Annotated in this window: 50 protein-coding genes and 1 tRNA gene (1 of these 51 running past the window's edge); 25 read left to right on the top strand and 26 right to left on the bottom strand. The window is 39.6% G+C overall.

The genetic code is table 11. The features are described 5' to 3' along the window. The 5 genes from U0839_RS00255 to U0839_RS00235 all read left to right on the top strand — a co-directional run. A protein-coding gene (locus tag U0839_RS00255; RefSeq protein ID WP_155566057.1) for a gamma-glutamyl-gamma-aminobutyrate hydrolase family protein crosses the window boundary here: on the top strand, nucleotides 1–349 show its end. It extends 353 nt beyond the left edge of the window; only the last 349 of its 702 coding nucleotides appear in the window; the start codon falls outside the window, past its left edge; its stop codon occupies nucleotides 347–349. Beyond that, nucleotides 330–1106: a pseudouridine synthase gene (locus U0839_RS00250; RefSeq protein ID WP_110439127.1), complete on the top strand. Its 777-nt coding sequence runs from the start codon at nucleotides 330–332 to the stop codon at nucleotides 1104–1106. The genes U0839_RS00255 and U0839_RS00250 overlap by 20 nt, the downstream gene beginning before the upstream one ends. 4 nt (nucleotides 1107–1110) lie before the next feature. Then, on the top strand, nucleotides 1111–1668 hold the full coding sequence (rsmD, locus tag U0839_RS00245) for a 16S rRNA (guanine(966)-N(2))-methyltransferase RsmD (RefSeq protein WP_110439128.1): 558 nt from the start codon (nucleotides 1111–1113) through the stop codon (nucleotides 1666–1668). A 70-nt stretch (nucleotides 1669–1738) separates the two neighbouring features. Then, nucleotides 1739–4423: a DNA translocase FtsK gene (locus tag U0839_RS00240; RefSeq protein WP_413549842.1), complete on the top strand. Its 2685-nt coding sequence runs from the start codon at nucleotides 1739–1741 to the stop codon at nucleotides 4421–4423. Between the two features lie 17 nt (nucleotides 4424–4440). Next, on the top strand, nucleotides 4441–5106 hold the full coding sequence (locus U0839_RS00235; RefSeq protein WP_413549840.1) for an RluA family pseudouridine synthase: 666 nt from the start codon (nucleotides 4441–4443) through the stop codon (nucleotides 5104–5106). Between the two features lie 31 nt (nucleotides 5107–5137). Here the strand turns inward: U0839_RS00235 and rfbD are convergent, their stop codons facing one another. The 4 genes from rfbD to rfbB are packed head-to-tail and all read right to left on the bottom strand — an operon-like array spanning nucleotide 5138 to nucleotide 8576. Next, entirely contained in the window at nucleotides 5138–6016 is an 879-nt protein-coding gene (gene rfbD / locus U0839_RS00230; RefSeq protein WP_413549839.1) for a dTDP-4-dehydrorhamnose reductase, read from the bottom strand. A 12-nt stretch (nucleotides 6017–6028) separates the two neighbouring features. Next, on the bottom strand, nucleotides 6029–6589 hold the full coding sequence (rfbC, locus tag U0839_RS00225) for a dTDP-4-dehydrorhamnose 3,5-epimerase (RefSeq protein WP_155566059.1): 561 nt from the start codon (nucleotides 6587–6589) through the stop codon (nucleotides 6029–6031). Between the two features lie 29 nt (nucleotides 6590–6618). Then, nucleotides 6619–7524, bottom strand: a complete 906-nt coding sequence (gene rfbA / locus U0839_RS00220; RefSeq protein WP_413549838.1) for a glucose-1-phosphate thymidylyltransferase RfbA — start codon at nucleotides 7522–7524, stop codon at nucleotides 6619–6621. Continuing rightward, on the bottom strand, nucleotides 7521–8576 hold the full coding sequence (gene rfbB, locus U0839_RS00215) for a dTDP-glucose 4,6-dehydratase (protein WP_155568600.1): 1056 nt from the start codon (nucleotides 8574–8576) through the stop codon (nucleotides 7521–7523). Before rfbB ends, rfbA begins: the two co-directional genes overlap by 4 nt. Before the next feature lie 158 nt (nucleotides 8577–8734). Here rfbB and U0839_RS00210 point away from each other — a divergent pair, with 158 nt between their 5' ends. Both U0839_RS00210 and U0839_RS00205 read left to right on the top strand, forming a co-directional pair. Then, nucleotides 8735–9394, top strand: coding sequence for a histidine phosphatase family protein (locus U0839_RS00210; RefSeq protein ID WP_122124140.1), 660 nt, complete (start codon nucleotides 8735–8737; stop codon nucleotides 9392–9394). Between the two features lie 129 nt (nucleotides 9395–9523). Further along, a complete protein-coding gene (locus tag U0839_RS00205; protein ID WP_110439134.1) occupies nucleotides 9524–10852 on the top strand; it encodes a lipopolysaccharide biosynthesis protein in 1329 nt (442 codons plus the stop codon). A gap of 194 nt (nucleotides 10853–11046) precedes the next feature. Here the strand turns inward: U0839_RS00205 and U0839_RS00200 are convergent. Both U0839_RS00200 and moaC read right to left on the bottom strand, forming a co-directional pair. Next, nucleotides 11047–11122: transfer RNA gene (locus U0839_RS00200), tRNA-Lys, on the bottom strand. Between the two features lie 77 nt (nucleotides 11123–11199). Next, entirely contained in the window at nucleotides 11200–11673 is a 474-nt protein-coding gene (moaC, locus tag U0839_RS00195) for a cyclic pyranopterin monophosphate synthase MoaC (RefSeq protein ID WP_155566061.1), read from the bottom strand. Between the two features lie 56 nt (nucleotides 11674–11729). Between moaC and U0839_RS00190 the strand changes: the two genes are divergently transcribed. Genes U0839_RS00190 through mog form a run of 5 tightly spaced genes read left to right on the top strand, consistent with a single transcriptional unit; the run spans nucleotide 11730 to nucleotide 14828 of the window. After that, nucleotides 11730–11978 carry a MoaD/ThiS family protein gene (locus U0839_RS00190; RefSeq protein WP_155566062.1) on the top strand — a complete coding sequence of 83 codons (249 nt, stop codon included), beginning with the start codon at nucleotides 11730–11732 and terminating at the stop codon, nucleotides 11976–11978. A 1-nt stretch (nucleotide 11979) separates the two neighbouring features. Continuing rightward, a complete protein-coding gene (locus U0839_RS00185) occupies nucleotides 11980–12438 on the top strand; it encodes a molybdenum cofactor biosynthesis protein MoaE (protein ID WP_155566063.1) in 459 nt (152 codons plus the stop codon). Next, nucleotides 12431–13045 (top strand): molybdenum cofactor guanylyltransferase MobA, encoded by a 615-nt coding sequence (gene mobA, locus U0839_RS00180; RefSeq protein WP_155566064.1) that lies wholly within the window; start codon nucleotides 12431–12433, stop codon nucleotides 13043–13045. The genes U0839_RS00185 and mobA overlap by 8 nt, the downstream gene beginning before the upstream one ends. Next, on the top strand, nucleotides 13029–14237 hold the full coding sequence (gene glp, locus U0839_RS00175; RefSeq protein ID WP_413549836.1) for a gephyrin-like molybdotransferase Glp: 1209 nt from the start codon (nucleotides 13029–13031) through the stop codon (nucleotides 14235–14237). Before mobA ends, glp begins: the two co-directional genes overlap by 17 nt. A 24-nt stretch (nucleotides 14238–14261) precedes the next feature. Continuing rightward, entirely contained in the window at nucleotides 14262–14828 is a 567-nt protein-coding gene (mog, locus tag U0839_RS00170; protein ID WP_155566066.1) for a molybdopterin adenylyltransferase, read from the top strand. Nucleotides 14829–14838: 10 nt separating this feature from the next. Here mog and moaA read toward each other — a convergent pair whose 3' ends face one another. From moaA to U0839_RS00125, 9 genes are all read right to left on the bottom strand, one after another. Continuing rightward, nucleotides 14839–15828 (bottom strand): GTP 3',8-cyclase MoaA, encoded by a 990-nt coding sequence (moaA, locus tag U0839_RS00165; protein WP_413549834.1) that lies wholly within the window; start codon nucleotides 15826–15828, stop codon nucleotides 14839–14841. Nucleotides 15829–15958: 130 nt separating this feature from the next. Beyond that, complete coding sequence (locus tag U0839_RS00160; RefSeq protein WP_413549833.1) at nucleotides 15959–16573, bottom strand: ABC transporter ATP-binding protein; 615 nt, start codon at nucleotides 16571–16573, stop codon at nucleotides 15959–15961. 50 nt (nucleotides 16574–16623) lie between these two features. Further along, the gene (gene modB, locus U0839_RS00155; RefSeq protein ID WP_155566068.1) at nucleotides 16624–17301 is read right to left on the bottom strand and encodes a molybdate ABC transporter permease subunit; all 678 of its coding nucleotides are present in this window, start codon (nucleotides 17299–17301) and stop codon (nucleotides 16624–16626) included. Nucleotides 17302–17307: 6 nt separating this feature from the next. Further along, nucleotides 17308–18084: a molybdate ABC transporter substrate-binding protein gene (modA, locus tag U0839_RS00150; RefSeq protein ID WP_155566069.1), complete on the bottom strand. Its 777-nt coding sequence runs from the start codon at nucleotides 18082–18084 to the stop codon at nucleotides 17308–17310. An 18-nt stretch (nucleotides 18085–18102) separates the two neighbouring features. Next, nucleotides 18103–18789 carry a respiratory nitrate reductase subunit gamma gene (gene narI / locus U0839_RS00145; protein ID WP_155566070.1) on the bottom strand — a complete coding sequence of 229 codons (687 nt, stop codon included), beginning with the start codon at nucleotides 18787–18789 and terminating at the stop codon, nucleotides 18103–18105. Next, nucleotides 18773–19429: a nitrate reductase molybdenum cofactor assembly chaperone gene (gene narJ, locus U0839_RS00140; protein WP_155566071.1), complete on the bottom strand. Its 657-nt coding sequence runs from the start codon at nucleotides 19427–19429 to the stop codon at nucleotides 18773–18775. Before narJ ends, narI begins: the two co-directional genes overlap by 17 nt. Beyond that, complete coding sequence (gene narH, locus U0839_RS00135; protein WP_413549829.1) at nucleotides 19429–20985, bottom strand: nitrate reductase subunit beta; 1557 nt, start codon at nucleotides 20983–20985, stop codon at nucleotides 19429–19431. Before narH ends, narJ begins: the two co-directional genes overlap by 1 nt. 10 nt (nucleotides 20986–20995) lie before the next feature. After that, nucleotides 20996–24694, bottom strand: a complete 3699-nt coding sequence (locus U0839_RS00130) for a nitrate reductase subunit alpha (RefSeq protein WP_155566073.1) — start codon at nucleotides 24692–24694, stop codon at nucleotides 20996–20998. A gap of 32 nt (nucleotides 24695–24726) precedes the next feature. After that, the gene (locus U0839_RS00125) at nucleotides 24727–26109 is read right to left on the bottom strand and encodes a NarK family nitrate/nitrite MFS transporter (RefSeq protein ID WP_155566074.1); all 1383 of its coding nucleotides are present in this window, start codon (nucleotides 26107–26109) and stop codon (nucleotides 24727–24729) included. A gap of 276 nt (nucleotides 26110–26385) precedes the next feature. Between U0839_RS00125 and U0839_RS00120 the strand changes: the two genes are divergently transcribed. The 3 genes from U0839_RS00120 (at nucleotide 26386) to U0839_RS00110 (ending at nucleotide 31193) form a co-directional block, all read left to right on the top strand. Beyond that, nucleotides 26386–28566, top strand: a complete 2181-nt coding sequence (locus U0839_RS00120; RefSeq protein ID WP_413549826.1) for a TonB-dependent receptor — start codon at nucleotides 26386–26388, stop codon at nucleotides 28564–28566. A 62-nt stretch (nucleotides 28567–28628) separates the two neighbouring features. Beyond that, nucleotides 28629–30518, top strand: a complete 1890-nt coding sequence (locus tag U0839_RS00115) for a histidine kinase (protein WP_413549824.1) — start codon at nucleotides 28629–28631, stop codon at nucleotides 30516–30518. 18 nt (nucleotides 30519–30536) lie between these two features. Further along, complete coding sequence (locus U0839_RS00110; protein WP_155566077.1) at nucleotides 30537–31193, top strand: response regulator; 657 nt, start codon at nucleotides 30537–30539, stop codon at nucleotides 31191–31193. Here the strand turns inward: U0839_RS00110 and U0839_RS00105 are convergent. Continuing rightward, nucleotides 31190–31942 carry a HesA/MoeB/ThiF family protein gene (locus U0839_RS00105; RefSeq protein ID WP_155566078.1) on the bottom strand — a complete coding sequence of 251 codons (753 nt, stop codon included), beginning with the start codon at nucleotides 31940–31942 and terminating at the stop codon, nucleotides 31190–31192. The genes U0839_RS00110 and U0839_RS00105 overlap by 4 nt on opposite strands. A 206-nt stretch (nucleotides 31943–32148) precedes the next feature. Here U0839_RS00105 and U0839_RS00100 point away from each other — a divergent pair, with 206 nt between their 5' ends. Then, a complete protein-coding gene (locus U0839_RS00100) occupies nucleotides 32149–33849 on the top strand; it encodes an alginate export family protein (protein WP_155566079.1) in 1701 nt (566 codons plus the stop codon). A gap of 96 nt (nucleotides 33850–33945) precedes the next feature. Here U0839_RS00100 and U0839_RS00095 read toward each other — a convergent pair whose 3' ends face one another. From U0839_RS00095 to mnmE, 5 genes are read right to left on the bottom strand one after another with little or no spacing between them, the layout of a single operon-like run. After that, nucleotides 33946–34848: a ParB/RepB/Spo0J family partition protein gene (locus tag U0839_RS00095; protein ID WP_413549823.1), complete on the bottom strand. Its 903-nt coding sequence runs from the start codon at nucleotides 34846–34848 to the stop codon at nucleotides 33946–33948. A gap of 16 nt (nucleotides 34849–34864) precedes the next feature. Then, nucleotides 34865–35653 (bottom strand): ParA family protein, encoded by a 789-nt coding sequence (locus U0839_RS00090; protein ID WP_122124312.1) that lies wholly within the window; start codon nucleotides 35651–35653, stop codon nucleotides 34865–34867. A gap of 1 nt (nucleotide 35654) precedes the next feature. After that, entirely contained in the window at nucleotides 35655–36275 is a 621-nt protein-coding gene (gene rsmG / locus U0839_RS00085; protein ID WP_370533619.1) for a 16S rRNA (guanine(527)-N(7))-methyltransferase RsmG, read from the bottom strand. Beyond that, the gene (gene mnmG / locus U0839_RS00080) at nucleotides 36265–38160 is read right to left on the bottom strand and encodes a tRNA uridine-5-carboxymethylaminomethyl(34) synthesis enzyme MnmG (RefSeq protein WP_155566080.1); all 1896 of its coding nucleotides are present in this window, start codon (nucleotides 38158–38160) and stop codon (nucleotides 36265–36267) included. Before mnmG ends, rsmG begins: the two co-directional genes overlap by 11 nt. A gap of 21 nt (nucleotides 38161–38181) precedes the next feature. Continuing rightward, on the bottom strand, nucleotides 38182–39516 hold the full coding sequence (gene mnmE / locus U0839_RS00075; protein ID WP_155566081.1) for a tRNA uridine-5-carboxymethylaminomethyl(34) synthesis GTPase MnmE: 1335 nt from the start codon (nucleotides 39514–39516) through the stop codon (nucleotides 38182–38184). Nucleotides 39517–39715: 199 nt separating this feature from the next. Between mnmE and U0839_RS00070 the strand changes: the two genes are divergently transcribed. Together U0839_RS00070 and U0839_RS00065 are read left to right on the top strand one after the other, a co-directional pair. Next, nucleotides 39716–40033, top strand: coding sequence for a hypothetical protein (locus tag U0839_RS00070; RefSeq protein WP_122124160.1), 318 nt, complete (start codon nucleotides 39716–39718; stop codon nucleotides 40031–40033). A gap of 116 nt (nucleotides 40034–40149) precedes the next feature. Beyond that, complete coding sequence (locus tag U0839_RS00065; RefSeq protein WP_155566082.1) at nucleotides 40150–40602, top strand: methylated-DNA--[protein]-cysteine S-methyltransferase; 453 nt, start codon at nucleotides 40150–40152, stop codon at nucleotides 40600–40602. A 78-nt stretch (nucleotides 40603–40680) separates the two neighbouring features. Here the strand turns inward: U0839_RS00065 and rho are convergent, their stop codons facing one another. Beyond that, a complete protein-coding gene (gene rho, locus U0839_RS00060; RefSeq protein WP_413549822.1) occupies nucleotides 40681–41952 on the bottom strand; it encodes a transcription termination factor Rho in 1272 nt (423 codons plus the stop codon). A gap of 383 nt (nucleotides 41953–42335) precedes the next feature. On the opposite strand from rho, the gene trpB reads away from it, so the two are divergent. The 7 genes from trpB (at nucleotide 42336) to glpK (ending at nucleotide 50625) form a co-directional block, all read left to right on the top strand. Beyond that, the gene (gene trpB / locus U0839_RS00055; RefSeq protein ID WP_413549820.1) at nucleotides 42336–43562 is read left to right on the top strand and encodes a tryptophan synthase subunit beta; all 1227 of its coding nucleotides are present in this window, start codon (nucleotides 42336–42338) and stop codon (nucleotides 43560–43562) included. Beyond that, nucleotides 43559–44371 carry a tryptophan synthase subunit alpha gene (gene trpA, locus U0839_RS00050; protein WP_413549817.1) on the top strand — a complete coding sequence of 271 codons (813 nt, stop codon included), beginning with the start codon at nucleotides 43559–43561 and terminating at the stop codon, nucleotides 44369–44371. The genes trpB and trpA overlap by 4 nt, the downstream gene beginning before the upstream one ends. A gap of 41 nt (nucleotides 44372–44412) precedes the next feature. Then, nucleotides 44413–45273 carry an acetyl-CoA carboxylase, carboxyltransferase subunit beta gene (gene accD, locus U0839_RS00045; RefSeq protein ID WP_155566084.1) on the top strand — a complete coding sequence of 287 codons (861 nt, stop codon included), beginning with the start codon at nucleotides 44413–44415 and terminating at the stop codon, nucleotides 45271–45273. A 5-nt stretch (nucleotides 45274–45278) separates the two neighbouring features. Continuing rightward, nucleotides 45279–46583, top strand: coding sequence for a bifunctional folylpolyglutamate synthase/dihydrofolate synthase (locus tag U0839_RS00040; protein ID WP_155566085.1), 1305 nt, complete (start codon nucleotides 45279–45281; stop codon nucleotides 46581–46583). Nucleotides 46584–46775: 192 nt separating this feature from the next. Beyond that, nucleotides 46776–48284 (top strand): glycerol-3-phosphate dehydrogenase, encoded by a 1509-nt coding sequence (glpD, locus tag U0839_RS00035; protein ID WP_155566086.1) that lies wholly within the window; start codon nucleotides 46776–46778, stop codon nucleotides 48282–48284. 25 nt (nucleotides 48285–48309) lie between these two features. Continuing rightward, nucleotides 48310–49098, top strand: coding sequence for an MIP/aquaporin family protein (locus U0839_RS00030; RefSeq protein ID WP_155566087.1), 789 nt, complete (start codon nucleotides 48310–48312; stop codon nucleotides 49096–49098). 27 nt (nucleotides 49099–49125) lie between these two features. Beyond that, on the top strand, nucleotides 49126–50625 hold the full coding sequence (gene glpK, locus U0839_RS00025; RefSeq protein WP_155566088.1) for a glycerol kinase GlpK: 1500 nt from the start codon (nucleotides 49126–49128) through the stop codon (nucleotides 50623–50625). A gap of 35 nt (nucleotides 50626–50660) precedes the next feature. Here glpK and U0839_RS00020 read toward each other — a convergent pair whose 3' ends face one another. From U0839_RS00020 to U0839_RS00005, 4 genes are all read right to left on the bottom strand, one after another. After that, nucleotides 50661–51560 (bottom strand): DMT family transporter, encoded by a 900-nt coding sequence (locus tag U0839_RS00020; protein WP_155566089.1) that lies wholly within the window; start codon nucleotides 51558–51560, stop codon nucleotides 50661–50663. A 163-nt stretch (nucleotides 51561–51723) separates the two neighbouring features. Further along, nucleotides 51724–53253, bottom strand: a complete 1530-nt coding sequence (locus tag U0839_RS00015; protein WP_196424881.1) for an efflux transporter outer membrane subunit — start codon at nucleotides 53251–53253, stop codon at nucleotides 51724–51726. Nucleotides 53254–53257: 4 nt separating this feature from the next. After that, a complete protein-coding gene (locus U0839_RS00010) occupies nucleotides 53258–56419 on the bottom strand; it encodes an efflux RND transporter permease subunit (protein WP_110439170.1) in 3162 nt (1053 codons plus the stop codon). 23 nt (nucleotides 56420–56442) lie between these two features. Beyond that, a complete protein-coding gene (locus tag U0839_RS00005; RefSeq protein ID WP_110439171.1) occupies nucleotides 56443–57612 on the bottom strand; it encodes an efflux RND transporter periplasmic adaptor subunit in 1170 nt (389 codons plus the stop codon). Between the last annotated feature and the right edge of the window lie 59 nt (nucleotides 57613–57671).

Below are 57671 nucleotides of genomic sequence, written 5' to 3'. Positions count from 1 at the left end.
TAAAAATATTCAAACGGAATTGCCTGAAAGCCTTCCCCATATTCAAATAAATTCTCCCTATCAAGGAAGTCACTGCATTCAACTTCAGCCAAAAAGCTGTTTATATTCTTTAACCAAACGAACAAAATGGATGGTAAATTCTTTTCATCAATCTGGAATAAAATCTGCAGGAAAAGGGATCCCAAGTGCCCTTGCCGAAGATAACACTATCGAAGCAATTGAAGATCCTTCAAGGTTTTTTTTTGTTGGTGTACAATGGCATCCTGAATTTGCTGTTGATTATACTGATCGCAAATTATTTTCAGCACTAATTGCCAAGGCCAGAACCTATGCCCAAAACAGATCCTGATTCTCCCAATCTCTCATTTTCAAAAGGAGAACGCATTGCCAAATGGCTTGCACGTGCAGGTGTGGCATCCAGAAGAGATGCTGAGAAACTGGTTTCGGAAGGTAAAGTCTTTATTAACCAACAGCAAATCACCCAACCCGCCACCTTTGTCTCGAATAACGACAATGTCTATGTTAATGGAAAACTCATTGCTTATCCAGAACATTCTCGTTTGTGGCGGTATCACAAACCTGTTGGCCTGATAACCACCCACAAAGACCCAGAGGGACGACCCACTGTTTTCGATGCACTCCCGCCTAACATGCCACGTGTTATCAGTGTAGGTAGATTGGATTTAAATAGTGAAGGCCTTCTACTACTCACCAACGATGGCTCCCTGGCAAGGCAGCTGGAACTTCCCTCCAATCACTGGGTGCGTCGGTATCGGGTCCGGGTATTTGGTCATATCGTACAAGCAAAACTGGATCAGCTAAAAGATGGCATTACAGTTGAAGGAATACACTATTCCCCAATCATTGCCAAAATCGATTCACAAAAAGGAATGAATGCTTGGCTTACAGTTTCATTACAGGAAGGTCGTAACCGGGAAATCAGACGTGTTATGCAACATTTTGATTTACAAGTTAATCGTCTAATCCGAATTGCCTATGGACCTTTCCAGCTGGGTTCATTACCAAAAAATAGTCTTGATGAGGTTTCGGGAAAAGTCATTAGAGAGCAAACGGGTAAACACATACCTTTATCCAGAAATAAATAGATACATGCGAATTATTGCCGGTAAATATAAGGGTACACATTTGTACCCCCCTGCTGGTCTGGAAACCCGTCCAACGGCCGATCGTGTAAGACAAACATTATTTGACATGCTTATACATGCAGAATGGGGAGGACAATATTTTTTGCAGGACAGCCTTGTTCTCGATGCTTTTGCCGGAACGGGTGCCTTGGGTATTGAAGCTTTGTCCAGGGGGGCAAGAAAAGGTTTTTTTTGTGAAAAAAATAAATCAACTCGTCAGGTTTTAGAAAAAAACTTGACCCGTTGTCATTGCCATTTGAATAGTGTAATTTACAGTGATTATCAGGCCCTGCCAATAACTGAACACCCCTGCAACCTGGTTTTCTTGGATCCCCCATATCGAAAAAACCTTATACCTTATACACTCCAGACGCTAGAAAATAAAAATTGGCTTTCCACCCGATCCATTATCATTACAGAAATTGCACAAGATGAAAATCTTATGCTAAATGATAATTATCATATGTTAGCTGAACGAAATTTCAAAAATACATGCCTAAAATTTTGGGTAAAAAGAAAATAACCAAGGGTATATTTCAGTTTTATAACCCTATAAAAATAAATAAACCCCTGTAAGGATTTGGATAATTACTGTGCCTAACCAGAATAAAATTGGAAAAAACACGACTTCAAAATTTCAATCTTCATTCAGTAAAAGGCTGATACAGGCAAGCGGCTGGATTCTATGGATATTTGCCTTGTTACTTATGCTGGCATTGATCAGTTACAATCCTTATGACCCTTCATTCAATACCTCGTCAAACCAGCCTCCCAGCAACTTGCTCGGTTATATTGGATCCCATTTGTCAGATATTTTAATTCAATGGGTTGGAATAGCCAGTTTTTTCCCAGTGCTCGTTTTTATTGCATGGGGTTGGCGCATCATACGATTTCAATATTTAAAAGGAATAATTATCCGTTTTATAGCCATGATTATTGCCATACCAGTCATGGCTGCGCTAATTGTGGCTACCATCCTGCTATTTTCAGGCAACAAAGTTCCTACGCTTGTTATTCCACCTGGATTGGGGGGATCAATTGGTTACGTGATTGCGAGAACATCTTTGATAGCGGCTCAGGATACACTTGGCATTATGGGAAAAATCTTGATCTGGGTTTTAAGCGCCATATTTTGTTTGCTGTTAATCCCTCTAACAATGGGATTGTCAAAACAGGAATGGAAAAAAATCATAGGTTTTTTCAAAAAGATCTTTCAATTTTTCTATTATACTTTACTCAGGAAATCTAAACCTGCCGAACCAGAAACTGATCATTATATCAATAATTCTTATAATGTCCCTCCACGAACCTACAACCATTCGCCTTTTAAATCCAATCCAGATATCCTGAAGGAAGAACAAACCTATACCCCTCCCGCCTATCAGGATTCTGTCAGGGAAACAACCCATGCCATTCAGCCTTATGCAAAAAAACAGAAACCCTCTTCACTGGCACCAGACAACACACCTATTTTCAACCCGGAGGACGATCAGGAAGATGCCCAGAATAATTATCGGCCGGCATCGCAGTCCTTGATAACAAAGCAAGAAACAACAGTATCCACCACAGTTAATAAAAATGAGCAACCTCTGAGAGAATTAACAAAACCCACCGAATCAATAGAAAATGGAGATACCCGGCAACCTGACAAACCTTATGAAAAAAGGGAAACTACGCCCATAAAAAATAAAGGCATTTTTTCCCTGCTTCATAAACCTCTTAAGGAACACTTTGTATCTTCCAATAATGCATCTGAATCTCACCCTCCCTCATTTGAAGAACAATCAGGAAACAGTTGGTCCTTTCCTTCCCTTTCCCTGTTAAAACCCAATTTAAATCACGAAAGCAATAAACCTACACCTGAAATGCTTCATGCCAATGCTCGCATGCTGGAAACCATTTTGGATGATTACGGGGTAAAAGGCACTATAGGTAATATTCTACATGGCCCAGTAGTAACTTTATATGAATTGGAACCGGCTCCAGGTATCCGGTCTGCTCGTGTCATTGGCCTGTCCGATGATATCGCCCGCTCTCTTTCCGTTATATCAGTGCGCATTGCCACCGTTCCAGGCAGAAATATTATCGGAATTGAGGTTCCCAATAATATTCGTGAAATTGTATATTTTTCCGAACTACTTAATACAGAAAACTGGTACAGAAATTCTGCACGTTTATGTCTGGCTTTGGGGAAAAACATTTTTGGTGAGCCAATTTATGCAAATCTTGCAAAAATGCCACATCTATTAATTGCTGGAACCACCGGTTCAGGGAAATCAGTGGGCGTTAATGCCATGATTCTATCCTTATTATATCGCCTATCCCCTGATGAATGCCGTTTGATCCTAATTGATCCAAAAATGCTAGAGCTTTCTATATATGAAGGTATTCCCCATCTTTTGACCCCTGTTGTCACCGATCCGCACAAAGCCTTGTCTGCCTTGAAATGGGCGGTAAGGGAGATGGAAAGACGTTATCGTCTTATGTCCCAACTTGGAGTCAGGAATATTGATGGTTATAACCAGCGCATAACCAATGCAAAAAATCAAAGCAAGGTCATGACAAGACGCATACAAACAGGCTTTGATCCTGAAACTGGTAAACCAACATTTGAGGAACAGCAAATTCCTCTTGAACATTTTCCCTATATCGTTATCGTCATTGATGAAATGGCTGATCTCATGATGGTGGCCGGCAAAGATATCGAAGCTGCCGTTCAACGTCTTGCGCAAATGGCTCGAGCTGCCGGAATACATGTTATCATGGCAACACAGCGTCCTTCCGTTGATGTAATTACCGGGACCATTAAGGCCAATTTCCCCACTCGTATCTCTTTTCAGGTAATCAGCAAATTTGACAGCCGAACTATTCTTGGTGAACAAGGAGCCGAACAATTATTGGGACAGGGAGACATGTTATTCATGCAGGCGGGTGGACGTATTGAACGCATTCATGGTCCCTTTGTTTCTGATGAAGAAGTTGAACGGGTTGTTCAGCATTTACGCACACAGGGTGAGCCGATTTATGTTGAAGATGTTACCGTTGACCCTGTGGAAGATAATAATGGACGTTCAGGCGGTAATAATGATGAATTATATAACCAGGCAATCAATCTTGTTTTAAGGGAAGGAAAGGCTTCCACCTCATTTATTCAACGTCATTTATCCATCGGGTATAATCGAGCAGCCAAAATTATTGAACAAATGGAAAAAGAACGGATTGTCAGTCCTGCCAACCATGTTGGTAAACGTGAGATCCTTATTAAAAGATCAGAATAAAGGGAAGATTCTTTACCTTGCTTCCTTTTAGAATTCTTTATCAAGATAACTATTATATTATCATTGACAAACCTGCTGGAATGCCTGTGTATTCGAGCGATAAAAATGATTCCATTCCCTCTGTCGAAAATTTTTTTCCCCTGTTATCAAGACGAAAGGAAGGGCCATGGCTAGTGCACCGTTTAGACCAGGATACAGCTGGATGTTTATTAATAGCCCTACGCAAGCAAGCCCTAATCAAGGCCCAAGCCTGTTTTGCGCAACATAAAGTAAATAAAGTCTATTGGGCCATTGTTCAGGGTAGACCGAAAAAATATTCCGGTATCATTACATCACCCCTTTTAAAAATAACACAAAAGGGCCAATGGAAAATGATACAAGATAATAAAGGTCAGAATGCACTGACAAAATGGAAATTTTTGAAAGGCGATAATACTTGCAGTTTAATTGAACTTAATTTACAAACGGGTAGAACCCATCAGGCCAGAGCCCATTGTTCCATTATGGGACATCCAATTATCGGTGATACAATATATGGTGCCAAGAAATATTCATCCATTCCATTATCATTATTGAGTCGAACCCTAACGCTTCAATTGGAAACAGTCATTTCTGCTACGGCTCAGCCACCACAACATATGCTACATTACATAAATAAATTCAGCATATATAAAAAGTCTTAACCCTCAAGATCAAGACTTTTATATTTAAATTCTATGTCGAGAAAATTTTTTTAATGACATTATCAACACTTTTATGCCAATCTGGTAACCGTATGGCAAAAGTTTTATAAAGCTTGTCCGTATTCAACCTTGAATCCTGCGGTCTTTTTGCAGGAGTTGGCCAATCTTCAGTTTTTATAGAAGTAATGGAAGGCATTTTTTGTCCATAACGCTCTGCCTGTCTCAATGCATATACAGCCAAATCATACCAAGTCGCATCACCCGTTCCAACAGCATGATAAATACCGCTCCAATTATCCTGCCATTTTTGACCGACAATCCGATCTGCTATTTTCATAATCGTCCAAGCCAAATCATCAGAACAGGTTGGATTTCCCTTCTGATCCCCTACAACACGAAGCGCTGGATTTTTGGCTCCCGCATTAATGATAGTACGAACAAAATTTTTTCCGTGTTCCGAATAAACCCAAGCTGTCCTCAATATAATTGCATGAGGATGAGCCTGTAAAATAGCCTTCTCTCCTGCAACCTTACTTGCCCCATATACTGTTTCGGGAGAAATTGGATCCGTTTCAACATAGGGAGTCCCCTTTTCACCAGAAAATACATAATCTGTTGAAATATGAATCATGGGAATATTACATCCTGCACATAATTCAGCTAAATAGGCAGGCCCATCGCTATTGACCAAATAGGCTTCATCTCGATGATCCTCTGCCGCGTCAACAGCCGTCCATGCTGCCGTATTTACAACAAGGTCAGGTCTATCTTGCTCAAAAACTCCGGATATCGTATTATGTTGTGTAAAATCAAACTGTGGACGGCCGATGAACTTTAAGCGTTTATCATGCAAATTCCGTAAAGATTCTGCCAATTGTCCATTTTTCCCGCCAATTACAAGAATTGTCACCAGTTTATCCTTTTATGAATATGAAAACCAATTCTTTGCTGCTGAAAATGATGGATTTTGCATATCTTTTTCTGATAAAATCGCATCATTTACAGCGATTGGCCATTCAATGCCAATTTCTTTACAATTCCATAAAACAGCACGCTCACTGGCTTTATTATATAAATTTGTACATTTATATTGTACCATAACGTTTTCTGTTAACGTACAAAAACCATGTAAAAATCCTGGTGGGATCCACAATTGAGACCAATTGTCAGCTGATAATTCCGCAGCAACCCATTTCCCATATGTCGGAGAACCCGTTCGCGCATCAATAGCCACATCCCAAATCGAACCTTGTGTACATCTTACCAACTTCCCTTGTTCATAAGGGCCCAACTGACAATGCAAACCCCTCACCACACCTTTCTGAACAGAAAGGCTTTGATTATCCTGCACAAAAGGCAAATCAATCCCGACTTCTTTTAATCGCTGTGCATTATAGGTTTCTGAAAAAAATCCACGATTATCCTGAAAGCGAGGAGGTGTTATCAATAATACTTCTGAAATGGCTAATTTTTCTATTTTCATGACAAATATTTCTTACTTTTAATAATTAATTACTTTTGATTAAAACCTTCGTTTGCAACATCCATCAACATTCTCCCAAGGTCTGTTTTATTCAATTTTTTTGCAATTGCACGTAATTGCTCCGCATTAATAAATCCTCTATGGTAGGCCACCTCAGCAGGAGATCCCACCAAAATCCCTTGTCTTGCCTGAATCATTTGCACAAAATTTCCCGCCTGCATCAAACTGGCGGGAATACCGGCATCCAACCAAGCACAACCCCGACCCAGACGCTCTACATGTAAATTGTCATTTTCAAAATAAATTTTATTTAAATCCGTGATTTCATATTCACCACGTACTGATGGTTTTATTTTTTTTGCATATTCTGTAACCCTTGAATCATAAAAATACAGTCCTGTCACAGCCCAGTTTGAAGGAGGATCTTTCGGTTTCTCTACAATCTGGGTTACCTTGCCATTTTCATCAAATGTCACAACACCGTACCGTTCAGGATCACTAACCTGATAACTGAATATCGTTGCACCGGATTTTCGTTGAACCGCCTTTTGCAACAGCTGACTTAAATGTGAAGCAAAGATCAAGTTATCCCCCAGCACCAGGGCACAAGGGGAAGCATCCAACCACTCTTCAGCTAAAACAAAGGCTTGTGCAATACCTTCAGGTTTGGGTTGAACACAATAGTCAAATTTCATTCCAATATCAGAACCGTTTCCCAATAATCTTTTGATTTGTGGTATATCATGAGGGGTAGAGATAATCATGATTTCCCGAATACCTGCCAGCATTAATGTTGTCAGCGGATAATAAATCATGGGTTTGTCATATATAGGCAATAGCTGTTTACTGGAAACAGCTGTCAAAGGATATAACCTTGTACCTGATCCACCAGCCAGTAATATACCCTTTATTGATTTTTCATGCTGATTTGTCATTGTTTTATTCCCAACCGTTGTCCAGCATAATGTTTTTGACGAATATTTTTCCACCAATCCTCATGATTCAAATACCATTGAATCGTTTTACGAATTCCTTCTTCAAAATTGTGTTTTGCTTTCCATTTTAATTCGGTTTGTGCATGGACTGGATTTATTTCATATCTAAAATCATGACCTGGACGATCCGTCACAAAATGAATCAACCGCTCATATTTTCCCTGAGGATCAGGCTTCAGTTCATCAAGAATATGACAAATCGTTTGCACAACCTCCAGATTAGTTCTGGGTTGTTGGGCACCAATTGCATAAGTTTCTCCCGGAATTCCAAGCTCTATAGCTTTTACAAGCGCTTCAGCATGATCTTCAACATACAGCCAGTCTCTTATATTATCTCCCTTACCATAAACTGGTAGAGCCTTGCCTTCCAAGGCATTGATAATCATTAACGGGATTAACTTTTCTGGAAAATGCCAAATGCCATAATTATTTGTTGTGTTTGTCACAAAAGTTGGAAGTCCATATGTATGAAACCAAGCCCTAACCAGATGATCTGAAGCTGCTTTTGAAGCAGAATAAGGACTGCGCGGATCATAGGGAGTTTGTTCTGTAAATGGGGGATCTCCAGACTGTAAAGCGCCAAAAACTTCATCTGTTGAAATGTGATGGAAACGGAATTTTCTTTGTCTATCTACTGACATTGCTCTCCAATATTCATAAGCAGCCTGTAATAAACAATATGTTCCATGAATATTGGTCCGAATAAACACTTCAGGCCCATCAATCGAACGATCTACATGAGATTCTGCAGCCAGGTGCATTACTGCATCAGGCTTGAATTGGTTAAATATTTTTTTTAATGAAATAAAATCAGTAATATCAGTTTTGCAAAAAGAATACCGGCTATTTCCGGCTATTTCTGCCACATTATCAAGAGAAGCCGAATACGTTAGGATATCGATATTAACCACTTCATGCTGCGTATTTTTTATAAGATGTCGAATCACAGCTGAACCAATAAAACCACATCCTCCAGTGACTAAAATCAACATTATTAATGTACCTTAAATAATTTTTTTGTATTTTATATTATAAATTTATTGAATATCTTCAAAATATCTTAAAAATTTATAATAATTAAATCAAACCAATTTGCAATTTATGATATAAATACCCATATTTTTTGACTATATAAAGTATATCATTGCTTATGTCTAACAATAATTTTAGTTTCATAGACCATCCTGATTCTATTGGTGATACGACACGTTTCTGGTTTATTCGTCATGCAATTGTTAATGAAAAGGACCGTTCTTATCTTTATGGCACTAAAGATGTTCCAATCTGTCCTACACATTTAAAAAAACAACAAACATACTATCAGTTTCTGGCCAAGAAATTACCCAAGACACAACTTTGGTTCATTACCAGCCTGTCCCGTACAAGAGATACGGCCTTACAAATTCAAAAGGCGGGTTATGGATCTGAGAATTTACAAATCGAAAATGCTTTTCTGGAACAGAATCTTGGAGCCTGGCAGGGTCTATCACATGTTACAGTTGAAAAACACCGAAAATTTTCTGCGCACCCTTTTTGGCCCTTCTCAGCCGAAGAAACTCCACCTAAAGGTGAAAACATGAATGATGTCCATCAAAGAGTCAGTTGCAAAATGGAGGAATTTAGCAGAATATACACAAATAAAGATATTATTGTCATATCTCATGGCGGGGCTATTCGGGCTGCCCTTGCCTATGCTTCAAAAATCCCGGTTAATTCAGCATTATCCTTTGCCATTTATAACCTTTCCATTACTCTGATAGAAAAAACACGTGAACATTGGCATATTATTACGGTAAATGATATGATTTAGCCTTTTATTTTTCTAAAAAAAGTTACTATATATTTTAACTTAAAAAAAAATTGCTAAGGCATTATCTCTTTAATGCCCTGAAAAACTGAAAATAACAAAATCTGTTTACTTGAAACTATGGAATAAAGAGTGCCAAAGAATAAAATCCCTTCCTATAGAGGCAGTTTAAGGCGGTCAGGATATAACGTATTAAAATTATTAAGCGGAAAGATCATCAATGTTCCTCTTGGTTTAGCCCAAATTTATTTAACAACCCGACTCATTGGCGATAAAGGATACGGTTTTCTGGTTCTTATATACGCTTTTGGCCAGCTTGTGGGCGATGTGGCAGAATTTCAATCATGGCAGACTGTCTTGCATTACGGCCTTAAACCCTATCAAAATAAAGATCTTCCCCTTTTTCAACGAGTGTTGCGATTTTCTTTTTTACTTGATGCATGCAGTGCTACCTTTGCCTTGGTCGTCAGTGTTCTGATTGCCATAAATTTCAGCAATATTTTGGGGTGGCCACCTGAATGGCATTATCTGGGTATCATTTTCAGTTTTTCTGTTTTATTTACGACAAGTGCAACAGCCAATGGCGTTTTATTATTATTGAACCGTTATGATTTACTTGCCATTCAAGGAACAACAACAACAACAGTTCGGTTCTTGGGCATCGCTTTTCTTACCCTTATTCATGGTGGTATGTTGGGAGCAGTTATTGTCTGGACTTTTGCCACTTTCATGAATTTCATTACTATTTTGGTCACCGCTTTGTACCAACTTTACAAGCAAGGTTTTTTAAAAGGATTTTTCAATCGTATTAATGATGGGCTTACCAAAGATTTACCCGGGATATGGAAATTTGCCTGGAATACCAATATAAACATGACTTTTTCCCTTGTTTCCGCCCATATAACCGCTCAAATTATTGGAAGTATGCTTGGTACTGTTCAAAATGCACGCTATTCGATTGCCAATAAAATTTCAGAAGCGATTGCAAAACCTGTCATTATGCTACAATCTACATTATATCCGGAAATGACCCGCTCATGGCAGGGCAGCAAACCATCGCACCTTTATAAAATGGCCTTGCAAATCACTCTTTTAACCGGCGGTATCATTTCCGTTATTTTTCTCATTCTACCTTATATTGCACCATATATCATTTCATTATTACTTCATAAATCCACCACACCTGAAACCCTTCATTTACTATATTGGTTGGCTGGTGCAAAAGCAGTTATCCTATGGGGGATTTCCTTGGAACCCATTTTAATCACAACAGGAAATACCAAAGGGGCATCCATTTCTCGTGGAATAAACAGTTTCATTTATATACCAATGTTGATTATTTTTATTCAAAAATGGGGGATACAGGGGATTGGACCAGCCACCCTAATTTCATCTGTATTACTGGTTATTTCCCAAATCCTTTTTGTTATAAAATATAAAAAGAAAACTATAACACAATAATAAATCCTGCATTATTATGAATAATGTTTTTATTAAATATTATAATATTGTTTAATGCTCATTAATTTTTTTATTATTTAAATAACCAAAATTCAAAAACATGAATTTTAAGCTCATAATATGGGGCTTTTAACTTAAAAATGCATATTTCTCAAAATTATATTTGATAAATAAAAATTGCTGTATCAAGAAAATGGTGGGCGCACAAGGGTTCGAACCTTGGGCCCGCTGATTAAGAGTCAGCTGCTCTACCAACTGAGCTATGCGCCCCACACAGAACTTTTATCAAGAAGCGATCAAAAATACAAGATGAATTCAGTAATTAGACTGAACTTTCCTTATAAAATTTAAAAATTAAATTCTCCGCTTTTCCCACCCTTTTTAGAAACAAGATGAATGTTATGCATGACCATTCTTTTATCTACCGCTTTAAGCATATCATAAACGGTTAACAATCCTACAGAAACCCCTGTCAACGCTTCCATTTCAACTCCTGTTTTGCCCTCTGTATCAACAGTAACCCGCATATGCACAATATTTTTACTTTCTTCCAATTCAAATTCCACTTTTAGATGATTTAGCGATAATGGATGACATAAAGGGATCAAATTTGAAGTCTGTTTGCTACCCTGTATGGCGGCAATTCTTGCTATACCTAATATGTCACCCTTATGACTGTTTCCTTTTTTCAAAAGTTCAAAAGCTTCCTGAGACATCTGGATTGACCCCCCAGCCATGGCAGTTCTTTTCGAGATTTTCTTATTTGCGACATCAACCATGTGAGCTTGCCCAGACTCATCAAAATGCGTCAATTTACTCATGATATTCTTCCTATATTAATCTTTAAACTCATTCTAGCAGATGCTATATATATAATATGATAAAAATCCGTTATTTTGGTTTTCTTAAAGATATTTTACAAATTGAAGAGGAAGAAATTACCTGGGACAAAGGTAATTCACAAGATTTACTTAATTTTTTAAGAAGCCGCAATGCCTCTTGGTCGGACGCCTTGGCAGAAGAAAACATTTTCCGCCTGGCCATTAATCAACGCATTATCTATCAACCCACTCCCCTTCATCCTGATGATGAAGTTGCCATTCTACCTCCTGTTACAGGAGGTTGAATTGTTCTCTGTCAAAATACAGACCCAACCTTTTTCACAAGAGGAATTCCGAAAAAAGATTCACATTTTCAATTGTGGTGCAATTGTCAGCTTTACCGGTATCGTCAGGGGGTTTGATGAAAAAGAACCGCTTGATTATCTTTATCTTGAACATTTTCCGTCTGTAACTGAACAAGAAATTGAACGAATAATTCATTTGGCAAAAAAACGATGGGATATACAGGGTTGTCAGGTTATACACCGCGTGGGGAATTTACGGGTAGGAGAAGAAATCGTTTTGGTTCTGACAGCGGCCAGTCATAGAAAGGCTGCATTTGAATCTGCTGAATTCATAATGGATTATTTAAAATCAGAAGCTCCATTCTGGAAAAAAGAATTTTTTAGAAACGGACAGTCAAGATGGGTCAGGGCTAAATCATACGATTTAAAAGAAAAAGAACGATGGTCCAGTCATGAATGATAAAAATATTGCCGCCTTTATTCTGGCGGGTGGGGAAGGTCGGCGTGTAGGATGTCAAAACAAAGGATTGCTTTCTCTTAATAGTCATCCCCTTGTCAATCATGTTATCCAACGTATTCAACCGCATGTTCAAAACATTTTGATAAGCGCAAACAATCATATTGAAACTTATCAATCTTTTGGTTTTCCAGTCTACCAGGATCTCCCCCAATGGAAAGGAAAAGGTCCCCTGGCTGGCATTGTCAGTCTTTATTCCTTTATTCCCGCTCATACAGATTACATATTGGTTGTTCCCTGCGACACTCCCTTTTTACCCGCAAATCTAGTTTCCTCACTTTATCACGCATTGATATCAAATCCAGACTTGCTAATTGCGTACGCAGCGACACCAAAACAGATTCATCCAAGTATCCTCTTATGCAAACCCTGTACGAATGACTATCTTGCCAATCATTTAAATCATCAGCATTATAGCCTTAAATCATGGATATCTGCACACCCAAATATAAAAGTGAATTTTCATGATGAACATGAATTTACCAATATTAACGACCTTGACACATTAACCCGTTATCAACAAGACAGGCACCATGCTAAAAAACTATGATGAGGCCCTTGAAGAACTTCTGCAAAGAACCTCTATTAAACAACCCATAGAAGATTATCCCCTTTTAAAGGCAAATCATCTAGTTCTTGCTGAAAATATTTATGTTCAATATGACACACCTTTTTTCAGCAATAGTGCCATGGATGGCTATGCTCTGGGTGGTGATCCTTGTCAATGTTCTGAATGGCAAATTACAAACCGGATTGCAGCAGGAGATTCCCTTTCCAATGCCACCCTCCAAACTGGTGAAGCCGCACGAATTTTTACCGGAGCTCCAATTCCCCCCGGAACCAGCGCTGTAATCCAGCAAGAAAATACAAAAATTGAAAACAACACCCTAACTCTTACCTCGCAGATCAAAAAAGGACAAAATATACGCTATCAAGGGGAAGAACTAAAAAAAGGTGATATACTGCTTACACAAGGCCATAGGCTTACGCCCGCAAGTGTTGCTTTACTGGCAAGTCAAGGCTATCAAAATGTCAAAATATATAAACCTTTAACCATTTGGGTTTATTCCACAGGAAATGAATTGATCAACCCAGGTCAGCCTCTATCTTCTGGCAAGATTTTTGATGCAAACCGTTATCTTTTGATAACCTGGCTTCAAAAAACCAGACATCATGTCATTGATGCAGGCATTCTTCCCGATAATCGGGATAAAACTGAAATCGCATTAAAAAAAGCCAGTAAAGAAGCAGACATCATTATCTCATCTGGTGGAGTTTCGGTTGGTGAAGAGGATCACGTTCATGCCGCCTTACAACAGCTTGGCCAACTCATTTTCTGGAAACTTGCCATTAAACCCGGCAAACCTTTTGCCTGGGGACAAATCAATAGCAAAATATTCTTTATGTTACCCGGTAATCCTGTCAGCACCCTCGTCACCTTTCAACAACTTGTTATTCCCGCTTTACGACATCTTGCCGGCGAAACATTACAGAATTACCTGCCAAAAACTATTCTTGCTCAAGCCCAATTTGAAAAAAGGAAAACCCAAGCAAGACGGGAGTTTTTACGGGTGCGGGTTGATTATTCTCAATCACCTGCTCATGTTAGTCTTTTAAATAATCAGGGTTCTGCCATGTTGGCAACATTTTCCCAAGCAAATGGATTGGCAGAAATTCCGGAAAATACCCCTGTTCATAAAGGAGACTTTATAAAAATTTATCCACTTGACTATTCTCTTTAGACTTTATTGATAGGAAAATATAAAATGACAGCAATAAAAATTGGTTTGGTTTCTGTCAGTGATAGAGCCAGTCAGGGTATATATGAAGATAAAGGTTTACCTGCCTTGAAAAATTGGCTGGATAAAGCGGTTCTTAACGAAAAACAATATATTGAGCATTTAATTCCTGATGAACAGGATCTGATTGAAAAAACATTAATCGATCTGGTCGATCATCAAGATTGTCCCCTTGTTTTAACCACGGGCGGTACAGGCCCTTACATCCGAGATGTGACACCTGATGCAACTCTGGCCATCGCAGATAAAGTTATGCCCGGTTTTGGTGAGCAAATGCGTCAAGTCAGTTTATATTTCGTGCCAACCGCCATTCTGTCACGACAAGTGGGCGTAATCCGTAAAAAAAGCCTGATACTAAACCTGCCCGGACGTCCGAATGCCATTCGTGAAACATTGGAAGGGGTAAAAGATCAAGATGGCAAGGTTCTTATACATGGAGTATTTGCCGCGGTTCCAATGTGTATCGATGTAATTGGTGGACCCAGGATTGAAACAGATAAAAAAGTCGTAAAAGCTTTTTTACCTAAAAAATAGGACTGTCAACCTATCCTCCTGTCTTTGACATAATACGCATAATTTTATTGGGCTGTTTTAAAAAATCATGTTCTTTTGGCTTTAATTCTATCGCTTCTTGAATGGCCTGATCCAGTTCTTTATCACTACAATGATTTCTTAATAACGGCCTTAACGCAAAGCTGTTATCCTGTCCCAAACACATATAAAGGGTTCCATCAACCGACAATCTAACCCGATTGCATGTCGCACAAAAATGCTGTGATAACGGTGTAATTAATCCAAGACATACATTACCTGTTGCTGTTTCCCAGTAACGCGCCGGACCATTTCCTATTATCTTCATCGTTGAACGCAAATCGTAATGTTTCCTTAATCCTTGTATAATGGGTTGCAGCGAGACAGTTGTCATATTTTGCCCGGTTTTTCCCATTGGCATGACTTCAATCAAACACAGAATAAACCCGTGTTCAATACAAAATTCGAGCATTCGTTCAATTTCTGCCATATTCTTGTCTGGCAATACAACCATGTTAATCTTTATTTTATGAAAACCCAGTTGTTTTGCTGTTCGCAGACCCTCCATAACCTGCTCTAGACAATCCAGACCTGTAATATCCTCTATATTTTTACGATTCAAGGAGTCAAGACTTATGTTCAAACGATCTAAGCCTGCCTCAAACAATGATTTGGCATGGGATGTCAGCAAGGTTCCATTCGTTGTAATGGATAAATCCTCCACCTCATCAATTTTTTTAATTCGATGCACCAAATCTGTTAGGTTTTTGCGAACCAACGGTTCACCACCAGTCAAGCGAAAACGTTTTGTACCTAATCTTACAAACGCACAAACAACACGCATTAATTCATCAAAAGTGAGCCAATGGTCTGGAGTTTCAAAATCATTAAATCCTTTCGGAATACAATAAGAACATCTTAAATTACAGCGATCCGTAACAGAAATTCTTAAATAATCAATTGTTCTACCAAATTTATCAATCAGCATCAGAAGCTCGGCCACGTCATAATTGCAATAAAGACTTTGTAGTTATGAATTTTATATATGTGTTTAAAAATCAAAAAAAAGACTTAAATATTTCTAAAAAATCATTATAGATAAAATACAATCAGACTATTATTTATTAATTCATCTAATAATTACTATTTTTTCCCAAATGTAAGATATCCTCACCAAAACACTCTACATCCTCATCATCGTGCGATATAACCATCATCAAGCATTGCAACCGTTGTTGAATATCCCTTATTTCATACCGCAATTTGCGTCGCAAGCGACTATCGAGCATTGAAAACGGTTCATCTAGTAACAACAAATCGGGTTGCGCAACCAATGCCCTAGCCAATGCAACCCGCTGTTGTTGCCCCCCCGACAATTGATATGGATAATATTCAGCATAGTTCAGAATTTCCAAGCGATTCATCCAGTCCTTAACAATTGCAAAATCCTGACTGACACGGGGATTAAATATTCCCTTGACAAGTGAGAAGGAAATATTCTGTTTGACTGTTAAATGCGGAAAAAGACTATAACCTTGGAAAAGATAAGCAAGTTTTCTCTCCTGGGGGGCCAGATTGATTTTACGTTTCTGATCAAAAAAGATTTTATTATCAATTTTTATCAACCCGCAATCTGGTGAATTTAATCCCGCTATTATTTTAAGCAATGTTGTTTTTCCAGATCCAGACGGGCCAAATATCACCACTGAACGATTTTGAGAATAAAAATCAACATTGAGCTGAAACACATGATGATGATTTTTTATTAATTTCTTGAGATTTATTTGAAATATCATGATCAATAAATTGAATTATGCGTAATATTCAGCCGTTTAGCCATAAATAAAACAAAAATGCAAACAGCGGATAAAATCAAGACGGATATATTTGCGGCATGATCCTGTCCCGCTTCAACGGCTTCATAGATTGCCAAAGATAGGGTTTGCGTTTTTCCGGGAATATTTCCGGCAATCATCAGGGTTGCACCAAATTCTCCCAAAGCCCTGGCAAATGCCAGTAATAAACCTGCCATAATACCACGCCAAGCCAAAGGTAAGGTTATACGGAAAAAAATCGCCATATCAGAAATAGTCAATACCCGTGCAGCCTGTTCATAACAAGGATTGATTGATTCAAAGGCACTTCTGGCGGGTTTGAATATCAAAGGAAAAGTCACGACAATAGCGGCTAAAACAGCCCCCTGCCACGTAAATATAAGACTAAGATGAAAATATTTTCCCAATATTTGTCCTATCCAACCATGCTGTCCAAACAATACTAACAAATAGTATCCCAATACAGTCGGCGGCATAACCATTGGCAATGTAAAGACAATATCTAAAAATTCCTTACCATAAAAACGATACCGAGCAATAAAATATCCTGCAGGTATTGCCAGAAACATATTGATCGAGACTGCGAAAACGGCAATTTTCAAGGATAAAAAAAGAGCCGTCCAGGTAAAATTTATTCCCATGAACAACTACCGAACAGCAAAACCGTATTGTCTAAAAATTCTCTGACCTTTAACTGAAAATAACAGGTCCATGAACGCCTTAGCCTGATTTGGGTTTTGAGTATTTTTAACCAAGGCAACTGGGTACTGAACGGGTTTTGGCAAAGGAGCCCGATAAAGTATTTTAACTTTATCTGAAAAAAGTTTTGCATCACTTTCATAAACAAAACCGACATCCACTTCATTACAGGCAACATAATCCAGAACCTGACGGACATTTTGCGCAGGAATGAATTTATCTTGTAATTTTTGCCATAAACCTGCAGCCTGCAATGCATATTTTGTATAACGACCCGCTGGAACAGTTACAACTTGTCCCAACGCGATCCGCTTAATCAAGGGTTTATCTAAATCTGCCAGTTCACGTATCTGTAACTTGCTATGAATAAAAGTCACAAGAACCAAATGATTATTAATAAAATCCTGTCTTGATCCAGGAAAAATCAATCCTTTTTGCTCTGCCATATCCATTGTGCTTTCATCGGCACATGCAAAAAGATCAACCGGGGCACCCTGTGCTATTTGATTTAACAGACTGCCCGAAGAACCAAAATTAAATAAAATTTTATCCTGAGGGTGCGATGTTTCATAAATTTTAGCTATATCTTTAAAAGCATCGCTTAAACTAGCCGCCGCAGAAACAACAATCTCTTTTGCCTGAACGGAATGAAAAAATCCAAAACAAGCCAGAACAACAGCCAATAGTTTAAGCAATCTTAATTCCGGTATTTTGGGATTTTTCATCAGTTCACATCTTCACGTTCATGAACGTGGTCTTACCAACTGCCAGCGTCGAGTTACATAACTGACCATGGCAAAGCCACTAAATACATGAACCAAACGGGTAAATGGGAAAATAGCAAATACTGTCATTCCCATAAAAAGATGGAATTTGAAGATTGATGACGCATTCATGATATAGGCCACGGCATCACCTTGAAAGGTAATTGTATGCTGTACCCATGTCATAAGTTGAACCATTTCATGACCGTCCGTATGCTGAGCCGAAACAAAAATTGTTGATAAACCAAGTAACAAAGTCAATAATAACCAGATTAACAACAATTTATCACGCCAGGTACTATTTGCCAATATACGGGCTGAAACAAATCTTCTGTGAATAAGGATCAAAATCCCAACCAAACAGATACTGCCCATGATGCCGCCAGCCATCATGGCGAAAATCTGTTTTGCTGAATGGGTAACTCCCAGTGTATCCCAAACCCAGATGGGTGTTAAAAGACCGAAAAGATGCCCAAAAAACAGACCTAAAATACCAATATGAAAACAGATATTTCCAAATCTTAATTGTCCACGATATAAAATCTGGCTGGAATCACTTTTCCATGAATATTGTTCACGTTCAAAACGTACCAAGCATCCAACAACAAAAATTGTTAATACGATATACGGATAAATTCCAAAAATAAATTTATCGAGATAATGCATGACTTGCCCCTTTATTTTCATTGTCTACAGAACAGAGATTACAGGCATTCGTTTGTAAAAGAGGTTCAACTCCCTCAATATTTGGGCCAAATTTCTCCATTGCCTCCTCCATATCTTTAACTGGGGGAACTTTTAAAGGTTGAGGTTGAACAGAAGAATAATTGACAAGTAAAGTGAAAATACCCGTATAGACAGACTGACTTTCCCGCAATTTTGATCCGATGTGATCAATCACGTCAATTGATGCCGCCAGTAAATCCTTTGCTTCACCTTCATTACAGACAGATAAAAACTCTAAAAATAAAGGCAAATAATCTGGTAATTCATCAATTACTGAAATATCATAACCGTTTGCCTTATATTCTGACATGAGATTGACTAGGGCTTGCCCCCTTAGACGGTCCTCACCGTGAATATGCTCAAATAAATGCAATGAACATGATGGATTACGATCGAAAAGTGAAACATACTCTTCTTGCAAATCAATCAAATCCTTTTCTTGCAAATGTTCCAATAAGGGAGAAAGCAAGCTCCATTCAATCTCAAGCGTTTTTAAACGTCCCAAAATTGAAGGGAGTGCATCAAGCAATTCTTGCTCTGGATAACATAATAAAACTGAAAGTATCTTGAAAATTTCCATCAGCTATTGCTTTCTTTTGCCTTGTTCTGTTCACGATCCTCTACAGCGTCGTGAAAGATAATTGGAGAAACCTTCTTGCCAAAAAGACTTGCCTTATTCACCCCGTCAGAGCATCCATTCCCGAAAGTAAATCCACAGGAAGCCTTATCCTGGAATGCGTTTTCAACCATTTCCTTGTGGGATGATGGAATGACAAAACGATCTTCATAATTCGCAATCGCCATAATCTGATACATTTCTTCAATCTGGACTTCAGTCAAAGCCGTATCTTTCAAGACAGAACGATCAGGACGTTGATCAACAGACTTGCTACGCATATAACGACGCATCGCAATCATGTTTTCCAAGGCGTTAATAATGGGTTCTTCTTTCCCCGCCGTAAGCAAATTAGCCAAATAGCGAATTGGAATACGTAAATCCTTAATACCAGGAATAATTCCATTCTTGCCAATCATGCCATTCGCTACTGCAGACTGAATAGGCGATAAAGGTGGAATATACCAAACCATTGGTAAGGTGCGGTATTCTGGATGCAGGGGGAAAGCAACTTTCCATTCTACTGCCATTTTATAGACCGGTGAATTTCTTGCCGCATCCAGCCAGCTTTGGGGTATACCCTGTTTAAGAGCTTCCGCAATAATTGCCGGATCATTGGGATCTAAAAAAACATCAAGTTGGGATTCATACAAATCCTGGGTATCTTCCGTAGATGCAGCCTCTTTAATTTTATCTGCATCATAAAGTAAAACACCCAGGTAACGAATACGCCCTACACATGTTTCGGAACAAACGGTTGGCTGTCCACCTTCAATACGTGAATAACAGAATATACATTTTTCTGCTTTACCAGAAACCCAGTTAAAATATATCTTTTTGTAGGGACAGCCCGAGACACACATCCTCCAGCCGCGACATTTATCCTGATCTATCAGGACAATACCGTCATCCTCACGTTTATAAATTGAACCTGAAGGACAACTTGCAACACAGGCTGGATTTAAACAATGCTCGCACAATCTTGGTAAATACATAAGAAATGTATTTTCAAAAGTTGACAGCATATCCTTTTGAATACCATCAAAAAGCTTGTCTTTTGCACGCTTTGAAAACTCTCCACCAAGATCATCCTCCCAGTTTGGTCCCCAATTTATTTTTTCCATTTTTTGTCCGGTTAGGACCGAAACTGGTCGGGCAACAGGGGGGGTTTTTACATCCGGAGAATTTTGCAAACGTTCATAATCATATGTAAAGGGTTCATAATAATCATCAATTTGCGGAAGATTGGGATTGGCAAATATATTTGCCATAATATGTAACTTGCCACCCTGACGGGGACGCAACTTGCCACCTTTTAAAACCCATCCACCATTATATTTATCCTGGTTTTCCCATTCCTTGGGATATCCAACCCCTGGTTTTGATTCAACGTTATTGAACCATGCATATTCAACACCATCTCGACTGGTCCATACATTTTTACATGTCACGGAACAAGTATGGCATCCTATGCATTTATCCAGATTCAACACCATGCCAATTTGAGCTCTAATTTTCATTGGTAATCTCTTATGCCTCAACTTTTGGGTAATTAACGCTAACAGTCTCTTCAAGCCAATCGACATGCTTCATTTTACGGACAACAACAAATTCATCACGATTTGAACCAACTGTTCCATAATAGTTAAAACCATAGGAATATTGCGCATAACCGCCAATCATATGTGTCGGTTTTAAGACTGTTCTTGTTACCGAATTATGAATGCCTCCGCGTTTTTTTGAAACTTCTGCACCAGGAACATTGATGATCTTTTCCTGAGCATGATACATCAAGGTCATTCCTTCTGGAACGCGCTGACTTACAATTGCTCTGGCCGTTAAAGTTCCATTTAGATTGAAAACCTCAATCCAGTCATTATCAACGATACCAGCCTTTTGTGCATCAATTTCGGAAAGCCAGACATGTGGCCCGCCACGGGATAATGTCAACATCCGTAAATTATCGGAGTAAGTACTGTGGATGCCCCACTTTTGATGTGGTGTGATAAAATTCAGGACTATTTCTGGATTTCCGTTACCATGCTGTCCCAAAACCTTTTGAGTTGTTTTCAAGTCAACCGCTGGACGATAGACACACAACATTTCACCAAATGCACGCATCCATTGATGATCCTGATAAAACTGCTGTCGACCGGTCAGGGTTCTCCAAGGAATCAGTTCATGAACATTTGTATAACCAGCATTGTAACTTACCGTTTCACTTTCCAGGCCTGACCAGGTTGGGGAAGATATAATCTTACGTGGCTGAACCTGTATATCACGAAAACGAATGGAATCATGTTCACGAGGGGTGGCCAAATACGTATGGTCAATACCTGTTACTTTTGATAATGCCCCCCATGCCTTGACAGCGATATGCCCATTTGTTTCAGGAGCAAGATTCAGGATCATTTCAGCCGCATCAATAGCAGTATCAAGTCTCGGCTGTCCCTTTGCAATACCCTGACCAACAACCTTGTTTAAATTACGTAATTGATCAACCTCATGCTTGGTATCCCAACTTATACCTTTACCACCATTACCAAGTTTTTCAAGTAAAGGACCAATTGATGTAAACTGTTCATAAATTGCTCCATAATTTCGCTCGATAACTTTCATGGCTGGCATTGTTTTACCAGGAATAGGATCACATTCACCCTTTTTCCAGTCTTTAACGTCAAAAGGCTGCCCCAACTCTTGTGGAGTGTCATGCATTAAGGGTGTCAATACAAGATCTTTTTGATTTCCAAGATATCCTGCGGCGAGTTCAGAAAATTTTCCAGCCAGTCCTTTAAAAATTTCCCAATCACTTTTACTTTGCCATAAAGGTTGTACAGCCTCGCTTAAAGGATGAATAAAGGGATGCATATCCGATGTATTCAAGTCATTTTTCTCGTACCAGGTGGCCGTCGGAAGAATTACATCTGCATATAAACAAGTCGTTGACATACGGAAATCCAAGACGACCAGAAGATCCAGTTTACCTTCTGCGGCTTCTCTTACCTTGATTTCCTTCGGTTTAATACAATTTTGCTCTTCACTTAAAACTGCATTCTGAGTACCCAAAAGATATTTAAGGAAATATTCATGTCCCTTACCTGAAGAACCAAGAATATTGGAACGCCATACAAACATGTTGCGTGGAAAGTTCACTGGATTATCAGGATCATTACAAGACATGTCAATTGCACCTGATTTCAATCCTTCAACCGCATAGTCAATGGGATCTTTATTTTGAGCAATTGCATTTTGTGTCAACGTCAACGGATTCATTGACAATTGCGGTGCAGAAGGTAACCATCCCATCCGTTCAGCCTTGGCATTACAATCAATCAGCGCCATACCTTCAAATTCACTCAGGCTATTTTGTGAGGCAACTTCATTGATAGCCAGCTTTTCATGACGCCATTGACTTGTATGATTGTAAAAGAAGGATGTTCCGTTCATCTGACGAGATGGACGATTCCAATCCAATCCAAATGCCAATGGAGCCCAACCGGTTTGTGGCCTCAGTTTTTCCTGACCAACATAATGGCACCAGCCACCTCCACTTTGACCTATACATCCACAAAGCATTAACATGTTGATAATGCCACGATAGGACATATCCATATGATACCAGTGGTTTAATCCGGCGCCCACGATGACCATGCTTTTACCATGAGTTTTATCGGCATTTTGGGCAAATTCACGAGCAACCTGAATAACCAATTCAGGTTTTACACCAGTATGTTTTTCCTGCCATTTAGGAGTATAGGGAACATCATCCATATAATCTCTAGCGCCATCACCTAGACCACGGTCAATACTGTAATTGGCAGCCATTAAATCAAAAACTGTAGTAACCTTTACCTGATTGCCATCAGCCAAGGTAATGGTTTTAACCGGAACCTTTCGGAGCATCTGTTCATTTTTGCTTTCTCCAGCAAAATAATTGAACACAACCTCCGCAACATTATCATGCTTACCCAGCAGACTAAGTTGGGCCTTAACGGTCTGTCCTTTGCTATCCTGTTCTTTAAGATTCCATTGACCTGTTTCACCCCAGCGAAAACCAATTGATCCTTTGGGGGTTACAATCTGTCCCGTCAATTCATCAATAACAAGCGTTTTCCATTCAGGATTGTTTTTTTCATCAAGCTGATCTGCCAAATGACTGGCACGCAAGAAATATCCGGGAACCAGTTGGCCATTCTTTTCATCAAGCATAACCAGCATTGGCATATCTGTATATTGACGGCAATATGACGTAAAATATTCAGAGGGACGGTCCAGATGAAATTCTTTGAAGATTACGTGCCCCATCGCCATGGACAAGGCAGCATCCGTACCTTGTTTGGGAGAGAGCCATATATCACTGAATTTTACCATTTCACCATAATCTGATGAAACAGCGACCGTTTTTGTACCTTTATAACGAACTTCGGCATAAAAATGAGCGTCTGGCGTACGAGTCATGGGGATATTTGATCCCCACACTAGTAAATAGGTTGAATTATACCAATCGGCTGATTCCGGAACATCGGTTTGCTCGCCCCATACTTGTGGGCTTGCTGGTGGCAGATCGCAATACCAATCATAAAAAGATAGCGGAACACCCCCAATAAGAGAAAGATAACGGGATCCGGAAGCGTAGCTGACCATCGACATAGCCGGAATAGGAGAAAATCCAATAATACGGTCGGGACCATATTTTTTGATAGTAAAGTTATTTGCCGCGGCAACAAGCTCGTTGACTTCCCGCCAGGTTGATCGGACAAATCCGCCCAATCCACGTCTTTTCTTGTAAGAACTGGCCAATTCTGGTGTTTGACTGATATATTCCCAGGCGGATATCGGATCCATCTTCTGACGTGCATCACGCCATAATCTAGCCAGCTGTCCACGCAGCATTGGATATTTAACACGTTGGGCAGAATAAACATACCAGCTGTAAGATGCCCCGCGAGGACATCCCCTGGGTTCATGATTGGGTAGATCCGCACGAGTTCTCGGATAATTTGTCTGTTGGGTTTCCCAGGTAATCAATCCACTTTTAACATAGATTTTCCAACTGCAGGATCCAGTACAATTCACACCGTGAGTTGATCTTACGATTTTATCCTGTTGCCAACGTTGTCTATACGCGTCTTCCCATTTTCTGTCCTCGTTAACAACAGCGCCATGCCCGTCAGCAAAACTGCTTTTCGTTTTTTTAAAAAAGTTTAAACGATCTAATATATGGCTCATAATCAATTTCCAAATTCTAAATCAAATTTGTCTTAACAACGTATTTCAGCATTTCTGCGAAGGTAGTACCAACGGTTTATCAAAAGGCAAAATACGTAAAATCCCACAAAAATATAAAAAGCTAAATTATACGATCCGGTATAACTTAAAGAGGTTCCATACAGTTTTGGAATTATAAATCCACCATAGGCACCAATAGCCCCCATAAAACCAAGAACCGCACCGGTTTCCTTGGCAGCATCCTCATTCATCTGCTCTTCAGATTCAGCTTTTTGTTTTTTAAGGTATTTCTGGTAAAATATTGTGAATATTCCGGGAACCTGGGCAAATACGGATCCATTTCCCAATCCAACAAAAATGAACAGGATCATAAAACTTATCAGGAAGCCGACAAAACTTCTTGATTCTTCCGGGGCTGAGATGAAGAAAACGATACATAAGGAAAAAACAATCATACCCAGGAAACTGATTTGAGTTACCCGTGTCGCCTTGAATTTGTCAGAGGCAATTCCCCCAACAACTCTAAATATGGACCCCAGCAAAGGACCTAAAAAGGCGTATTTTATTGGATTAACATCAACGAATTCATGCTTTATCAACAGGGGCAATGCCGCTGAAAAACCGATAAAGGATCCAAATGTACCCAGATAAAGCAAACAGGCAACCCAGGTATGTTTACGCTTGAAAATTATTGATTGCTCTGAAAAAGATGCCTTGACCGTGGCAAGGTCATTCATCCCAAACCAGGCAGCGATAACGGTTACCGCAATAAAAGGTACCCAAATATAGGTGATATTCTGTAACCAGACAAGACTCTGCTGACCGTTATGAATACGTGTTTCTGGTCCACCCCCCAAAGCACCAAAGATACTGACGCCAATAACCCACAAGGTAACAAATTGTACAAACGGTACACCAAGATTTCCCAGTCCAGCATTTACCCCCGTGGCAAATCCCTTTCTTGATTTAGGGAAAAAATATCCGATATTTGCCATAGAGGAGCTGAAATTTGCTCCACCAAATCCACACAACAGGGCCAAGATCACCATTGTTGCAAAACTGGTATTTGGATTTTGTATGCATATACCAAAACCAATGGTTGGAATCAAAAGGGTGGCTGTTGAAAAAACCGTCCATCTTCTTCCACCAAAAATGGGAACCATAAAGGCATAGATGATTCTCAGGGTTGCCCCTGACAATGCAGACAATGCCGTTAAAAGCATTAGTTGATTTTGAGTATATTTAAACCCAACTTCTGGTAGATAGACAACAACGACACTCCATAATTGCCATACAACGAAAGCAAGTAAAAGAGCAGGAACGGAAATCCATAAATTCCGTAAAGCAATAACACGTCCTTGCTTTTCCCAAAACTGTTGATTTTCCGGTTCCCATTTTGTTAGTAAATGAGACATTTTTTTTCCTTGGTTGATGAACCAATACGTTTATATCTGTATTGTTTTTGATCTTTATTGTATAAGTTAAATAAAACGCATAATTGTTTTAATAATATTTACATCTTCCGCAAGATCGAACCAATTAGTCAAAAGCTTATAGAAATCTGGAATAATGGCTAGGTTGTTTATAGCCATTTGGCTAAGTATAATTAGTCGTTTTCCTACTATTAATATATCATATTCATTTCCATTATTAGAATAATTTCTTGAATTATTAATCCATGAAGAATTTGCATGAATAGAAAACAAAAATATATTCTACCTCTGCTTCTTCTTTTCCCTTTTCAAACGATGGCACAAAAGATTTCAACCTCGACCAATATGGAAAGAGAGGATGAAATATCCGAAAAAATTACTGTAAGGGGACAAAGAAGGGCTGACGGATCAGTTGCGGTAATGAGTACTCCAGACGTTACCTTGGGCCCCTTGGGTTCCTTGAAATCTGAAGACGCGCCTTTTTCAATCTTGTCAGTTCCTCATGACGTTATTGCCAATCAACAGGCAAGAAACGTTAATGATCTAATGAAATACCTTCCTTCCGTACAACTCGAGGCCCGTGGATCTGCAGGCATGGCCAGGCCGCAATCCAGGGGGTTTGAGGGGGACGTGACAGCAAACAGCCGTATTGACGGGCTCAATATGACAACCACCACCCCCTATCCAACGGAAATGTTTGAAAATTTGCAGGTTCTGAACGGGTTGGCCGGGGCTATGTATGGCCCACAAAATCCAGCCGGCATTTTCAGTTACCAGCTCAAACGTCCCACTGACCGTCGTACGGAACATCTTTCAATCAATTACGATTCAATTGGTGCCGTGACGGAATATGCGGATGCATCTGGTCGAGTCGGTAAAAATGGGTGGTTTGGATATCGTTTAAACCTTCTGCATGATGAAGGCACCGCCTATGTGGAACACAGTCAGTTAAAACGTAATCTGGTCAGTGGTGATTTTGATATTCATCTTTCCTCCAAAACCGTTATTGAGATAGATGCCAGCCATTATACCTATAATGAAAGGGGAACAGCGACGAATTTTTCGTTTGATAATTCCATTCAACTGCCATCCGCACCCAATATGGGCAAGGCCTATCTTGGGCAAAAATATGCCGGCTTTAATACGGAAACAAATACCTTTCTCGGAAAAATCAAACACCAAATCAATAGAAAATGGAGATTTACTGCGGGAGGGCTCTATCAGGATGCCAAACGAGAGATGTTCAACAACAGCAATCGACTCCTAAACAGCAAGGGTGATTATCAACAATCTATTTCGGTAGCCGGTCAGGCAAACGTTTTTCAGGTAGGGAGCAATTTTGCCTATGTGAATGGAGAAGTAAATACAGATTTTGTAAAACATGAACTTGTTTTGGGCACCAATGGATATATGAGGGGTAATTACAATCCCACTCATACTGAAACAATCAATCTTGGAACCAGCAACATACACAATCCTCGTCCATTACCGGGTCATAGACCAAAAGGATGGGGACGTTATCAATCGGCCTTAATCCAGCAACAAGCCCTGATTGCAGGCGATACAATCCATTTTAATCAACAATGGGCCATTATGGGTGTTTTCAGTTGGAGCTGGTTAAGCAATGACAGCTGGAACATGAAAGGAAAGAAAACCGCACACAATTCACATGATGCGGCATTTAGTCCAACAACAAGCCTGATTTATCATCCTCTTGAAGGTCATACCGCCTATTTCACTTGGGCAAGAAGTCTGCAGGCGGGAGATATTGCCCCGGCGACGGGAGTAATTAATCCAAACCAGATCATGGCTCCCTATCGTAGTGAAGAATATGAAGTGGGCTATAAGGTCAAATTCAACCGCCTGTGGTTAAATGTTGCGGCATTCCGTATGACACGTCCATATGCATTTATCAATCCAACAACCCATATTTTTGCCGTCGCAGGACAACAGCGCAATTATGGGGTTGAATTTCAGGTCGCAGGACAGATATGGGATAGTCTGTCTATTCTTGGAGGTGTTACATGGCTTGATGCACAACTGGGACAAACAGGAAATATTGCCACCTCTCATAAACAAATTGTTGGTGTCCCACCTGTTCAGGCCAACCTGCTGATTGACTACCAATTACCTGTCGCAAAAGATCACATCCTGTACGGTATGGCATTCAACATCAATCTTCACTATACAGATCGTCGGGCTGCCAATAATTACAACACCACTTTTGCCAAGGGGTATTTTACGACAGATGTCGGGATGCGCTACGCCTTCAATGTCTTTAACACCCCACTTGCGGCACGATTTAATGTCAATAATGTAACCAATAAACATTATTGGATGTCTGTATATCCATCCTCAATTAACGGAGGCACCGCAAATAACAGTGCTTATGCTGGATTACCCAGAACATATCAATTTTCATTGGCAGTTGATTTCTAATATTTAATTCAAATATATGTTAAAATAATCTTATCATAATATTTACGAACAATTATCAAATAATGAAAATCACGCGGTATTTTAACAAGCTTTCAACCAAACTGCTTACCTGTACTATCGCATGGGTTGTATGTGCCATATTCTTTACGGGATATGCACTCGCCCTGCTTTGGCAGCTTGAAAATGCTGGAATTGCCATCAATTATACGGGCAGTTTGCGCATGCGTGTCTATTACATGATGTTACTTTCTAATCAAAACGATTATGTAAACCTGCAGCATGAACAAACAAAATTTATTACAATCCTTAATAAATTAAAAAAATACGATAATAATACCCTGATTTTTTCAAATAATAAAAAAATAAACCTGCAAATAAAATATATTGAAAAAACCTATAATAACCAGATATTGCCGCTTATAAACCAGTCCTCTGGATATCACAGATTAACTGACAAAAATTATTATCATCTCAACACATTCGTAGAAGACATTGATCTTTTAGTCAAACTGATCGAAAACCAAAATACGCAAGACATCATTTGGCTTCGATACATAATCACAACAATTATCCTGATGATACTGATAACTGCCTTTTCGAGCATATCCCTGTTATATAGATCAGTCATCAATCCATTGAAACATCTTGAATCAAGTATCAAAGCCCTAAGTCAGGGTAATCTATCCAGACGTATTCCTGTAAATGGCAGTAGTGAATTTGATATTGTCTCCTCCGGTTTTAACCAGATGGCACATAATTTGCAGGACTTATACAATAACCTTGAACATAAAGTTTCGGATAAAACACTTGCATTAAAGAAAAAGAATCATGAATTAACTATTCTTTATGACATGATCACCTTTTTACATACCTGCCTGACTCCCAATATGGCAACCGAGAGATTCCTTGAAAAAATTATTGATTTAAGTCAAGCGGATGCCGGATTTATCGGCTTTCTTAACGAAGAGAAAGACGCCATGAATTTTATTTGTAGCCAAGGTTTTCCAGCACAATTAAACACCATTGAACAATGTTATTTTTCTGCCAACTGTTTTTTTGATATTTCTTCCCTACCCAAAAATTCCTATCCTATTTGCGTCAAAACTGATCAGCAGGAAAACTGTCTTATACCCTCGTGCGTTAAAAAATTATTTAGTCATTTTATCATTTTTCCTATTTGGCATAATAAAAATGAAATAGGGTTAATGGTTCTATATTTTAAAAAAAGGGAATCTTCTTTTTCTCCAGAAACCTACCACTTGATTGAAACATTGACCTGTCAACTTGGTGTATCCATTGAAAATTACCAATTAACTGCCAAAGAAAAACAGCTTGCCATTATGGAGGAACGCAACTTAATTGCACAGGGATTGCATGATAGCATAGCACAAGCATTGTCCTTTCTTAATTTGCAAGCTCAAATGCTTGAAAAGGCAATCAATAAGAATGACCTTGACAAAGCCAAGCAAAATCTGGATTTTATTCAGCGTGGCGTGCAAGAATCCTATGACGATGTTCGTGAACTGTTAATGAATTTTCGAACCAAGATTGGCAAGGAAGATTTTGAGACTGTTGTTAAGAAAGTCGTGAACCGTTTCAAAGCCCAGACAAAAATACCTGTAAAATTAATTAATCTGCAAAAATTTTTATTTATTACAAAACAACAGCAATTACAGATCATTTTTATTCTTCAAGAAGCTTTATCCAATATTCGTAAACATTCAAAATGCAAGCTTGCAACAATTGAATTTAGTTATAATAATTCTTTCATGATGCGTATTCATGATGATGGTGTCGGATTTGACCTTAATACCTTGCAAAAAAAACAACAGAACCATATCGGTTTATCAATTATCCAAGAGAGGGCAGAAAATATTTCCGGAAAAATAAACATTACTTCAACACCTAATCATGGTACAACCTTGGAACTCACTATTCCGATAAACTTATAGAACGGTAGTATAAAGAAAATGCAAACAAAAATTAAAATTCTGCTTATTGACGATCATTCTTTATTTCGTTCAGGATTGAAATTTCTTCTTAACAATCAGGAAGATATAGAGGTTATTGGAGAGGCGCAAAATGGATCAGAAGGTATAAAACTGGCCCAGAAACTTAACCCTGATATCATCCTCCTTGATCTGGATATGCCAAGAATGGGCGGAAAGGAAACGCTCCAAAACCTTTTAAATATTAATCCAGACCTTAATGTCCTAATTTTAACTGTTTCGGAAGATAATGATGACCTTATTCAATGTATGACACTTGGAGCAAAAGGCTATCTTTTGAAAAATATCAATACCGATTTCCTATTGGACAGTATTCACAAAGTTTATGAAGGGAATAATATTCTCTCCCCAGCCATGATATCAACCCTTATCGATCAATTCCGACCCAATGAAAAGGAAAAGAACGAAGATCTCTATGATTCTTTAACACCAAGGGAAAAAGAAATATTGGCTTGGCTGACCAAGGGAATAAGTAATAAAGAAATTGCCCGTTTTTTGAGCGTGTCAGAAAGTACAATCAAGTTGCATGTTCAGAATATATTACGAAAACTTAATTTACACAGCAGGGTGCAGGCAGCAATTTACGCCCTAGAACATGGTTTTGACAAAACACCCTAGTTCCTCGAACAACCACACACGTTACAATGCGGATTGCGATCACATTCCAGCATATGAAAAGAAAAATTCAAAGCATTATAATGCAGTATCCTGCCCGTAAGAGCTTGACCCATCCTGGATATTACCTTCAAAGCCTCTGAAGCCTGCATAGCTGCCATTGTATTGACCAATGGGGCGTAAACACCGGTAAATGAACAACGGTCCTGTTCTGTTTCCGCTCCATCAAATAGACAGGCGTAACATGGTGATCGATCATTATTTGAGTCAAATACACTTAATTGCCCTTCAAACCGTATGGCCGAGGCATAAATTAAAGGTATTTTACTAGAATATGCAACCCGCCCGATCATTTGTCGGGTTTTTAAATTGTCACTACAATCCAAAATCACATCATAATCATGAATTAATGAAGATAATTCATCCTCGGATAAACGGTAAGGCACAGTATCAACAGTAATATCCGGATTTTGTCTATGAATGAAATCGGCCATTACATGATTTTTGAATTTACCAATATCATCAGGTGTATAGTATGTCTGTCGTTGTAAATTGGACAGTTCGACCTTGTCATTATCAACCAGCATTAAACTGCCAATACCCGCAGCAGCAAGAATAGGAATTGCTGCACAACCCAGTCCCCCGCATCCTATAACCATAGCACGGCTATTTAAAAACCGTTTTTGTCCATCCAAATCAATTTGCGGCAAAAGGATATGGCGACTGTATCTTACCAATTGATCTTCATGCATTATTTGAAATAACCCAAATAAATAACCATATAATGATAAACGTCATAAAGAATACTAGCCATAAGACTAGCAACCAAATATTCACAAAGATTAATATAATCTTATTCTTAATATAAATAATACTATACATGTGGATAATATAAATTCTTTTCTTAAAAGAATAATATAATTAAATAAAACAATAATATTAGTATGAATGATAAACTATGAATAAATCAACTATTCTGGCTAGTTTAAAAGTAGTTAATCATATTTGTTTCTCATTACTACTTTTAACTTCAATACATACTTACGCTAAAGATCAAACAAAACAAACATTACTTCCAACAGATTCAAAAATTCAAAATAAAATCGATTCTACATTTACTGATTACTCAAATCTTAATAACCGTTGTGCAAAAGTTGTCACAGCGGCTGGTAAATATGGAAATACACGACATCCGGATTGGGGTGTCTTCAACAAACACAGCGGTTTTGGACCTGTTGGTAATTATTCTTGGTATGCTTTCGGACAATATGCCCCATACGCACAAGCAAGATGGGCAGAAGACTGGAGCGGATTATGCAATGATCCCCATAAAAATGATGACTGGTTTAACCGACTCAAGTATATTCCCCTGAATGATTCTGGGGATATCTGGCTGAGTTTAAACGGCAATGAGCGGTTTCGTCATGTTTTCGACAGCAAACCATATATGGGATTTGGAGCCAAAACAAATTCCAACCGTTTGTTGATTCGTAGCGTTTATGGTGCTGATTTGCATATTGGTTCCCACGTAAGAGCTTATGCCGAACTCATTAATGGTGTTGCTGGTGGCAGCAACACTTTTGGCTATCAAACAGGTTTTCAACGTAAACGACTTGACATGCAGCAAGGTTTTTTAGAAATAAAGGGGAACCTGCTTGGTGCAAAAATGGGGGCAATGGGAGGACGTCAATATTTTGTTGATGCACCACTCTCCATGACTTCCGCACGGGAACTGACTAATATTCGTTACAGTTGGGATGGATTCCGAGGCTATGCTTTCTGGAAAAATTTCAGAGTCGACATTTTTGACTTCTGGCAAACTGACTTTTCCAAAGATCATGTTTTTGGTGCAGGGCCAAGTTATAATGCTCGCATGTTTGGTGGTTTGGCCAGTTATGCTCTTCCCAGCTTTAAAGTGCAGAATGTGAATAGCCAATTATATCTTGATGCCTTTTATATTGGTTACCTTTATAACGGTAATGCTGCAGGTCTTCCCACACCAACACCCGGGAAAAACCGTCAAGGCTCTACAAGACGTGATAATATCGGTGGAAGGTTGAACGGAAATATTGGCAATTTCACCATTGATGTTACAGGTATATATCAGGGTGGTGAATTCCGTCCCGCAAATTCTGGTAGTAAAACACGTCCAGTCAGAGCCTATGCATTTGATGCGATTTTTGCTTATAACTTTAAAAACGTGCCGGGAAATTTGTCATTGGGCCTGCAAAGCGACTATTTTTCTGGTGGCAACTATCACAAAGATCACGGCGCGGTCAGAAATTTTGCTGTTCCCTATTTTACAACAGCAAACTATCAGGATATGACGCTATATCTGGCAACTTCCAATACAGTCAGTACAGGTCCTTTAATCACTTACAATCCAACAAAAAAAGCACTTGTCAAATTGCACGCACCTGTAATTTGGAGAGCCAATACCAATGATACGATTTACGGTGTCGGATTCAACTATCCTTTGCGTGACAATTATTCTGGTGGATTTGTTGGTGCAATTCCCCAGTTTACTCTCGCTTATGCAATTGCTCCCCATCTTGTTTTAACTGGAGACTTTGGCGGTGTTCTAGCCTCACAATCCATAAAAAAAGCTGGTGGCAATGACAGTGCTTTCCTTATGGAAACACTCGACTTCAGGTTTTAACCTTTTTCATTCTATACTTTACTTATTATTTTGTCGCTTATTTTTAATAATAAGCGACTTTTTTTATTATGGGTCTATGAAGTATCAATATTTCATTTAATTTTTTAACAACGTTAAAATCTCATCAAACTGTTCAAGGGATTTATAAAATATTTTTAAGGACCCACCTTTACCATCAAATTGAATTTTGACATTAAACCCTAATCTGCCACGCAAATCTTTTTCAAGTGACTCTATCTCAGGATCGATTGGCTTTTTTTTCAAGTGTAAATTTTTATTAACCGCTTTGGCATTTTTAACTAGGGCTTCTGTTTGTCTTACCGTTAAATCATCTTGAATAATTTCCTTTGCCGCTGATACAGGATCGGGATGCATAAGCAAGGCTCTTGCATGTCCCGGAGTTAATATCCCGTTTTTCAAATAATTTATAATCTTATCCGGCAATTGCAATAGGCGGATTATATTAGCAATATGTGAACGTGATTTACCCAATGCAGAAGATAACTCATCCTGAGTAAGATTGAACTCATTTAATAATCTTGAAAAACCTTCAGCCTCTTCGATAATATTTAAATCCGTACGCTGTAAATTTTCCACTAATGCGACAGCCATTGCATCTTTATCAGTAAAAGAGCAGATCCTAACCGGCACCTCATCAATCATGGCCAGTTGGGCAGCACGCCAGCGACGTTCCCCAGCAACAATTTGGTATTGACCCTTTTGGGTATCTTTTTCCTTAACCAGCAGAGGTTGTAAAATACCATGTTGTCTGATTGAGTCCGCCAACTCTTGTAAAGCTTCAGGCTGCATAATTTGTCGAGGTTGAAAAGGACCAGGCTCAATTATGTCAATAGGTAAAATCTGCATTTTCAAATCTGAAATCCCAAGATCGGATCCAATATCTTTCTGATTATCCTCATCTTTAACCGACTCCCCTAATAAAGCGGCAAGTCCTCTTCCCAAACGAATTTTACCCTGATCCCTTTTCTTACCCTTCATATTTCCTACCCTCAAATTAAGCAAATCGACGATTCAATTCCTTAGCCAAGTTTATATAGGCTTGCGCTCCAGTTGATTTAGGATCATACACCATTATTGGCTTTCCATAACTTTGTGCCTCTGAAATACGGATATTGCGTGGAATAACTGTTTTACAGACCTTATCCCCAAAAAAATTCCTGGTATCTTCAGCAACAAGCTCTGAAAGTCTGTTGCGTTTGTCATACATCGTTAAAACAATTGCCTTTATATCCAGATCAGGATTTACCTTTTTCTGCAAATGTGTAACCGTTTTAACCAGATGACTTATTCCTTCAAGTGCCAGAAATTCACATTGCAACGGAACAATAACACCAGTAGCAGCCGCCAAGGCATTTACCGTTAACAGTCCAAGGCTTGGAGGACAGTCAATCAAAATATAATCATATATACCTATAAATTGCTTAATTGCCTCCTTGAGCCGAAATTCACGTTTTTCAATATCAATCAACTCAAGCTCTGCAGCCGCAAGGTTGCCATCAGCTGTAATCAACGATAATCCTGGAATCATGGACTCCTTGATCATTCCATCAACCACTTTGCCATTAATTAATAAATGATAGGTTCCTTTATCACGATCGCCATATTCAATTCCCAATGCAGTTGAACTATTTCCTTGAGAATCAAGATCAATTAATAGAACCTTCTTTTTTTCAGCGAATGCGGTGGCAAGATTAATTGCTGTCGTTGTTTTACCCACCCCACCTTTTTGGTTTGCAATTGCCAAAATATAAGTATTTTTTGATTTTGTCTTTTTAAGCGCCATTTTATTCAACACGTTCAAATTGATTAATCTTAACTATTACCCCATCGGCATTCGTTTGACTGGAAAAGGTTTTATAATTTATTTTCCAATCCTTTTGTGCCTCTTCAATTTCCAGATTAACAGACCGGCCTTTCAAAAATAAACAATAACCATTTTTATTTAAAATATTTTTTGAAAATTCCAAAAGCTGAGTCAATGAAGTCAATGCCCTTGCCGTCACAACATCTGCACTGATAGCATTCACATTTTCAATCCTCTGGCAAAGCACAGTTGCTTGTGTTTTGGTCTGTCGCAGAACTTCCCTTAAAAAAATTGTCTTTCTCATATCAGATTCAATCAATATTACAGGAATATCTGTTGACAATGCCAAGATCAGACCGGGAAATCCTCCACCTGATCCAAGATCAGCAATAGATTTTACAGATGAATCAAGATACCGAATCAATTGAAAGCTGTCATATACATGACGTTTCCAGACCTGATCCATACCCTGTTGCGATACCAAATTTATTTTTTTGTTCCATTGCTGAAGCAAAGAAATATAAATTTCCAGTTTCTCTATTGTTTCACGTGAAACACTCTTTAAAAACGGATAATTTTTTATATAACCGTCAAGATTCACAACAATTATCCTTTTCCCCTTTTTGCGGGGTTCGAATATATGCCAATATAGCCATCAATGCAGAGGGTGTTACCCCCGGTATCCTTTGGGCAGCACCAAAAGAAACAGGACGAACCGCTTCTAGACGTTCCTGCATTTCTCGGCTTAATCCGCCAATTTTCCTATAATCAAGATCCAGTGGCAAATTGATTCTGGACTCCTGGTCAAGCTGCCTGATTTCCCTGGCCTGTCTAACAAGGTAACCTTCATAACGGGCCTCGGTACGAATATATTGTTGAACTCTTGATGTTAATTGATGAAACCAAGGAGCGACTTTCTCAATTACCTCCTCAGAAGGGCATAATGATAAAATTTCAAATAATGACCGCCAGCGTCCATCGGACGAAATCTGCATTCCATAACCATTCAGAGTTTTAGGCAGGTATTTCTCTCCCTTCGCTCTCTGAACAGAATTTTTGATATGATCTATATCCTGAAGATATAAAGCCAATCGTTCAGCCCCCAAACACCCCAACTGTTCAGCCAAAGGGGTTAACCGTATATCTGCATTATCTGCCCGTAAAGTCAAGCGATATTCTGCCCGTGAGGTAAACATACGATAAGGTTCGGTCACCCCTTGCGTTGTCAGGTCATCTATCATGACACCAATATAACCCTGGCTACGATCAATTGTAATTTTTTCTGATCCAGAAGCATGATTTGCGGCATTAATTCCAGCCAACAAACCCTGAGCTGCGGCTTCCTCATACCCTGTTGTACCATTGATTTGTCCGGCAAGAAACAATCCGGAAAAATTTGGCAATTCTAAGGTCGGATTCAAGGATCTCGGATCAATATAATCATATTCCACGGCATAACCTGGCCTGACAATCACGGCATTTTCCAGACCTGGAATTGAATGAACCATTCGTTCCTGAACATCTTCTGCAAGACTGGTTGATATTCCATTCGGATAAACCAAATCCCCACCTTCATGTCCAGGCAATGCTTCAGGCTCAATAAAAATCTGATGACGCTCCCGATCAGCAAAACGGACAATTTTATCCTCGATTGACGGACAGTAACGAGGTCCTTTTCCAATAATTGCACCCCCATAGACTGCAGAAGTATGAATATTATCCCTTATTATACGATGCGTTTCAGGAGTGGTTGCAGTTATCCGGCAGGAAACAAATTCATTAAAAGCGTTATCAGTCAATCGGCTAAAAAACTCGGGAGATTCATCCCCCTTATCTTCTGTCAACCGCTCCATATCGATACTTGATCGCAACAGCCTTGGAGGGGTTCCTGTTTTTAAGCGACCCATACGCAGTCCCATCGCCTCCAATCGGTTTCCCAATATTGTGGCAGGTTTATCTCCAACTCTTCCGGCTGGCTGACTTTTATTGCCAACATGAATAACACCACGCAAAAAAGTTCCCGTCGTTAAGACAACCGCTCCTGACAGAAAATCACGACCATCCTCGCAAATAACACCACATATTTTATTGCCAATATCGACATTGAGATCAGCAACCGCACCCTCCATAATAGTCAGGTTGCTTAATTCTTTTAAAAATTGTTGAACCGCATTACGATATAACATCCGATCAGCCTGAGCCCTAGGTCCATGTACTGCTGGACCTTTGGAACGATTAAGCAGCTTGAAATGAATGCCCGCACGATCCGCTGCTTTTGACATGATACCATCAAAAGCATCAATCTCCCGAACAAGATGCCCTTTGCCTATTCCACCAATTGCCGGATTACATGACATGATCCCAATCGTGTTAAGAGAATGGGTCAGCAATAAAGTTCTTGCCCCCATCCGAGCAGAAGCTGCAGCCGCTTCACTTCCAGCATGTCCTCCACCAACGACAATTACATCGTATTTTACATTTATCATTAATCTTTTCTCAACTCGACCTTACTTACCGATACAAAATTGACCAAATATGGTATCCAACAGATCCTCCACACCTACAGCACCAGTTAATCTACCCAAACTCTGCATAGCTAACCGCAATTCTTCACCACGCAATTCAGCCCATTCCATTTCTTGGGCTTTTTGCAAATGTTGAACACATTCTGTTATACCTAATCGATGTCTTACCCGTGTTAAAGGGGGTGGCCCCTGACGGGATATTAATTCTTTGGTTTTCTGAACCAATAAACTTTTGAATTTATCCATCCCCTCACCCGATTTGACGCTGATTAACACGGTTTTATCTGACTGACTTAATAATGTTTCACGTGAAACATTTAAATCAATTTTTGTTCGAACCAACAGATCACAAGATAATTCAGGGCAATCATTTTTATCCGCAGCATCCATCAAACACATTACATAATCTGCATTTTGAGCGATCTTGTAGGCTCGCTTTATCCCCTCTTTTTCAATTTCATCTTCTGTTTCACGTAAGCCTGCAGTATCCACCAAGGTTACAGGAACATCACCCAATACTACCCTGACCTCAATAACATCTCGTGTTGTTCCAGCCTGTTCGGTCACAATCGCCGCATCACGGTCAGCCAAATAATTCAATAAACTAGATTTTCCAGCATTTGGTGGCCCCACAATTGCAAAGGTCAGTCCTTTTCTCAAACGTTCCCCTCGTCCTTGATCATTCAGATGGTCAATCATTTCAGAATGCAAATCAACGATTGTCCTCTTCACATTCTCCTCAATCTCTTGCGGCAAATCCTCATCCGGGAAATCAATTAATGCCTCTTGAAATGCCAACACTTCGCGCAATTGTTTTGCCCAGCCATGATAAAGGTCACTTAATCCACCTTCCGTTTGTTCCAAAGCCTGTTTTCTTTGCGCCTGCGTTTCCGCCTCAACAAGATCGGCAATACCTTCCGCCTGTAATAAATCAATTCGGCCATTCAAAAACGCTCGCTTGGTGAATTCACCTGCCTGGGCAGGAATGGCACCATAAGAAACCAATACCTCCGCAACAGCATCAACCACAGCAGGACCTGCATGCAAGTGCAGTTCTGCACTATCTTCACCCGTATAACTATTAGGGCCTGGGAACCACAGCAGCAAAGCCTCGTCCAGTAATTCTTTCTGACCCTCCTGAATTTTCCATAATTTACGAACCGACGCCAAACGTGGTTGCGGCACTTGATGACACATTCTGTGTAAAATAGAATAAGTTAAAGGCCCACTCAAACGCATGATCGCAACAGCACCCCTGCCCATTGCAGTTGCCAAGGCAAAAATTGTCGTATTTGAATTTAATGAAATATTTTCCATACAATATTAACTTATCTACTTAAGATATATATTTTTTATACGGTCGTAACATAAAAAAATCTTTTAATACATACGAAAAGATAAATTCATTCATATAAAATCAATTTTCTTCAAATCAATAAACTAAATATTACTACACATATCATTGTACGCTACCTATAATAATTATAATTATGCAACTAAATTGAAGGGATATAATATGCGTGACCTAACAGATAATGAAATTAACAATGTATCAGGTGCCGCTTCATTTACCGCAATTGGTTCGTTAATTGGTTCTCGAATTGGTAATGGACTAAATCAGCTGAGTAAAAATATCTCTGGAAAAGAGCCAGAGAAATCATATATAACAGGTGCAATAAATATAGGTTATGGAATCGGTGAATTTCTGGATAATCTTAATAATCGATCTGTTTGGGGGGATGCATGGAATAACACTCAAACAGGTATCACTCAACTTATTAATGCAGCCGTGACGAATAGTCTTAATGATCTGAAGATTTTACTTCCCGCTTAAATTTTAGAGACAATCCCCAATAGAATAAATTGATAAATAAAATAAAATAAAATAAATTATCTTAATTTTGTAAATTGCTACATTTACAGAAATAAATTTCAGATTTTTATAACACCATGGGTTTTATATCTTTTCATTCTCCAGTCGGTGATCTTAGTATCGCTGAAAATGATAATCTTATCGTCTCAATTGATTGGGGCTGGGGTAGTCTTGAAGAAAAAACACCATTATTGGAGGAGGCAAAAAACCAGATTGCCGCGTATTTCAATGGTAAACTAAAAAAATTTGATTTACCCATTCTATCGCCTGGAACAGCCTATCAACAACAAGTCTGGGAATTTTTGCAAACTATTCCCTTTGGTACGACAAAATCCTATTCCGAACTCGCCAAAATAATAGGAGGAAGTGCCCGTTCCATTGGAAATGCAAACGCCGCAAATCCAATTCCCATTATCATTCCATGTCATCGTGTCATTGGTAAACGAACTTTAGGTGGATATTCTGGAGGGGAAGGGATTAAAACCAAAGAATATTTATTGAATATTGAAAAATTATTTAGCACACCTTAATCAATATCTCTATAATTCAGGAAATAGAATAAATACATAGGATTTATTCTATTTCCTAATGTTCAATACTTTTTACGATCAAGTATTCATAGCATCAAAAAAATCTTGATTGTTTTTGCTGTATTTCAACTTATCAAGCAAGAAATCCATTGCATCCATCGTTCCCATTGGCGCCAAGATACGACGAAGCACCCAAATTTTTGACAAGCTCGAACGATCCACCAATAGCTCCTCCTTACGGGTACCGCTTTTAGTAATATCAATCGCAGGAAAGGTTCGTTTATCAGCAAGCTTACGATCAAGAACAAGTTCAGCGTTACCGGTTCCCTTAAATTCCTCAAAAATAACCTCATCCATACGACTACCCGTATCGATCAGTGCCGTTGCGATAATGGTTAAGGAACCACCCTCTTCAACATTACGCGCCGCACCAAAGAAACGTTTTGGACGTTGCAACGCATTGGCATCCACACCGCCAGTCAGAACTTTACCTGATGAAGGAACAACAGTATTGTAAGCCCGAGCCAATCGCGTAATGGAATCAAGCAAAATCACAACATCGCGTTTATGTTCAACCAGTCTTTTTGCTTTCTCCAAAACCATTTCCGTAACCTGAACATGACGATGCGCAGGTTCGTCAAAGGTTGAGGAAACAACCTCACCTTTGACTGAACGAATCATATCCGTAACCTCTTCCGGACGTTCATCAATCAGAAGAACAATTAAGACAATCTCGGGATGATTGGTTGAAATTGCTGTTGCTATATTCTGCAACATCACGGTTTTACCCGTTCTCGGCGGGGCAACGATAAGCGCACGCTGCCCCTTACCAATGGGTGTTACCAAATCAATAACTCTGGGTGTAAAATCCTTATTTGGATTCTTGCTTTCCATTAATGATGGAATTTCCATCTGTAACCGTTCATTTGGAAATAGGGGGGTCAAATCATCAAAATTGATACGATGACGAACCACTTCCGGATCCTGATAATTGATTGTATCAACTTTCAGCAAGGAAAAATAACGCTCCCCATCTTTTGGAGCGCGTATTTCACCAGAAACAGTATCCCCTGTCCGCAAACTAAAACGGCGTAACTGTGCGGGAGAAACATAAATATCATCCGGTCCTGGCAGATAATTGGATTCAGAGGAACGTAAATATCCAAAACCATCTGGTAGAATTTCCAGAGTTCCCTCTCCATAAATAGCTTGATTGTTCTCAGCAAGCTTTTTAAGGATGGCAAACATCATATCTTGTTTACGGAGTGAGGACGCGTTTTCAATCTGCAAACTTTCTGCATAATTGAGCAGTTCTGCTGGAGATTGCGCCTTGAGTTCGGCAAGTTGCATAGATGGAGGCTCTATATAATAGAAAATTAAATCATATAAATAAGGAAAGGAAATATGGCGATCAAATACTTAAACATTTACCAAATTGTATATTGATCCTTTATTCATACATTTCAAAACAAAAACGTAAAAATAAAATACACATTTCATACGAAGGAAATTTTGATATATATATCAAATATAAGATTGGATTTATAGATAAAAAGATCAAAAACGTCAAGAACTTTAATTTTTAAATAAAATTGAAAAATAACTATTTTTTTTTCAAAAAGCCATTTAAGTTACAATTCCATTTATTTGCTGTAAAATCCAGAATCATTTAAACTCAACCAAACGATAATTTTGTTGATTTTTTATTTCAATCAAGTTTTTAGGAGAGAAACGTGGGGTCCCAAACTGGTTCATCCTTTAATAGTTTAAGACAGGGTCCTGATGAACATGGACATTTTGGAAAATATGGGGGAATGTTTATTGCCGAAACACTTGTCCCTTTAATCCTTGATTTGCAAAAAGCTTATCAATCCATTCAGAAAGATCCTGGATTCCAAAATGAATTGACCTACTATTTAAAAAACTATGTTGGAAGACCCAGCCCATTATGGTTTGCAAAACAATTAACAAACATTGTCAATGGTGCAAAAATCTATCTGAAACGTGAGGATCTTAACCATACGGGGGCCCATAAAATTAATAATGTCATGGGTCAAATCTTGCTGGCCAAACGCATGGGCAAAACACGCATAATCGCTGAAACCGGAGCTGGCCAACATGGTGTTGCAACAGCCACAGTCTGTGCACTATTCAATATGGAATGTGTAATCTATATGGGCAAGCTTGACATTGAACGTCAGAAACCAAATGTTTTCCGCATGGAACTGTTGGGCGCAAAAATCATTCCTGTCACCGCTGGCAATGCCACATTAAAAGACGCCATCAATGAGGGGTTAAGAGACTGGGTAACAAATGTTCATAACAGCTATTATCTTATGGGTACAGCTGCCGGACCTCATCCTTATCCCATGATGGTCAGAGATTTTCAATGCATTATTGGCAATGAAGCCAAAAAACAGATTTTGGAAGCTGAAGGAAAGTTACCCAATAAAATTATTGCTGCAATAGGCGGCGGATCAAATGCAATTGGTATTTTTCACCCTTTTCTGGATGATCCTACCGTATCCCTAATTGGTGTTGAAGCGGGAGGAAAGGGGCTGGATAGTGGAAAAACCGCAGCCTCTATTGAACGAGGATCATCAGGGGTATTGCATGGTAACCGTACGTATCTGTTACAAGATGATGATGGTCAAATTACTGAACCTTACAGTATCAGTGCCGGACTGGATTATCCCGGAGTGGGTCCTGAACATTCCTGGTTACATGATCTGAAACGAGTGGAATATGTTGCCATCAATGATAATGAAGCAGTTGACGCATTTCAGAAATGCACAACCAAAGAGGGAATCATCCCGGCCCTAGAAAGCTCTCACGCTCTTGCTCATGCCTTGAAAATTGCTCCTGCCATGAAGTCAGAAGATATCATCATTGTCAATCTATCGGGTCGAGGCGATAAGGATATTGATAATATCGCAAATTATTTAGGAGTAAAATTATGAGCCGTATTGCCACCTGTTTCAAAACTGTTAGACAAAAAAAACGTGGAGCTTTTATTCCTTATATAGAATCTGGTGACCCTGATTACCAAACCGCCTTAAATATTCTAAAGGCCATGCCACATGCAGGCGCGGATCTGATTGAAATTGGCATCCCCTTTAGTGATCCCATGGCAGATGGCCCAACAGTTCAGGCAGCTGCCAACCGTTCGTTAAAAGCCGGAACCAATATGCAAAAAACATTGCAAATGGTTCGGGATTTTCGTCAGGACAACCAAACAACCCCTATCATTTTAATGGGATATGTTAATCCAATCGAACATTATGGATACGAACGTTTTTGTCAGGATGCCGAACAGGCTGGTGTTGACGGTCTAATCATTGTTGATATGCCTCATGAGGAATTAGGCTGTATTCTACCATATGCGGGAAAACATCATCTTGATGTTATTCGACTGGTAACCCCGGTCACTCCCAAAAACCGTTTGGAAAAAATTCTTAAAGATGCCAGTGGTTTTATCTATTATGTCAGTATTACGGGAGTGACAGGCACCAAAACCGCGTCCCAGAAAGATCTGGAAAAAACCATTCCCATCATTCGTTCCGTTTCCGACCTCCCTATCGCAATCGGGTTTGGAATTTCAACAGCTGAACATGTTCAAAACGCTATAAAACATGCAGATGCTGCCGTTGTTGCCTCAGCTTTGTTAAAAACACTGGAATCAACCTTAAATCAGGACTATCATTCTACTGATACAACCATTAAAAAAGTTATCCAGCATGTTGCGCTCCTGTCAGCGAATACCCTGTAAAACAGGTTTATAAATTAATCATCATCAATGAAAGATCAGTTATGAGTTGGCTTACGGAATATGTACGTCCCAGAATTCAAGGATTTTTAAAAAAAGATATACCTGATAATCTGTGGACCAATTGCGATGCCTGTGACCAAATGCTGTTAATCAAGGATTTACAAAAAAACATGAATATCTGTCCACATTGTGGACATCATATGCGTGCATCTGTGAAAGAGCGTTTGGAATGGACTTTTGACCAGGATTCCTATACTTGCATAGAGCTCCCCAAAATGCCTGTAGACCCCTTAAATTTCAGGGATAAAAAACGTTATACCGATCGACTAAAGGAAAACCGCGCAAAATCACAACTTGAAGAATCAATTGCCGTCGCACATGGTACCATTCTGGAGCAAAAAGCAGTGGTGGCCGTTATGGCCTTTGAATTTATGGCTGGCACAATGGGGGCCGCCTTTGGTGAGAGTTTCCTTGCGGCAACCCGTCTTGCCCTTTTACAACAATCCCCTTTAATCATATTTACCGCATCAGGGGGGGCCAGAATGCAAGAGGGAATGATTAGCCTTATGCAGATGCCCCGTACCGTCATCGCTGTAGAAATGCTAAAAGAGGCCAAAATTCCCTATATCGTCGTCTTTACCAATCCAACAACAGGCGGGGTGACTGCTTCCTTTGCAATGTTGGGGGATATCCACATCGCAGAACCCAATGCATTAATCGGATTTGCAGGTCCACGTGTTATTGAAAATACTGTTCATGAAAAATTGCCAGAAGGATTTCAACGCTCAGAATATCTTCTTGATCACGGCATGATTGACATGGTTGTTAAAAGAACAGATATGCGAGAAACGCTTGCCAATCTCATCAGCCTGTTATGTAACACAAATACACAAACATCCTAGCTTTTATGAATTCTCCTGTTTTAACCGAATTTACTGGACGCTCAGGTCAAATACTCGAGCGACTTAACAAACTATATCCCTCTTTGATTGATCTATCCCTCAATCGATTGAAACGGTTGCTAAACGATCTGGGAAATCCAGAGCGGCATCTTCCCCCAACAATTCATGTGGCCGGTACGAATGGAAAAGGCAGCACCTGTTCCTTTTTGCGTGCCATAGGCGAAAAAGCGGGATGGAATGTTCATGTTTCAACTTCACCCCATCTGATCAATGTCACAGAACGTTTTCGAATTTCAGGCCATCTGGTTGATGAAGCAGAATTATCAGATACCTTGTCCTACATTGAAAAAGTTAATAATCAACAACCCATCACGGTTTTTGAAGTTCTAACAGCCGCCACTTTTTGTCTATTCGCGAAATATCCAGCTGATCTGGCAATTATTGAAGTAGGATTGGGTGGGCGCTTTGATGCAACAAATGTCATATATCCCATTGCCAGCACCATCACCTCCATCTCAATGGATCATGAAGCTTTTCTTGGCAACAGTCTTGTAAAAATTGCTAGGGAAAAGTCTGGAATCATCAAAAAATCCATACCTGTTATAACTTATAATCAATCCCCAGAAGTATTGAACATTTTACAGGAAGAAGCTCAAGCCAAGAATGCTCCACTATTTATCCAGGGGAAAAACTGGACTATTGAAAAACAAAGGGATTATCTAGTTTATAATGATTCCAAGGGAACGCTTCAATTACCTCTACCCAGTCTAATGGGATTTCATCAGGTTAATAATGCAGGTTTGGCGATTGCCACTTTACGTGCAACCCAACTTGCCGTGCCAGAATATGCATGGCAAGGTATTGCAGAGGCACAATGGCCGGCACGTTTGCAACGCTTACAAGGAACATTGACCAAGTATATCACTCCAGAAACAGAGTTGTGGCTGGATGGAGGACATAATGCCGATGCCGGGCAAATCCTTGCCCGATTTATAAAGTCTAAATGGCAGGACAGGCCCCTTCATCTCATTGTTGGCATGAAAAACAATAAAGATTCCAGTGCATTTCTTGCCCCTCTTATCCCGTTATGCACCTCTATACAGGCTGTAATTGAACCTGATCAACATATGGCCATGTCCATTGATAATATTATCCAGGCTTCTAAAAATCATGCCATTAGCGGTGGAACGATTAAAAATGCTTTAATTCATCTTCAACAAACAGAAAAAAAACCTTACAGAGTCCTTATTTGTGGAAGTCTTTATTTAGCAGGAAGTGTTTTACGTCAAGATGGATGGAAACCTGTTTAAGGTTTATTTATATAACTATTTATAATTAAACTTTTATTTTCTTTTAAATATATGATTTTTACTTTTAGTACAACTATACTTTACCAGAAATAGCCCAAATAGGGCCATTTCTTGCTTGATATTTCATATCTCCTGAAACCATATTAAAAAAATAAAATTAAATAAATAAAATATTCTTTCAGGAGATTACTAATGAACACCCAGCCTACAACCTATGATCTTTTAATTGTTGGTGGTGGCGTCAATGGAACAGGTATTGCTCGCGATGCAGCAGGACGAGGATTAAAAGTTTTACTCGTTGAGAAAAATGATCTGGCAAGCCATACTTCTTCTGCAAGCACAAAACTAATTCATGGCGGATTGCGTTATCTTGAATATTATGAATTTCGCCTGGTTCGGGAGGCCTTACAGGAACGTGAACGTCTTCTTAACCTGGCCTCTCATATTATACGTCCTCTTGAATTTGTTCTTCCTCATCGAAATTCCATTCGACCAGCCTGGATGATTCGAATCGGATTATTTTTATATGATCATTTGGCAAGCCACCCAAAATTGCCTAACTCCAAATTAATCTCATTACAAACCTCTCCATATGGACAACCTTTACGAAATGATATCAAAAAGGGCTTTACCTATGCAGATTGCGCCGTTGATGATAGCCGCCTTGTTGTATTAAATGCAAAAGGGGCCTCTATGCTGGGTGCCGACATTCGTACTCAAACAAAATTTGTGGATGCCAAACGCTCAACAAATGAATGGAGTGCAACAATCCAAGATAATAAAACCCAGAAAAAAACAACCATAACAGCAAAAGTAATTGTGAACGCAGCCGGACCATGGGTTGCAGAACTTTTACAAGACAAACTGCATGTTCAAAGTAAAATGAATGTTCGGCTTGTCAAGGGCAGTCATATTGTTGTCAAAAAACTTTATGAAGGTCCTCAAGCCTATATTCTACAAAATGATGACAAACGGATTGTATTTGCCATTCCCTACCACGAAGAATTCACATTGATTGGCACAACAGATATTTCCTGGGATCAATCTCCAGATATTTTACCTGGGATTGATGAAAATGAAACCGAATATCTATGTAAATCGGTGAACGATTATTTCAATAAGAACATTGCTCCAAAAGATGTAATCTGGAATTATTCTGGCGTTCGTCCACTGTATGACGATGCCTCCAGCAATGCTTCAGCAGTAACCAGAGATTATCACCTCGATTTGAATGAGGAAAACAGTCAGGCACCTTTACTCTCAATCTTTGGCGGGAAAATTACAACCTATCGCCGTCTTGCAGAACATAGCATGGAAAAACTAGCCAAGTTTTTCAAATATACCCGCCAAAATTGGACGGACAAAGAACCTTTGCCAGGTGGAAATATTACCGATGGCAATTTTGATTTATTTTATAAAGATTTTCGCAATACTGTTTCCTTCCTTGATGAAATCACTGCCAAACGCATTGCACACAGTTATGGAACAGATGCCATAAACATTATTCACAATGCCAAAAGCAAGACGGATATGGGTATTGATTTTGGCCATGGTTTGACACAGCATGAAGTTGATTACCTTGTCGAAAAGGAATGGGCCATGACTGTAGAAGACATTTTATGGAGAAGAACAAAACTGGGATTATATTTCACCCAAGAAGAGCAAGGAAAACTGGCTCAATATTTGCAAAAGTCTCAATAACCTCCCTCCAGAAAGTCAATAACATATGCAAAATACGAAAAATCTTATAGGAGAGCTCATTTCTGAAGCGATTGCAGTTACAATTATCATATTTATTGGTTGTTCAGCAGCAGCAATGCTTCTTATGTATGATCCAAGTCCTTATCAAAATGCCTATTGGGGTGTTGCGATTTCCTGGGGATTAAGTGTAACTTTCGCGATCTATGTTACTGGCAGCATAAGTGGCACCCATGCCAATCCTGCTGTAACACTAGCCCTTGCCTTATTCCGGAATTTTTCCTGGAAAAAAGTCCCTGCCTATATAATCGCCCAGGTTTTTGGCGGGATTTGCGGTGCAGTTCTTGTTTATTGCATGTATTATTCAGTTATTGACCATTATAATGTTGTCCATCACCTGACCCGCCCATTGGGCGGTGGGGCTGGTGTTTTTATCACAGCACCCGGATTAACAGTCACACCTATCCATGCTTTTTTTAACGAAATCCTTTTAACTGCATTTTTGGTTTTCAGTATTTTTGCCATTACTGATGAATACAATACCATTGCCCCACAAGCAAACAGTGGTGCACTGATTATCGGTTTTGTAGTTGCTGCTATTGGTGCATCGGCAGGATATCTTGAAGGATGGGCGATCAATCCCGCACGTGATCTTGGTCCTAGAATATTCATCTATTTGGCTGGCTGGGGACCTTCTGCCTTTCCCGGTTTACCTTCTTATTGGTGGGGTCCTATTTTCGGCCCACTCCTAGGCGGTGTCATGGGTGGAGGTGCCTATCAATTATTCATTAAACCCTTTTTATCTCGTATATCATAACCCAATTACAAAGCGGATATAATTTCCATGAATAAAGCTCATTATATTATTGCCCTTGACCAGGGCACAACATCTACACGTTCAATTATCTTCAACACACGGGGCCAAGAAATATCGCTCAGCCGACATGAATTTACCCAGCATTATCCTCAACTTGGATGGGTTGAACATAATCCGGAGGACATCTGGAGTGATACTGTATATACAATTAAAAACGCCATCGCCAAAGCTTCCCTTGAAGGTAAAACCAGTGAAATTGCCGCCATAGGCATTACCAACCAACGTGAAACAGTTGTTATCTGGAACCGTAAGACGGGCAAACCTGTCTACAATGCCATCGTATGGCAGGATCGACGGACAGCAAATTCATGCAGAGCTTTAAAGGAAGAAGGGCTAGAAAAAACAATCTATGAAAAAACAGGCTTACTTCTTGACCCCTACTTCTCCGCGACAAAAATTGCCTGGATATTGGATAACATCCCGAATGTAAGATCTGAAGCAGAACGCGGTGAACTGGCTTTTGGTACAATTGACAGTTTCCTTTTATGGCGTCTAACTGGAGGCAAGGTTCACGCAACAGATGCAACCAATGCCAGTCGAACCCTGCTGTTTAATATACAAACACAATCATGGGATCCAGAACTACTCAAAATCTTTAATATTCCCGCCTCTATTTTACCTGAGGTAAAAGATAACAGTACTTTGTTCGGCACAACAGATCCTGCCTTGTTTGGTAATTCAATTCCCATTATGGGAATGGCGGGGGATCAGCAAGCCGCATTAATCGGTCAAGCCTGTTTTGAACCCGGCATGGTTAAGGCAACCTATGGCACGGGATGCTTTATGCTGTTAAACACAGGGGACAAAATCGTAACCTCCCAAAACCGCATGCTCACAACAACGGCCTATCGCCTAAATGGTAAACCAACCTATGCACTTGAAGGATCCATCTTTGTTGCTGGTGCTGCAATCAAATGGTTAAGGGATGGTATCGGAATCATCACCCATGCCTCACAAACCAATGATATGGCAACCAAGGTTAACGACAACCATGAAGTATATATGGTTCCAGCCTTTGTCGGATTGGGTGCCCCCCATTGGGAACCTGATGTCAAGGCAATCATTACTGGATTAACCTTCAATGCGACAGCTGCCCATATAGCCCGTGCCGCACTAGAATCCATTGCCTATCAGACCTATGATCTTGCCGAGGCAATGAAAAAGGACAGTCTTGAAGAAATTTCATCCATCCGTGTTGATGGCGGAATGTCAGCGAATGACTGGTATTGTCAATTCCTAGCCAGTATTATGAATACAACCGTCGAACGACCCGCTTATATTGAAACAACCGCAATGGGAGCTGCCTATCTTGCTGGTCTTGGGTGCGGTATATGGAACAATATCGAAGATATTACGACCAACTGGTCCGAAGGTAGCACTTTCAAACCGGCAATGGAACAAGCAGAACGGGAAAGAAAACTCAAAGGTTGGCGACTAGCCTTTAAAAAAGCTTTACTGAAAGAATAATTTTTTCTCATGCCTTTATCCTTATAAAGGCATTTTCATTTTTTATTATTGGGAATTGAGATACAAACCAGACATAAAAAAATCAAACCAATTCCTAACCAGCCAAAACCTGAAAATTTTTCCCCTACAATTATTACGGCAAGAAATGTTGCAATAACAGGTTCCAACAAGGTTATCAAAGTTGCCATGCTTGTTGGAACAAAGGACAGGCCGTAACCAAAACAAAGATAACCAATAAACATGGGAATAGTCGCCATATAAATTCCAACAGATAAATTGCTCCATGAATTCAAATATGTTCCGCCCGTTATCAATAAAACTGGTAACAGCAAAAGACCACCAACCCCGAAAATACTTCCCATCGCTGCCTTTGATGGAATTTCATGATGTATCAAATGTCTTGCAACCCATGTATAGAATGCATAGGTAAACCCTGCCAACAATCCCAATAAAATACCCAGACTGATTCTTGCAAAGGATATTGGGCTATATAAGGTATGTTGGGCAGAAAAACAGAGCAAGATGATACCCGATACTCCCATAAAGGCACCAATGACCCATTGTAGGGTGACTTTGAAATGATCCATTATGTTTTCAAGTGCAGCAGAAAAAAATGGTGCCGAACCAATTGAAACAACTGTTCCAACCGTAATACTGGCAACCCGCATCGAACCATAAAAAGCCAAAGGGTAAAACATAACGGCAAGGGCACCCAATATAATCCAACCTTTTTGACTATATAATTTCCCCTGATAATTTTTTAGACATGGCAAGGCAATCACTGATTGCAACAACCCACCGATACCCATAGCACCTGACCCAATCGCAAGCGCACTCACTTCAGGTGCAAATTGAGCGGCAACCCCTGTTGTCCCCCATAAAACAGAAGCCATTAAAATAGAGATTATCCCTATGTATTTTTTTCCAATATTCATATCCGTTTTTTTACCGATAACTGATTAATTTTACTATCCATTGCAATTCGGCACCTGTTCAATACAATTTTTCAAAATAAAAATAAAATTCATATGGATAAAAAAAAGAGATTATCCTCTTCAGATAATCTCTAATCGCAAACCGATTTAATTCATAATAAATTTATTGCTTGCTCTTATCTACCTGAGTATTCAATTTCTTTCCATTGGATTGATAGGTCTGAAAAGCATTTTCTGCACTCCATCCTCCTCCCAACGTTCTGTACAAAGTTGAAAGACTCTGCATATATTGAAGACGTGCCTGAATAGATGAAACTTGGGCGGTCAATAATGTTCTTTGCGCCGTTAATGTGCTGATATAACTATCAATTCCATTACTGAACCGGGCATAGGACAAACGGTAATCTGTCTGGCTTGCCTTGACATTGTCAGATTCAGCTTTCCACTTTTCTTTTAATGTTGTTCTGGCTGCCAAAGCATCCGCAACTTCCTTGAAAGAAGATTGTATCACTTTCTGATAATGAGCGACGGCGGCACGCACTTTAGCTTTTGCTGTTCTCAATTGTGCCAGATTTTGCCCCTCATCAATTACAGGTACGGTAATTTTCGGCATAAATGTATAAGCCGCAGAATATGGCCCAAACATTTGTGCAAAAGTTGCTCCTGCCGTACTGCCTGATGTTGTTAGCTGAATGGATGGAAAAAAAGCGGCTCTGGCATATCCAACATTCGCATTGGCTTCTTTAAGCTGATGTTCTGCCAATAAAATATCTGGACGACGTTCGAGAAGATCCGATGGCATACCCGACGCCACCTCTGGCATGGAAACAAAATTATCCAGAGAGGGATTAGGACCGGCCTTTTGCAAGACAGATTGTGGAATAGGCTGACCAATCAACAAAGTAAGACTGTTCAGATCATTGGCAACCGTTTTTTGATAAACCTGCTCCTGACTTCGGGCTTCTTGCAACAATTCTGTTGCTTGTGCCACAGCCTGGGCATTTTGTTGACCATAGGTATGCATTCCTTGAATTAATTGTAAATTCCTTTCACGATTATGCAAGCTTTCCTGAACAGTACGAAGACTGTCACAATCCGCAAGCCAGGCCATATATGTATTGGCAACCTCGCTAATCAACGAAATTTGCACAGATAAAGTACTCTCTACCTGCTGCAAGTAACTTTCCCTGGCCGCTTTGGTCAAACTCCGAACATGATCGAATATATCAATTTCATAATTTGATACACCAAATCCCGTTGATAATTGGTTCCAATGCGTATAGCCCCGCATACCGCCCAAGGTTTTTCCCGGACTCGTTTGATAGGAAGCCCCCGCAGAATAATTTACTGTTGGAAATAAATCACCTCTTTGACGCATGTAACTGGCATGGGAAGCCGTAATATTCTCGATTGCCTCACGTAAATCACGATTATTAGCCAAAGCCATGGAAATTAATTCACTCAAGACTGGATCCCGAAAGAAAACCTTCCAACCGACATTATAGGCTTGTGGCAAATTTGAATCCTTGGGCAAGGGGGGCCCATAAGCGGAACCCATCGGCCATTGCTGGGAAATTGATGCATCTGGGCGTTTATAATCTGGAACAAGATTACAGGAGGTCGTTGAAAATATCATTAAAGCTAAAGTCATGGATATAAGCGGTGACCAAAATGACTTTCTTATTTTCATCATTATTTTACTCTCCTGTCTGTCCAGCGGTTGCATCAACATTCTTATTATTTAATGGATGAGGACGCACCTTGAATAATCCCAGAACGACAATAAAAAATACAGGGACAAAATAGAGGGCCAACAAAGTGGCTGTAATAACACCACCCACCACACTTGTACCAATGGCCACGTGACTTGCAGCACCCGCCCCTTTTGCAATTGCCAGAGGAACAGTTCCGATCACAAATGCCAGCGAGGTCATCAGAATAGGCCGAATACGTTCACGTGCAGCCATTATCGCTGATTCTTCCAATGTTTTTGTACCAGTATCATAATGTTCCTTAGCAAATTCAACAATCAGGATGGCATTCTTGGCCGCAAGCCCCACGGTTGTTAACAACCCAACCTGGAAATAAATATCATTATCTATTCCACGCAGATAAACCGCTGCCGCCGCTCCAATAATTCCCAAGGGAACCACCAGGATAACGGAAAAAGGTATAGCCCAACTTTCATACAAAGCCGCCAAAGATAAAAAGACTGCCAAAATAGAAACAGCATATAGTTTTCCGGCTTGTCCAGAGGACTTTTCCTGTTCATATGACATGCCCGTCCATTCATAGCCTATTCCCTTGCCAAGTTCATTTGCATAACCCTCAATGATTTTCATCGCTGTACCATTACTGATACCAGGAGCTCCCTGCCCCATGATTTCAAAAGATGGATAACCGTTATAGGTCTCCACTTTCTGAGGAGCCATTTTCCATTCACCATCAACAAACGAGGTTAATGGAACCATCTTGCCATTATTATTCCGGACAAACCAACGCCTTAGATCATCAGGCTTCATTCGCGACTTGACATCTCCTTGTACAAACACGTGTTTTACACGGTCACGCAAGTTAAATAATCCCGCATCAGAAGATCCCAGAGCAATGGATAACGTTTGATTGATACTGTCAATACTAACCCCTTGGGCATGTGCTTTATCACGATCAATATTGAAATAATATTGCGGGGCAATAGGCAACCCATTCGGGCGAACGGCAACGAGACGATGATCCGCACTGGCCTTTTTTAACAAAGCATCCCTTGCCTTCATAAAGGTAATGGTATCCAGATGTCCACGATTTTGCAATTCAAAGTCAAACCCGGTTGACGAACCTAAATCCATAACGGGAGGCGGAAGAAATGCCAACACATTGGCGCCGGGGATAGAAGACAATGCGTGCATCGCCCTTGTTGCGATAGCTTGAGCGGTTGCCCTGGAATCGCTGCCCCTTTCATCAAATTCTTTCAAACGGGCAACACCAAAAGCTGCACTCTGGGCCTGACCACCAAAATTGAACCCAATCGCCGTAAAAACAAACTTGATATATTTATTCTCATGCTTAACAAAATAATCTGTCATTTTCCGGGTGACATTCGACGTCATTGCGGCTGAAGATCCAGGACTCAATGTTGCCTGCATGTAAACAACCCCTTGATCTTCATCAGGTAAGAACCCTTCGGGTAAAATATAAAAAACACATAATCCGGCAACCGTAATGAATACATAAATAATCATGGTTATACGTGAATGGTGAATCATATGCTTCACCCCTCGAATATACCCATCGACCATTTTATCAAACCCGTTATTAAATTTCGTAAAGAACCAACCGTGCTGTTCCTTTTTTTCCTTAGGTTTTAAAACCGTTGCACACAAAGCGGGGGTAAAAATCAATGCAATGACAACAGAAAGAGCCATCGCTGCAACAATGCTAATTGAGAATTGCCGATAAACCACCCCGGCAGAACCGCTGAAAAAAGCCATGGGAATAAAAACAATGGATAGAACAAGCGCAATACCAACCAGGGCCCCACTAATCTGATCCATGGAAATTTGAGTAGCCTTTTTAGGAGAACAATGTTCCTCCTCCATAACACGCTCAACATTTTCCACGACCACAATCGCATCATCCACAAGCAACCCGATGGCAAGCACCATAGCCAACATTGTCAAAGTATTGATCGAAAATCCAGCAAAAAACAGGATTGCGAATGTTCCCAACAAAACTACGGGAACGGCAATTGCAGGTACAAACGTTGCCCTAAAATTTTGCAAGAAAACATACATCACAACAATAACCAGCAAAATCGCAATAACAAGAGTTTCAACGACCTCCTCCATTGATTCAATAATATATGTCGAGGTATCTTGTGGATATAAATAGGTTGTATTTGCTGGAAAATACTTGGATAATTCTGCAATCTTATTATGAATATCTTTTGACAGCGCCAACTGGTTGGCCCCAGAAGCAAGCTTGACACCAAAAGCAGCAACAGGCTGATTGTTAATCATACCAATTGGCTGATAAGTCATTGGTCCCAATTCAACCCTGGCAACATCTTTCAATCGGATACGTGCACCATTTACCTGTGTTTTAACAACTATATTCTGAAATTCCTCTGGTGTGACCAAACGTCTTACACCACCTGTATAAATATCAGAACGCTGATTAGGCAAAGCTGGCAATTTTCCAAATTCACCCAAAGGCTGTTCCGAGTTCTGGGAACCAATTTCATTCATCACATCCGTTGCATTAAGCTGATAATCATGCAGCTTATCTGGATCCAACCAGACACGCATCGCATATTCTGATGAAAAGGCGGTATAATCTCCCAACCCGTTCAATCGGGTAACGGGGTTCTGTATATCACTTGCCAATAAATCTCCCAGAGCTCCCTCATCCATGGATTGATCAGAAGATTGAACGGCAAAAAACATCATGTAACTTTTATTGGATTTCGAAATACGAATTCCTTGCAACGCAACCGTTGATGGTAACAATGAACGGGCAACATCAATACGGTTCAATACTTGAACCTGTGCAATATCCGGACTGGTACCCTGTGCAAAGGTGAGGGTAACCAATGCAGTTCCATCAGCATTAGCGGAAGTGGAAATATATTCTAGGTTATCCAAACCGTATAGATTTTGACTGATTGGATCAACAACCGTTCTTTGAACCGTATCTGCGGTAGCACCTGGATAGGTAAAACTTAATGTAATTGGTGGAGGGGCGATTGAAGGCCATTGTGCAATAGGCAGGCTTATAATAGAAATTGTTCCAATCAGTGAAACAAGAATAGCAATAACCCAAGCAAAAATCGGCCTGTCAATAAAAAAACGCGACAATGACATGTAAAAATTCCAATTATAACACTTTAATTAGGGACCTCTGCCGTAATCGTCCGTCCTTCTTTAGGAACGACTTTTTGACCTGGTCTGTATGAAGTTGGATTACTAACAAGAAGATGATCACCATCTACTGGACCTTTTGTAACAACCCAGTATGTATCCTGAATACGTTGTAATTCTACATTACGTCTTTCAATAACATTATCCTTGTTAATAATATAAATATAGGGAGCATTATCCAAACCACGCATAATAGCTTCCTGAGGGATTAAAAAGGCCCCTTTCTCATATCCTTCATGCATAACAGCACGAACATACATGCCTGATAACAATAATTTATCAGGATTACGTATGATTGCCCGCTGAATAACAGATCCTGTTTCCTGATCTGTCACAACTTCGGTAAATAATAAATTCGCCTGTAAGGGGTAACGAGAACCATCTTCTAAAATCAAATCAATAGGAACATGGGCTGCCCCACGTAAGGTCTGTAATTTTCCATTTTCCTGTCTTGAACGTAAACGCAACTGTTCTGCGGTAGGTTCAATAATATCAACAAAAATTGGATCAAGTTGCGTAATGACAGCGACTGGATCTGCCTGATTAACAGACATTAATGCGCCCTGCGTTTGGATAGAACGACTTATCCTTCCAGAAATGGTGGCATTAATTCCCGTATATTCAAGATTCAGTTCAGCCTGTCTTACTGTTGCTTTATCACTTTCAATATCAGCCTTAGTTGCTTCTTGTGCAGCAAGTGTATCATCATAATCCTGACGACTGACAGCATCCATATTTTTCAATGGGCCATATCTTTTTAACTTCAAAGTCTGGGTGCGTAATGTCGCCAAATCACGGTTAAGCTTACCCCGCGCCTCATTTAAAGCGGCTTGATAGGGTCGAGGATCAACCTCATAAAGCTGTTGTCCCTTAATAACATCCGTACCTTCTTCAAATAACCTTTTATAAAGATATCCATTTACCTGAGGACGAACCTGTGAAACGCGCATCGGAGAAACACGTCCAGTCAGCTCAACTAAATTCTCAACTTCTTGAGTATGAACCGTTACAAAATTCGCACTAGGTATGGGTCGAGCAGGTTGCTGTTTTTTACATGCATTAAGTGGCAATAATAAAGCAAATAATAAAGCATATTCTTTATGCCATTTTGTAAAGAAAGAATCTGTTATTGTCACTTCTCTTCCCTATTTCCTTAAAAATCAAGATAAATTTACTGTTGATTATCTATAAATAA

The organism is Commensalibacter sp. A3DC, assembly GCF_047307945.1.
Lineage (GTDB): Bacteria > Pseudomonadota > Alphaproteobacteria > Acetobacterales > Acetobacteraceae > Commensalibacter > Commensalibacter melissae.
The sequence above is the reverse complement of the archived record's forward strand: the minus strand, read 5'-3'. Positions and strand labels throughout refer to the sequence as shown.

Coding starts and splice junctions, on each gene's coding strand:
- U0839_RS00250 (WP_110439127.1), top strand. CDS start 330: ATGCCCAAAACAGATCCTGATTCTCCCAATCTCTCATTTTCAAAAGGA.
- rsmD (WP_110439128.1), top strand. CDS start 1,111: ATGCGAATTATTGCCGGTAAATATAAGGGTACACATTTGTACCCCCCT.
- rfbC (WP_155566059.1), bottom strand. CDS start 6,589: ATGAAAATAGAAAAATTAGCCATTTCAGAAGTATTATTGATAACACCT.
- rfbA (WP_413549838.1), bottom strand. CDS start 7,524: ATGACAAATCAGCATGAAAAATCAATAAAGGGTATATTACTGGCTGGT.
- rfbB (WP_155568600.1), bottom strand. CDS start 8,576: ATGTTGATTTTAGTCACTGGAGGATGTGGTTTTATTGGTTCAGCTGTG.
- U0839_RS00210 (WP_122124140.1), top strand. CDS start 8,735: ATGTCTAACAATAATTTTAGTTTCATAGACCATCCTGATTCTATTGGT.
- moaC (WP_155566061.1), bottom strand. CDS start 11,673: ATGAGTAAATTGACGCATTTTGATGAGTCTGGGCAAGCTCACATGGTT.
- U0839_RS00190 (WP_155566062.1), top strand. CDS start 11,730: ATGATAAAAATCCGTTATTTTGGTTTTCTTAAAGATATTTTACAAATT.
- mobA (WP_155566064.1), top strand. CDS start 12,431: ATGAATGATAAAAATATTGCCGCCTTTATTCTGGCGGGTGGGGAAGGT.
- glp (WP_413549836.1), top strand. CDS start 13,029: ATGCTAAAAAACTATGATGAGGCCCTTGAAGAACTTCTGCAAAGAACC.
- mog (WP_155566066.1), top strand. CDS start 14,262: ATGACAGCAATAAAAATTGGTTTGGTTTCTGTCAGTGATAGAGCCAGT.
- modB (WP_155566068.1), bottom strand. CDS start 17,301: ATGGGAATAAATTTTACCTGGACGGCTCTTTTTTTATCCTTGAAAATT.
- modA (WP_155566069.1), bottom strand. CDS start 18,084: ATGAAAAATCCCAAAATACCGGAATTAAGATTGCTTAAACTATTGGCT.
- narI (WP_155566070.1), bottom strand. CDS start 18,789: ATGCATTATCTCGATAAATTTATTTTTGGAATTTATCCGTATATCGTA.
- narJ (WP_155566071.1), bottom strand. CDS start 19,429: ATGGAAATTTTCAAGATACTTTCAGTTTTATTATGTTATCCAGAGCAA.
- narH (WP_413549829.1), bottom strand. CDS start 20,985: ATGAAAATTAGAGCTCAAATTGGCATGGTGTTGAATCTGGATAAATGC.
- U0839_RS00130 (WP_155566073.1), bottom strand. CDS start 24,694: ATGAGCCATATATTAGATCGTTTAAACTTTTTTAAAAAAACGAAAAGC.
- U0839_RS00125 (WP_155566074.1), bottom strand. CDS start 26,109: ATGTCTCATTTACTAACAAAATGGGAACCGGAAAATCAACAGTTTTGG.
- U0839_RS00120 (WP_413549826.1), top strand. CDS start 26,386: ATGAATAGAAAACAAAAATATATTCTACCTCTGCTTCTTCTTTTCCCT.
- U0839_RS00115 (WP_413549824.1), top strand. CDS start 28,629: ATGAAAATCACGCGGTATTTTAACAAGCTTTCAACCAAACTGCTTACC.
- U0839_RS00110 (WP_155566077.1), top strand. CDS start 30,537: ATGCAAACAAAAATTAAAATTCTGCTTATTGACGATCATTCTTTATTT.
- U0839_RS00105 (WP_155566078.1), bottom strand. CDS start 31,942: ATGCATGAAGATCAATTGGTAAGATACAGTCGCCATATCCTTTTGCCG.
- U0839_RS00100 (WP_155566079.1), top strand. CDS start 32,149: ATGAATAAATCAACTATTCTGGCTAGTTTAAAAGTAGTTAATCATATT.
- U0839_RS00095 (WP_413549823.1), bottom strand. CDS start 34,848: ATGAAGGGTAAGAAAAGGGATCAGGGTAAAATTCGTTTGGGAAGAGGA.
- U0839_RS00090 (WP_122124312.1), bottom strand. CDS start 35,653: ATGGCGCTTAAAAAGACAAAATCAAAAAATACTTATATTTTGGCAATT.
- mnmG (WP_155566080.1), bottom strand. CDS start 38,160: ATGATAAATGTAAAATACGATGTAATTGTCGTTGGTGGAGGACATGCT.
- mnmE (WP_155566081.1), bottom strand. CDS start 39,516: ATGGAAAATATTTCATTAAATTCAAATACGACAATTTTTGCCTTGGCA.
- U0839_RS00070 (WP_122124160.1), top strand. CDS start 39,716: ATGCGTGACCTAACAGATAATGAAATTAACAATGTATCAGGTGCCGCT.
- U0839_RS00065 (WP_155566082.1), top strand. CDS start 40,150: ATGGGTTTTATATCTTTTCATTCTCCAGTCGGTGATCTTAGTATCGCT.
- rho (WP_413549822.1), bottom strand. CDS start 41,952: ATGCAACTTGCCGAACTCAAGGCGCAATCTCCAGCAGAACTGCTCAAT.
- trpA (WP_413549817.1), top strand. CDS start 43,559: ATGAGCCGTATTGCCACCTGTTTCAAAACTGTTAGACAAAAAAAACGT.
- accD (WP_155566084.1), top strand. CDS start 44,413: ATGAGTTGGCTTACGGAATATGTACGTCCCAGAATTCAAGGATTTTTA.
- U0839_RS00040 (WP_155566085.1), top strand. CDS start 45,279: ATGAATTCTCCTGTTTTAACCGAATTTACTGGACGCTCAGGTCAAATA.
- glpD (WP_155566086.1), top strand. CDS start 46,776: ATGAACACCCAGCCTACAACCTATGATCTTTTAATTGTTGGTGGTGGC.
- U0839_RS00030 (WP_155566087.1), top strand. CDS start 48,310: ATGCAAAATACGAAAAATCTTATAGGAGAGCTCATTTCTGAAGCGATT.
- glpK (WP_155566088.1), top strand. CDS start 49,126: ATGAATAAAGCTCATTATATTATTGCCCTTGACCAGGGCACAACATCT.
- U0839_RS00020 (WP_155566089.1), bottom strand. CDS start 51,560: ATGAATATTGGAAAAAAATACATAGGGATAATCTCTATTTTAATGGCT.
- U0839_RS00015 (WP_196424881.1), bottom strand. CDS start 53,253: ATGATGAAAATAAGAAAGTCATTTTGGTCACCGCTTATATCCATGACT.
- U0839_RS00010 (WP_110439170.1), bottom strand. CDS start 56,419: ATGTCATTGTCGCGTTTTTTTATTGACAGGCCGATTTTTGCTTGGGTT.